The sequence below is a fragment of the Campylobacter sp. CNRCH_2014_2849 genome, assembly GCF_025772845.1.
GTDB classification, from domain to species: domain Bacteria; phylum Campylobacterota; class Campylobacteria; order Campylobacterales; family Campylobacteraceae; genus Campylobacter_D; species Campylobacter_D lari_D.
The window spans coordinates 115,344-173,014 of sequence record NZ_JAKMSW010000003.1; the positions used below are offsets into that span (position 1 = coordinate 115,344).

51 protein-coding genes and 1 tRNA gene (2 of these 52 cut by a window edge) are annotated in these 57,671 nt (G+C 29.2%); 37 read left to right on the plus strand and 15 right to left on the minus strand.

Annotated elements, in window-relative coordinates; translation table 11 throughout:
• On the minus strand, positions 1–426 hold the 5' portion of the coding sequence (locus tag L8X33_RS03105) for a 5-formyltetrahydrofolate cyclo-ligase (protein ID WP_263661216.1). 204 nt of this gene lie to the left of the window's left edge; only the first 426 of its 630 coding nucleotides appear in the window; it begins with the start codon at positions 424–426; the stop codon falls past the left edge of the window.
• A 66-nt stretch (positions 427–492) separates the two neighbouring features.
• Here L8X33_RS03105 and L8X33_RS03110 point away from each other — a divergent pair, with 66 nt between their 5' ends.
• The 9 genes from L8X33_RS03110 to L8X33_RS03150 all read left to right on the plus strand — a co-directional run bounded on the left by L8X33_RS03110 (position 493) and on the right by L8X33_RS03150 (position 11,018).
• Positions 493–1,038, plus strand: coding sequence for a TlpA family protein disulfide reductase (locus L8X33_RS03110; protein ID WP_133319700.1), 546 nt, complete (start codon positions 493–495; stop codon positions 1,036–1,038).
• A complete protein-coding gene (gene ftsY / locus L8X33_RS03115; RefSeq protein ID WP_263659762.1) occupies positions 1,038–1,904 on the plus strand; it encodes a signal recognition particle-docking protein FtsY in 867 nt (288 codons plus the stop codon). The genes L8X33_RS03110 and ftsY overlap by 1 nt, the downstream gene beginning before the upstream one ends.
• Positions 1,901–3,787 carry a motility associated factor glycosyltransferase family protein gene (locus tag L8X33_RS03120; RefSeq protein ID WP_263669925.1) on the plus strand — a complete coding sequence of 629 codons (1,887 nt, stop codon included), beginning with the start codon at positions 1,901–1,903 and terminating at the stop codon, positions 3,785–3,787. The genes ftsY and L8X33_RS03120 overlap by 4 nt, the downstream gene beginning before the upstream one ends.
• Positions 3,788–3,828: 41 nt before the next feature.
• Positions 3,829–5,169, plus strand: a complete 1,341-nt coding sequence (gene radA / locus L8X33_RS03125) for a DNA repair protein RadA (protein ID WP_263669926.1) — start codon at positions 3,829–3,831, stop codon at positions 5,167–5,169.
• Complete coding sequence (locus L8X33_RS03130) at positions 5,160–6,668, plus strand: phytoene desaturase family protein (RefSeq protein ID WP_263669928.1); 1,509 nt, start codon at positions 5,160–5,162, stop codon at positions 6,666–6,668. The genes radA and L8X33_RS03130 overlap by 10 nt, the downstream gene beginning before the upstream one ends.
• Before the next feature lie 62 nt (positions 6,669–6,730).
• The gene (locus L8X33_RS03135) at positions 6,731–7,411 is read left to right on the plus strand and encodes a F0F1 ATP synthase subunit A (RefSeq protein ID WP_133319696.1); all 681 of its coding nucleotides are present in this window, start codon (positions 6,731–6,733) and stop codon (positions 7,409–7,411) included.
• 123 nt (positions 7,412–7,534) lie between these two features.
• The gene (gatB, locus tag L8X33_RS03140; protein WP_263666411.1) at positions 7,535–8,953 is read left to right on the plus strand and encodes an Asp-tRNA(Asn)/Glu-tRNA(Gln) amidotransferase subunit GatB; all 1,419 of its coding nucleotides are present in this window, start codon (positions 7,535–7,537) and stop codon (positions 8,951–8,953) included.
• A gap of 2 nt (positions 8,954–8,955) precedes the next feature.
• A complete protein-coding gene (locus tag L8X33_RS03145) occupies positions 8,956–9,858 on the plus strand; it encodes an NAD(P)H-dependent glycerol-3-phosphate dehydrogenase (RefSeq protein ID WP_263666412.1) in 903 nt (300 codons plus the stop codon).
• Entirely contained in the window at positions 9,855–11,018 is a 1,164-nt protein-coding gene (locus tag L8X33_RS03150) for a metal-dependent hydrolase (protein WP_263669930.1), read from the plus strand. The genes L8X33_RS03145 and L8X33_RS03150 overlap by 4 nt, the downstream gene beginning before the upstream one ends.
• Before the next feature lie 11 nt (positions 11,019–11,029).
• Here L8X33_RS03150 and L8X33_RS03155 read toward each other — a convergent pair whose 3' ends face one another.
• The 4 genes from L8X33_RS03155 to L8X33_RS03170 form a co-directional block, all read right to left on the minus strand.
• Positions 11,030–12,325: a methyl-accepting chemotaxis protein gene (locus tag L8X33_RS03155; RefSeq protein ID WP_220566680.1), complete on the minus strand. Its 1,296-nt coding sequence runs from the start codon at positions 12,323–12,325 to the stop codon at positions 11,030–11,032.
• A 64-nt stretch (positions 12,326–12,389) separates the two neighbouring features.
• The gene (locus L8X33_RS03160) at positions 12,390–12,824 is read right to left on the minus strand and encodes a hypothetical protein (protein ID WP_220566681.1); all 435 of its coding nucleotides are present in this window, start codon (positions 12,822–12,824) and stop codon (positions 12,390–12,392) included.
• Between the two features lie 30 nt (positions 12,825–12,854).
• Positions 12,855–12,940, minus strand: a tRNA-Leu gene (locus L8X33_RS03165).
• 29 nt (positions 12,941–12,969) lie between these two features.
• Positions 12,970–13,293: a F0F1 ATP synthase subunit C gene (locus L8X33_RS03170; protein WP_012661906.1), complete on the minus strand. Its 324-nt coding sequence runs from the start codon at positions 13,291–13,293 to the stop codon at positions 12,970–12,972.
• A gap of 194 nt (positions 13,294–13,487) precedes the next feature.
• Here L8X33_RS03170 and L8X33_RS03175 point away from each other — a divergent pair, with 194 nt between their 5' ends.
• From L8X33_RS03175 to pckA, 5 genes are read left to right on the plus strand one after another with little or no spacing between them, the layout of a single operon-like run.
• Positions 13,488–14,840 carry a sodium-dependent transporter gene (locus L8X33_RS03175; protein ID WP_258108779.1) on the plus strand — a complete coding sequence of 451 codons (1,353 nt, stop codon included), beginning with the start codon at positions 13,488–13,490 and terminating at the stop codon, positions 14,838–14,840.
• A gap of 9 nt (positions 14,841–14,849) precedes the next feature.
• Positions 14,850–16,187, plus strand: coding sequence for a sodium-dependent transporter (locus L8X33_RS03180; RefSeq protein ID WP_263669931.1), 1,338 nt, complete (start codon positions 14,850–14,852; stop codon positions 16,185–16,187).
• A 9-nt stretch (positions 16,188–16,196) separates the two neighbouring features.
• Positions 16,197–17,531: a sodium-dependent transporter gene (locus L8X33_RS03185; RefSeq protein ID WP_133319885.1), complete on the plus strand. Its 1,335-nt coding sequence runs from the start codon at positions 16,197–16,199 to the stop codon at positions 17,529–17,531.
• 58 nt (positions 17,532–17,589) lie between these two features.
• Positions 17,590–19,368, plus strand: a complete 1,779-nt coding sequence (locus L8X33_RS03190) for a biotin/lipoyl-containing protein (protein ID WP_263669933.1) — start codon at positions 17,590–17,592, stop codon at positions 19,366–19,368.
• Positions 19,369–19,378: 10 nt separating this feature from the next.
• The gene (gene pckA, locus L8X33_RS03195) at positions 19,379–20,953 is read left to right on the plus strand and encodes a phosphoenolpyruvate carboxykinase (ATP) (RefSeq protein ID WP_263659753.1); all 1,575 of its coding nucleotides are present in this window, start codon (positions 19,379–19,381) and stop codon (positions 20,951–20,953) included.
• A 16-nt stretch (positions 20,954–20,969) separates the two neighbouring features.
• Here pckA and L8X33_RS03200 read toward each other — a convergent pair whose 3' ends face one another.
• Entirely contained in the window at positions 20,970–21,335 is a 366-nt protein-coding gene (locus tag L8X33_RS03200; protein WP_220566684.1) for a histidine triad nucleotide-binding protein, read from the minus strand.
• Between the two features lie 84 nt (positions 21,336–21,419).
• Here L8X33_RS03200 and pheS point away from each other — a divergent pair, with 84 nt between their 5' ends.
• The 8 genes from pheS to efp are packed head-to-tail and all read left to right on the plus strand — an operon-like array spanning position 21,420 to position 31,264.
• The gene (pheS, locus tag L8X33_RS03205) at positions 21,420–22,412 is read left to right on the plus strand and encodes a phenylalanine--tRNA ligase subunit alpha (protein ID WP_263669934.1); all 993 of its coding nucleotides are present in this window, start codon (positions 21,420–21,422) and stop codon (positions 22,410–22,412) included.
• Positions 22,409–24,739, plus strand: a complete 2,331-nt coding sequence (pheT, locus tag L8X33_RS03210) for a phenylalanine--tRNA ligase subunit beta (protein ID WP_263669936.1) — start codon at positions 22,409–22,411, stop codon at positions 24,737–24,739. Before pheS ends, pheT begins: the two co-directional genes overlap by 4 nt.
• Positions 24,736–26,022 (plus strand): 3-phosphoshikimate 1-carboxyvinyltransferase, encoded by a 1,287-nt coding sequence (gene aroA, locus L8X33_RS03215; protein WP_263669938.1) that lies wholly within the window; start codon positions 24,736–24,738, stop codon positions 26,020–26,022. Before pheT ends, aroA begins: the two co-directional genes overlap by 4 nt.
• Positions 26,012–26,848 carry a 4-hydroxy-3-methylbut-2-enyl diphosphate reductase gene (locus L8X33_RS03220; RefSeq protein ID WP_263666422.1) on the plus strand — a complete coding sequence of 279 codons (837 nt, stop codon included), beginning with the start codon at positions 26,012–26,014 and terminating at the stop codon, positions 26,846–26,848. Before aroA ends, L8X33_RS03220 begins: the two co-directional genes overlap by 11 nt.
• Positions 26,849–26,903: 55 nt before the next feature.
• Entirely contained in the window at positions 26,904–28,571 is a 1,668-nt protein-coding gene (locus L8X33_RS03225; RefSeq protein WP_220566688.1) for a 30S ribosomal protein S1, read from the plus strand.
• Positions 28,572–28,577: 6 nt separating this feature from the next.
• Positions 28,578–29,057 (plus strand): hypothetical protein, encoded by a 480-nt coding sequence (locus L8X33_RS03230; RefSeq protein WP_133319893.1) that lies wholly within the window; start codon positions 28,578–28,580, stop codon positions 29,055–29,057.
• Positions 29,054–30,634, plus strand: coding sequence for a phosphoglycerate dehydrogenase (serA, locus tag L8X33_RS03235; protein WP_263669939.1), 1,581 nt, complete (start codon positions 29,054–29,056; stop codon positions 30,632–30,634). The genes L8X33_RS03230 and serA overlap by 4 nt, the downstream gene beginning before the upstream one ends.
• A 60-nt stretch (positions 30,635–30,694) precedes the next feature.
• Positions 30,695–31,264: an elongation factor P gene (gene efp, locus L8X33_RS03240; protein ID WP_039618934.1), complete on the plus strand. Its 570-nt coding sequence runs from the start codon at positions 30,695–30,697 to the stop codon at positions 31,262–31,264.
• Between the two features lie 16 nt (positions 31,265–31,280).
• On the opposite strand, the gene uvrB is transcribed toward efp, so the two are convergent.
• A complete protein-coding gene (uvrB, locus tag L8X33_RS03245) occupies positions 31,281–33,254 on the minus strand; it encodes an excinuclease ABC subunit UvrB (protein WP_263662646.1) in 1,974 nt (657 codons plus the stop codon).
• 154 nt (positions 33,255–33,408) lie between these two features.
• On the opposite strand from uvrB, the gene L8X33_RS03250 reads away from it, so the two are divergent.
• From L8X33_RS03250 to L8X33_RS03265, 4 genes are read left to right on the plus strand one after another with little or no spacing between them, the layout of a single operon-like run.
• Entirely contained in the window at positions 33,409–33,642 is a 234-nt protein-coding gene (locus L8X33_RS03250; protein ID WP_012661890.1) for a hypothetical protein, read from the plus strand.
• Positions 33,629–33,868, plus strand: coding sequence for a hypothetical protein (locus L8X33_RS03255; protein WP_133319896.1), 240 nt, complete (start codon positions 33,629–33,631; stop codon positions 33,866–33,868). Before L8X33_RS03250 ends, L8X33_RS03255 begins: the two co-directional genes overlap by 14 nt.
• Positions 33,869–34,339 (plus strand): type II secretion system protein, encoded by a 471-nt coding sequence (locus L8X33_RS03260; RefSeq protein WP_263669941.1) that lies wholly within the window; start codon positions 33,869–33,871, stop codon positions 34,337–34,339. It begins immediately after the preceding gene.
• Complete coding sequence (locus L8X33_RS03265; RefSeq protein WP_263669943.1) at positions 34,336–36,180, plus strand: primosomal protein N'; 1,845 nt, start codon at positions 34,336–34,338, stop codon at positions 36,178–36,180. Before L8X33_RS03260 ends, L8X33_RS03265 begins: the two co-directional genes overlap by 4 nt.
• Here L8X33_RS03265 and L8X33_RS03270 read toward each other — a convergent pair.
• Complete coding sequence (locus L8X33_RS03270) at positions 36,173–37,465, minus strand: DUF2972 domain-containing protein (protein ID WP_263669944.1); 1,293 nt, start codon at positions 37,463–37,465, stop codon at positions 36,173–36,175. The genes L8X33_RS03265 and L8X33_RS03270 overlap by 8 nt on opposite strands.
• A 67-nt stretch (positions 37,466–37,532) precedes the next feature.
• On the opposite strand from L8X33_RS03270, the gene ispG reads away from it, so the two are divergent.
• The gene (ispG, locus tag L8X33_RS03275; RefSeq protein WP_250322407.1) at positions 37,533–38,597 is read left to right on the plus strand and encodes a flavodoxin-dependent (E)-4-hydroxy-3-methylbut-2-enyl-diphosphate synthase; all 1,065 of its coding nucleotides are present in this window, start codon (positions 37,533–37,535) and stop codon (positions 38,595–38,597) included.
• Here ispG and L8X33_RS03280 read toward each other — a convergent pair.
• From L8X33_RS03280 to L8X33_RS03300, 5 genes are all read right to left on the minus strand, one after another.
• On the minus strand, positions 38,594–39,958 hold the full coding sequence (locus L8X33_RS03280; protein WP_263669945.1) for a nicotinate phosphoribosyltransferase: 1,365 nt from the start codon (positions 39,956–39,958) through the stop codon (positions 38,594–38,596). The two genes, ispG and L8X33_RS03280, sit on opposite strands and share 4 nt — an antisense overlap.
• Positions 39,959–39,979: 21 nt before the next feature.
• Complete coding sequence (ftsZ, locus tag L8X33_RS03285; RefSeq protein ID WP_039626779.1) at positions 39,980–41,086, minus strand: cell division protein FtsZ; 1,107 nt, start codon at positions 41,084–41,086, stop codon at positions 39,980–39,982.
• Between the two features lie 11 nt (positions 41,087–41,097).
• Positions 41,098–42,477, minus strand: a complete 1,380-nt coding sequence (gene ftsA, locus L8X33_RS03290) for a cell division protein FtsA (protein ID WP_220566695.1) — start codon at positions 42,475–42,477, stop codon at positions 41,098–41,100.
• Positions 42,474–43,952 carry a peptidylprolyl isomerase gene (locus L8X33_RS03295; RefSeq protein ID WP_263669947.1) on the minus strand — a complete coding sequence of 493 codons (1,479 nt, stop codon included), beginning with the start codon at positions 43,950–43,952 and terminating at the stop codon, positions 42,474–42,476. Before L8X33_RS03295 ends, ftsA begins: the two co-directional genes overlap by 4 nt.
• 81 nt (positions 43,953–44,033) lie before the next feature.
• Complete coding sequence (locus tag L8X33_RS03300; protein WP_263669949.1) at positions 44,034–44,612, minus strand: class II aldolase and adducin N-terminal domain-containing protein; 579 nt, start codon at positions 44,610–44,612, stop codon at positions 44,034–44,036.
• A gap of 60 nt (positions 44,613–44,672) precedes the next feature.
• Between L8X33_RS03300 and rsmH the strand changes: the two genes are divergently transcribed.
• Together rsmH and L8X33_RS03310 are read left to right on the plus strand one after the other, a co-directional pair.
• Positions 44,673–45,590 carry a 16S rRNA (cytosine(1402)-N(4))-methyltransferase RsmH gene (rsmH, locus tag L8X33_RS03305; protein ID WP_263669950.1) on the plus strand — a complete coding sequence of 306 codons (918 nt, stop codon included), beginning with the start codon at positions 44,673–44,675 and terminating at the stop codon, positions 45,588–45,590.
• Positions 45,591–45,593: 3 nt separating this feature from the next.
• On the plus strand, positions 45,594–46,517 hold the full coding sequence (locus L8X33_RS03310) for a hypothetical protein (RefSeq protein WP_263659738.1): 924 nt from the start codon (positions 45,594–45,596) through the stop codon (positions 46,515–46,517).
• Here the strand turns inward: L8X33_RS03310 and L8X33_RS03315 are convergent.
• Positions 46,514–47,005, minus strand: coding sequence for a hypothetical protein (locus L8X33_RS03315; protein ID WP_133319905.1), 492 nt, complete (start codon positions 47,003–47,005; stop codon positions 46,514–46,516). The genes L8X33_RS03310 and L8X33_RS03315 overlap by 4 nt on opposite strands.
• Positions 47,006–47,137: 132 nt before the next feature.
• On the opposite strand from L8X33_RS03315, the gene L8X33_RS03320 reads away from it, so the two are divergent.
• Together L8X33_RS03320 and L8X33_RS03325 are read left to right on the plus strand one after the other, a co-directional pair.
• Positions 47,138–48,115: a glycosyl transferase family 90 gene (locus tag L8X33_RS03320; protein ID WP_263669952.1), complete on the plus strand. Its 978-nt coding sequence runs from the start codon at positions 47,138–47,140 to the stop codon at positions 48,113–48,115.
• A gap of 11 nt (positions 48,116–48,126) precedes the next feature.
• On the plus strand, positions 48,127–48,984 hold the full coding sequence (locus tag L8X33_RS03325; RefSeq protein WP_263660232.1) for a D-amino acid aminotransferase: 858 nt from the start codon (positions 48,127–48,129) through the stop codon (positions 48,982–48,984).
• On the opposite strand, the gene L8X33_RS03330 is transcribed toward L8X33_RS03325, so the two are convergent.
• Positions 48,981–50,357: a cation:dicarboxylate symporter family transporter gene (locus tag L8X33_RS03330; RefSeq protein WP_263660233.1), complete on the minus strand. Its 1,377-nt coding sequence runs from the start codon at positions 50,355–50,357 to the stop codon at positions 48,981–48,983. The genes L8X33_RS03325 and L8X33_RS03330 overlap by 4 nt on opposite strands.
• 285 nt (positions 50,358–50,642) lie before the next feature.
• Between L8X33_RS03330 and L8X33_RS03335 the strand changes: the two genes are divergently transcribed.
• The 6 genes from L8X33_RS03335 to L8X33_RS03360 all read left to right on the plus strand — a co-directional run.
• Positions 50,643–52,694, plus strand: a complete 2,052-nt coding sequence (locus tag L8X33_RS03335) for an FTR1 family iron permease (protein WP_263669953.1) — start codon at positions 50,643–50,645, stop codon at positions 52,692–52,694.
• Positions 52,691–53,212 (plus strand): ferrirhodotorulic acid transporter, periplasmic binding protein, encoded by a 522-nt coding sequence (locus tag L8X33_RS03340; RefSeq protein WP_012661874.1) that lies wholly within the window; start codon positions 52,691–52,693, stop codon positions 53,210–53,212. Before L8X33_RS03335 ends, L8X33_RS03340 begins: the two co-directional genes overlap by 4 nt.
• A gap of 77 nt (positions 53,213–53,289) precedes the next feature.
• A complete protein-coding gene (locus L8X33_RS03345) occupies positions 53,290–54,711 on the plus strand; it encodes a Fe-S-containing protein (protein WP_263669955.1) in 1,422 nt (473 codons plus the stop codon).
• Entirely contained in the window at positions 54,701–55,993 is a 1,293-nt protein-coding gene (locus L8X33_RS03350) for an ABC transporter permease (protein WP_263669957.1), read from the plus strand. The genes L8X33_RS03345 and L8X33_RS03350 overlap by 11 nt, the downstream gene beginning before the upstream one ends.
• Positions 55,983–57,098, plus strand: coding sequence for an ABC transporter permease (locus L8X33_RS03355; protein ID WP_263661191.1), 1,116 nt, complete (start codon positions 55,983–55,985; stop codon positions 57,096–57,098). The genes L8X33_RS03350 and L8X33_RS03355 overlap by 11 nt, the downstream gene beginning before the upstream one ends.
• Positions 57,098–57,671, plus strand: partial view of an ABC transporter ATP-binding protein gene (locus tag L8X33_RS03360; RefSeq protein ID WP_012661870.1) — the 5' portion only. The gene runs 83 nt beyond the window's last position; 574 of the gene's 657 nt are visible here — the first part of the coding sequence; it begins with the start codon at positions 57,098–57,100; its stop codon lies off the right edge, out of view. The genes L8X33_RS03355 and L8X33_RS03360 overlap by 1 nt, the downstream gene beginning before the upstream one ends.

Below are 57,671 nucleotides of genomic sequence, written 5' to 3' on the forward strand. Positions count from 1 at the left end.
TTTATAAGAAATATTTTCAAAAAACCTATCGTAAAATCCTTGGCCATGACCAACTCTTCCTAATTTTGCATCTACTCCTATAACAGGGATGATTGCAACATCTATACGAGTTTGCAAAAAAGAATCTTTTGGTTCATATACCCCAAAACTCTTTTTATCAAGAGCTAACCTTAATTTTACTACCTTTAAACTTTTATCTTGCATAAATGGAACAAAAATTCGGTATTTTTTTGTTAAAAAATGTCTGAATTTATAAAGATTAATTTCATATTTTAAAGGAATATATATAAGGATATTTTTGTAATTTTTACAAGATTTTAAAATTTTATTTACTTCTTGAAAAACTAAAAAATCTCTTTTGTATTGAAATTTTAGTTTCGATTTCATTTTAAATTTCTGTTTTATTCTAAAGTCATTTTTTATCAAAGCTTTCCTTGGTTTTTTAACTTTTTATGTTATACTTTTAAGCTTAAAAAATCATAAGGATATGACTTGAAATTTAAAATTTTTTTAGCAATTTTTGCTATGATTTTTTTTACTTCATGCTCAAGTGATAAAGAAAATTCTAGTAATGAAAATACTGATAATGCAAGTTTAAGTCAAAGTGAGAATACTGATTTTACTTTGAAATTTTTAGATGGTAGAAAAATGTATGTGAAATACCATGAACAAGAATTTAATTTTGATGATACAGCAAAAGCTAAGTTGTTTGTATTTTTTACAAGTTGGTGTGAGCCATGCAAAGCTGAAATTCCACATTTAAATAATTTAAATAAAAAATATCAAGATAGATTTGAAGTCATAGCGCTTTTTTTAGAAGAAGATAAAAAACAAGAATTATTGGAGTTTATACAAAAAGAAAAGATGAATTTTTCTTCGGTTTTAGGAGAGAATAGTTTTATTTTTTCTAAAGTTTTAAATATCAGCTCTATTCCAACAATGGTTTTATTTAATGCAAAGGGCGAAAAAGTTAAAGAGTATTTAGGTTTAATTCCTGAAGAAATGTTAGATATAGATATACAAAAAGCGATAATGTAATGTTTGGATTTTTAAAAAATGGTTTGAAAAAAACCTTAGAAAGTATTCATTTAGTTAAGGCTTCAAATAAAATCATTACTAAAGATTTGCTTGAAGAAATGCTTTTAGAAGCTGATGTGGCGTATGAGATAGTTGAAGAGATTATTTACTATCTTCCTCCAAGTGATGAGGTTAAAAAGGCTGATTTAGAGCGTGTCATGGGGACTTATTTTATTTATGATAAGCCAGAACTTGCTAATGCTAAGCCTTTTGTGGATTTGATTTTAGGTGTAAATGGGGTAGGTAAGACCACAAGCATTGCTAAAATGGCACATTTGCATAAAGAAAATGGTGAAAAAGTTATACTTGGGGCTTGTGATACTTTTAGAGCAGGAGCCATAGAGCAGTTAAAATTATGGGCACAAAAATTAAATATAGATATCATAGCTACTTCACAAGGACATGATCCTTCGGCAGTTGCTTATGATGCTATTTCTAAAGCTTTGGCAAAAAACTATGATAGGGTTATTTTAGATACAGCAGGACGCTTGCAAAATCAAAAAAATCTTGCTAATGAGCTTGAAAAAATTGTCCGCATAAGTGATAAAGCTATGCAAGGAGCTCCTCATAGAAAAATCCTTGTACTTGATGGCACTCAAGGTGTGGCAGGAATTTTGCAGGCAAAAGCTTTTAATGATTTAGTAAAACTTGATGGAGTGATTATTACAAAACTTGATGGAACTGCCAAAGGTGGAGCTTTATTTAGCATAGCAAGAGAGCTTGAACTTCCTATTTTATATGTAGGAGTAGGGGAAAAAATGCAAGATTTATGTGAATTTAGTATTAAAGACTACTTAGAAGCTATATTGGAACCGATGTATAAATGAGCTTTTTTTTAAAAAATTTATCCGCACTAAATAATCCTTACTTGATGGAAAAATTAAAGCAAAAACACAGTAGCACTTGGGTGATGGATAATAGGGGGGGGGTAGATCAGCTAAATTGGATAAATCAAAATGGAGAATATTTATATAAAAACCCAAAAAAATATTTAGAAGAAACCATTGCTTTATATCAAAATAAATATCTACTATATCCTGTTTTATATTTTTATGGTTTTGGTAGTGGTGTTTTGTATAAATGCCTACTGAATAATCCAAATTTAAAACATATAGTTGTTTTTGAAGATGATTTAGAATTGTTATATAGTGTGTTTAGTGTTTTAGATTTTTCGAACGAATTAAAAGAGCGAAAAATAATCATTTTAAATAGTGAAATTTCAAATCAAGATTTAGAGTATTTACTTTATATGAAACCTTTTTACAATTTTTTAAGAATATATGATATGCACATACATAATGAGTACTATGAAAAATTTGAAAATAACATTCTCGAATTAAACAAAAAAATTTCAGAAATTTTAAAAATTATTATTTTGCATCAAGGTAATGATATTAAAGATTCTTTGCAAGGTTTGGTGCAATATATTTATAATTTACCAAATATGATAAAAAATCCTCCCTTGAAAAATTTATGGCTTATGCAAAATAAAAAAGTTAAATCAGCTATCGTTGTTGCCGCAGGTCCATCTTTAAGCAAGCAACTTCCTTTACTAAAACAATATCAAGATAAATTTAGCATATTTTGCGTTGATAGCGCTTATTCTATTTTAGCAAAAAACGATATTAAACCTGATTTTGTATTAGCAAGTGAAAGAACCAAGTTAGCTTCAAATCTAATACAACAAAACTATAAAAATATAGATGATAATATAGTATTTATTTTATTGACTTTAGTCCATCCTTTGGCAATTAAATATTTAGAAAACACTGATAGAAAATTTTTGTTAATCCCATATCCTACTATATTTTTTGATAAAATTGATTTATTTGATTTTGGAAAATCTCCATCAGGAGGAACTGTTGCTTATAATGCCTTACAATTAGCGTGTGATTTTAATCATGAAAATATTATTTTTATAGGTCAAGATTTGGCATATGGTGAAGATGGTAGTTCGCATGCTAAAGATTATTTTTATGGTGAAAAATTTGTTAAAGAAAATACTGAGCTTTGTGTTGTATCTTATGGTGGAAAAAAACAAATTAAAACTAGAATTATGTGGAATACATTCAGATTTACTATACAAAATTATATAGCTAATAAAAAAGGTTTTAAATTTTATAATGCCACAGAAGGTGGAGCTAGGATAGAAGGCACTATAGAAAAACCATTTAAAGAGTGTTGTGAAGAATTTTTAGATGAAAATTTAACAAAGCCTTTTGAAAAACCATCGCCAATAGATAAGAATGCTCAAGATGATTTGTTATTGCAAAGTTATAAAGTAATTAATGATAATTTAGAGTTTTGCGATAGATTTGTTAAAGAATTTGAACTTTATTTTGAAAATTTGATTCAAATAGAAAATAAAATTCAATCTTTGGAGGTATTTGAAGATAAGAAGAGTTTGATTATCCAAAGTATAAAAAATTTAGATTTTTATAAAACTAAGCTTGATGAGTATTGTAAAACTTTTTTATATGAATTTATTAGACCTTTTTTGCAGCAATTTGAATTTAATTTAGCAAGAATTTATGTGATTAATCCAAGGACTAATGAAGAATGGTTTGATAAGAATATAGCTTGGGTGAAAGATCATATATTTTTATTTAAAATTTTAATAGCAAATATAAAAATGGCAAAAGATGAGATAAATAAACATTTAGATCCGTTAAAAGATGAGATTCGAAAAAGACAACTAGATAATATTTAAAAATAAAATATATAATCTTTTTAAAAATCTAGGTAATATTTATGGCTAAAAAACACATTTTATTTGAATGTCAAGCTTGTGGAAATCAACAAAGTAAATGGCTAGGCAAATGTCCTGAATGTGGTTCTTGGGATAGTTTTGTTGAGCTAAAGCAAGAACAAATTAAGGTTTTAAAAGAGTTAAATTTACTCTCAAACACCCCAAGTTCTGCAGTATGTATAAATGATGTTATAGCAGAAAATTTCACACGCATTAGCACTGATGATAATGAGCTTGATTTAGTTTTAGGTGGTGGGCTTGTTGTGGGTTCTTTGGTGTTAATTGGGGGTTCACCTGGGGTTGGAAAATCCACACTTTTATTAAAAATTGCTTCGAATTTGGCTAAAAGTGGTAAAAAAGTGCTTTATGTAAGTGGCGAGGAGAGTAAATCTCAAATCAAACTGCGTGCGGATCGTTTAAATGCAAATTGTGAGAATTTATTTTTACTTACTGAACTTTGCTTAGAAGATATTTTAAGCGAGCTTTCTAAAAAAGATTATGAAATTTTAATTATTGATTCTATTCAAACTTTATATTCCAATAAAATTACTTCAGCAGCAGGTAGTATCACTCAAGTTAGAGAAATTACTTTTGAATTAATGCGCTATTCTAAGGCCAATAATATTAGCACTTTTATCATAGGACATATCACTAAAGATGGGGCTATAGCTGGACCTAGAATTTTAGAGCATATGGTAGATGTAGTGCTTTATTTTGAAGGCGATGCCAATAAAGAAATAAGAATTTTAAGAGGCTTTAAAAATCGTTTTGGAAATATTTCCGAAGTTGGTATTTTTGAAATGACTTCCAAGGGCTTGATTAGTGCTAAAGATATAGCTAATAGATTTTTTACGCGTGGTAAGGCAGTAAGTGGTAGCGCTTTGAGTGTAGTGATGGAAGGAAGCAGAGCTTTAGTGCTAGAAATTCAAGCCTTAGTTTGTGAGAGTGCTTATCCAAAGCGTAGTGCAACAGGCTATGAAAAAAATCGTTTAGATATGCTTATAGCTTTACTAGAGAGAAAGCTTGAAATTCCCTTGGGGCATTATGATGTTTTTATTAATGTAAGTGGTGGGGTAAAAATTAGTGAAACTGCAGCAGATTTAGCGGTGGTTGCAGCAATTATTTCAAGTTTTAAAAACCGCCCTTTAAGTAAAGATAGTGTTTTTGTGGGTGAGCTTAGTTTAAATGGTGAAATCAAAGAAGTATTTTCACTTGATGTGCGTTTAAAAGAAGCTAAAATGCAAAAATTTAAAAATGCCATAGTACCTGTAAAACCTATGGAGGAACTTGGCTTAAAATGTTTTGTAGCTAAAGAATTGCGTGAGGTTTTAGAATGGATGTAAAATTTGATGTAATTATTATAGGTTCAGGTCTTGGAGGCTTAAGTGCAGGCGCTTTTTTAGCTAAAAATGGAAAAATGGTTTTAGTTTTAGAACAGCATTCTTTAATTGGTGGCTGTGCTACTTGTTTTAAAAGAAAAGGCGCTTTGATTGATGCGGGACTTCATGAGATGGACCTAGGTGAAGCAAAAACTGATATGAAGCATTTGGTTTTTGAAAAACTTGGTATAAAGGATAAAATTGAAATTTTACCTTTACCAAGTGCATGGAGTATTAAAAGTAAAAATTATAATCTAACTTTACCTCATGGTATAGAAAAAGTAAAAGAAGTTTTGAAAAAAGAATTTCCGCAAGAGTGCAAAGGTATAGATAAATATTTTAAAGCTATAAAAACGCAAGCTTATGCTATTCGAAGATTTCCTTGGGATTTAAAATTAAGTGAGTTATTGTTGTTCCCTTTTGACACTGCTTGGATATTTATTAAAAATAGATTGTTTAATAAAAAAGTTTATGATGTTTTAAATGCTTATATTAAAAATGATAAGCTAAAAAAGATTTTAAATGCAAATATGAGTTATTATCATCATGATAGTAAAGAATTTATTTTCAGTTTTCATGGCATTGCTCAAAAGCATTATTATGATGGTGGGGTGTATATTAAAGGTGGCTCGCAAGCTTTAAGTGATGCTTTGGCTGAGGTTATCAAAGAAAATCAAGGGCAGGTTTTAGCTAAGGCTGAAGTTGTTAAAATACTCACAAAAGAACAAAAAGCTTATGGAGTAGAATACATTCAAAATAATCAAAAACATACCATCCATGCGCAAAATATCATCGCAAATTGCGATCCTTTAATCGTATATAAAGACTTGCTTAAAGAGTTAAATTTAACCCAAGAAATCAAAGCAATAGAATCTAAAAAGCGTGCTTGTTCTTTAGTGAGCGCTTATTTTATTTATGATAAAGATATTTCTAAAATTTATGAAAATATGGATTATTGTAATTTTATATTTGAAGATGATTTTTTAAATAGTTCATATGAAAACACTAATATTTTAAAACTAGATATTAAACAAAGACCTATGGCTTTTGTGAATTATTCTAAGGTTGATAGTGGCTTAGCTGGCGATAAATATATAGGTGTTGTAGCTTTTAGTTCAAATTATCAAGAGTGGGATTTAAATAAGCAAGATTATAAAGTTAAAAAAGAAGAAGTATTAAAAGCCATAGTGCAAAGACTAGATGAGATTTTTCCAAATTTAAGTTCACACTTAATCCATCAAGAATTAGCCACGCCAAAAACTATACAAAGATATACTAAAGCTTATGAGGGTACAATTTATGGATTTTCTCAAGATCAAGAAGGGGTTAAATATAGATTGCATTATAAAAGTAAAAGTATAGAAAATTTATATTTTGCTAATGCTTTTATATTTCCTGGAGGTGGTTTTACAGGTGTAATTTTGGGTGGATATTTTTGTGCTAATAAAATGAATTTTCATTAAAATATAAGCAATTTTTTTTTATAATATTAGCTTTGAAATATTTATTCTGCTAAGGATTTTTAATGAAAGATTTATTTTTATTTAGTTCTTTTATAGATTCTAGCCACACTTTTGCATACTTTTTTCATTTGGGTATAGTGGTTGTGATTTCTTTGATTTTAGCAAAACTTGCTACAAGATCTATGCAAATTGTCCCAAGAGGTAGTCAGAATTTGGCTGAAGCTTATATGGAAGGCATTTTAAGCATGGGTAGGGATACTATGGGTAGTGATGAAGCTGCTAGAAAATATTTACCTTTAGTTGCAACTATAGGTTTTATGGTATTTTTTAGTAATATTATAGGAATCATCCCTGGTTTTGAAGCTCCAACAGCAAGTTTAAATTTTAGTGCTTCTTTGGCTATTATAGTATTTGTGTATTATCATTTTGAAGGTATTAGAACTCAAGGATTTTTTAAGTATTTTGCACATTTCATGGGACCTGTGAAAATTCTAGCACCTTTGATGTTTCCTATAGAAGTGGTTTCTCATTTTTCAAGAGTTATTTCTTTATCTTTCCGTTTATTTGGTAATATCAAGGGAGATGATTTATTCTTAGCAGTTATTTTAGCTCTTGTGCCTTGGGTTGCGCCATTACCTGCTTATATGCTTTTAACTTTTATGGCATTTTTACAATCTTTTATTTTTATGATTTTAACTTATGTTTATTTAGCAGGTGCAACTGTAGTTGATGAGCATCATTAATTTTTAAAAAGCAAAAAATATTTTTTGCTTTTTTCTTTTTTAATCTTCTTCTTTTATTCTTTTTTAAACTCTTTTTGAAATAAAAAACGCTAGAATAAACAAAAAATTCTAAGGAAAATTTTAATGTTTGAAGTTGTTATAGGACTTGAAGTTCATGCACAATTAAATACAAAAACAAAAATCTTTTGCTCATGTGCGACTTCTTTTGGAGAAAAATCAAATACTAATGTATGCCCAACATGTTTAGCTTTACCAGGTGCTTTACCTGTATTAAATCAAGAAGCGGTAAAAAAAGCTATAGCATTTGGAAAAGCAGTTAATGCAACTATAAATAAAAAAAGTATTTTTAATAGAAAAAATTATTTTTATCCTGATTTACCAAAAGCTTATCAAATTTCGCAATTTGATATTCCTATAGTGGAAAATGGTGAGTTATTTATCAATGTAAATGGAGAAAATAAACGCATAGGTATCACTAGGGCTCATTTAGAAGAAGATGCAGGAAAAAATATACATGAGAGTAATTTTTCAAAAGTAGATTTAAATAGAGCAGGCACGCCTTTGCTTGAAATTGTCAGTGAACCTGAACTTAGAAGTTCCGATGAAGCAGTGGCTTATTTGAAAAAATTACATTCTATTATAAGATTTTTAGATATTTCAGATGCAAATATGCAAGAAGGTAGTTTTAGATGTGATGCTAATGTTAGTATTCGTCCTAAAGGTGATGATAAGCTTTATACTAGAGTGGAGATTAAAAATTTAAATTCATTCCGTTTTATTCAAAAGGCGATTGAGTATGAAGTAAAACGCCAAAGTGAAGCTTGGGAAGATGGAAAATACGATCAAGAAGTTGTGCAAGAAACAAGATTATTTGATACGGTTAATTTAGTTACTAGAAGTATGAGAGGTAAGGAAGATTCTGCTGAATATAGATATTTCCCTGATCCTGATCTTTTACCTGTAATTTTAGATGATGAAATGCTAAATCAAGATATACCTGAACTTCCTGATGAGAAAAAAGCTAGATTTGTGAGTGAATTGGGCATTAAAGAAAGTGATAGTGAAGTGATTGTTTCTTCATTAGAGCTTTGTAGATATTTTGAGTATCTAATTAATCAAAAATTAAATCCAAAACTTTGTTTTACTTGGCTTACGACAGAGTTAATGGGGCTTCTAAAAGGCGAATTGACTATAGAAAACTCACCTATAAAACAAGAAAAATTAGCTGTTTTGATCAAACGTATAGAAGAAGGTGTTATTAGCGCTAAAGCAGGTAAGGATATTTTAGCTTATGTATTTGAAAATACAGAAGTTGAAATTGATGATGCTATTGAAAAACTTGGTTTAAAACAAGTAAGTGATGATGGTGCTATTGAAAAGATTATTGATGAAATTTTAGCAAATAATGAAGATAAAGTAGTTGAATATAAAAGTGGTAAAGATAAACTTTTTGGTTTCTTTGTCGGTCAGGCAATGAAAGCAGGTAAGGGTGCATTTAATCCTGCTAAGGTAAATGAAATTTTAAAAGCAAAACTTGGTTAAATATGAAAATAGCAGTTGTTGGTGCAGGAAAATGGGGAAGTGCTTTATATGATGCATTGAGCGTTAAAAATGAATGCGTAATAACTTCTTTTCACGAAAAAGATCTTTCTTATTTTGTTAGTACCAAAGAAGCTTTAGAATACGAATATTTAGTTTTTGCTTTATATGCTCAAGGAATGCATGAATGGCTTGCAAATAATTTTAAAGATTTAAATCAAAAAATTCTTGTAGCTTCTAAGGGTATTGATTATAAAAGTTTAAAATTTATGGATGAGGTTTTTAGTGAGTTCATAAGTAGTGATAGACTTTGTTTTTTAAGTGGTCCTTCTTTTGCAAGTGAAGTTTTAGAAAAAAAACCTTGTGCTTTGGTTGTTAGTGGTAAAAATCAAGAGCTTTGTAATCAATTTGCAAGTTTTTTTCCAAATTATATTAAAACCTATACAAGTTCTGATGTTAAAGGCGCTGAAATTTGTGGTGCATATAAGAATGTTTTAGCAATTGCAAGCGGAGTTTGCGATGGTTTAAATTTAGGCAATAATGCAAGAGCTTCTTTAGTTTCAAGAGGCTTGGTGGAAATGCACCGCTTTGGACAATTTTTTAATGCTAAAGAAGAAACATTTTTAGGGCTTAGTGGAGCTGGAGATTTATTTTTAACAGCTTCAAGTAACTTATCAAGAAATTATAGAGTAGGTTTGAATTTGGCTAGTGACAAAAATATAAAAGATATTTTAATGGAACTTGGCGAGGTAGCTGAAGGAGTGCAAACTGCTTATGCTATACATTCTTTATCGAAACAATTTCAAATTTATACCCCGATTGTTAACGAAGTAGTCTTAATGCTAGAGGGTAAGAATGCTTGGGAATCTTTAAAAGATTTGATGTCATCAAAGGAGGAAATATCATGATCATCAAAAATGCAAAAATTTATGGCGAGCAAAAGCTTGATCTTAAAATAGAAGATGGGAAAATTACTCAAATTGCTAATGATTTAAATGATGATGAGTATATTGTTGATATAGAAGGCAAAACTTTACTTCCCTCGTTTATTGATTTAAATGTTAGTTTGCTTGATAATGAATTTAGTATAGATAAATTATATGATCTTGAAAAAGCATGCTTAAAAGGTGGGGTAGGGACTATTGTTTTAAAAGATAGTTTAGAAGCTAATACTCAAGGCTATGCGCTTTATTTTGATAAATTAAAATCTTTAGATATTAATGTTTTACCTACTATTAATGTATTAGATAAAACAGAAAAATTAAAAAATATTGCTACCTTAATTGATATGGGCGCAAAAGGCTTAGAGCTTTCAAGTACTTTAGGAGCAAATTATTTAAGACAATGTATGCAATATGCCAATATGAAATCAACCCCTGTATTTTTAAAGTGTTTTGATGAGAGTTTTGATGATCATGGAGTGATGAACGATGGACAAATAAGTTTTGAATTAGGACTTATAGGAATTAGTAATATAGCTGAAACTAGTGAAGTGGCAAAAATGAAAGAATTAGTGGAATTTTATAAAAATAAAGCTTGTTTTAGCTCTTTAGCAATTGCAAGATCATTTGAATTATTGCATGATCAATATAGTGAAATTTCAATCCATCATTTAATCAAAGATGAAAGTACTTGTGAAAATTTTAACACTCAAGCAAAAATTTTACCTCCATTAAGAACAAAAGATGAAGTAACAAATCTTAAAAAGTTGCTTCAAGATAAGAAAATTACTTTCTTAAGTTCTTTACATGCTCCTAACACTAAAAAAGATTTGGCTTTTGATGAAGCAGATTTTGGAGTTAATGCCATAGCTATATATATGAGTTTATGTTTTACATATTTAGTAAAAGAAGGTATCTTAACTTGGAAAGAATTATGTGATTTTACAAGCTATAATCAAGCGCAATTTTTAGGATTAAATAAAGGTAAAATAGAACTTGGTTTTGATGCTGATTTAGTTGTATTTGATGAAAAACTTTCTTTTAATGGAGAAGGTTTATATGCAAATGATATCTTGCAAGGTAAGGTAGAAAAAAGTTTTATAGCAGGAAAAGTTTTTAGCCTTTAAGCTAAAAACTTTTATTTATCTTGCATAGCTTGAGCTACTTGAGCTGAACTATTTCTAATTTTTTCCATACATTCTCTAGCTTCTTTGGCTAAATCCACGCTTTGATTTACGCCACTTAAGCCATCTTTAATGCTTTGTACAACTTCAGCTGTTACATTTCTGATAGAATTAATGGTAGTAGTGATTTCATTTACTGAATGTCCAGTTCTTTCAGCTAGATTTCTAACTTCATCAGCAACAACAGCAAAACCTCTACCATGCTCACCTGCACGCGCTGCCTCAATAGCTGCATTTAGAGCTAAAAGATTGGTTTGATCAGCTATATCGCTAATGGTTTGAATGATATTTTTAATTTCTTCTGATTGCTCATTTAATGATGATACGAGATTACTACTATTGTTCATCATATCAGCAATGCCTTGAATATTTTGAACCGTATTTTCTATAACACTATCGCCCTCTTGAGTGAGATTGTCATTTTGTTCAGCTAATTCACTAATGAGCTTTAATTTTTCCTCATCTCTTACAACTTGTTCGGTAATATCTGTTGCAAATTTAATAACTTTGTAAATTTCTCCATCATCATTTTTGATAGGATTATAACTTGCTTCTAAATGGATTAGTTTGTTGTTTTTACCAAAGCGTATGAATTTTCCTGATTGAAATTTACCACTTCTTAGCTCTTCCCAAAAAATTGTATATTCTTTGGAATTTCTAAATTTTTCCTCGCAGAACATACTATGGTGTTTTCCTTTGATTTCACTTAGTGAATAACCCATGGTTTGAGTGAAGTTTTCATTAGCATTTAAAATCTCTCCATAAGGATTAAATTCAATAATAGCCATAGAGCGATTAGCGGCATCTATGGTGTTTTTTAGATCAAGCATTTCATAGTTTCTTTGAGTAATGTCATTTGCAAATTTAATAACCTTATACACTTCATTGTTTTGGTTTAAAATAGGAAGATAATTGGCTTCAAGATAAATATCTTTCCCGCCTTTTGCAATGCGTCTAAAAAGTCCATTTCTTGATATACCACTTTTTAAATCTCTCCAAAAATCAACATAGCGTTGTGACTTTACAACCTCTGGTAAACAAAACATACTATGATGTTTACCTTTGATTTCATTTAAAGAGTAATTCATAGTTTTTAGAAAATTTTCATTAGCATTAATAATAGTTCCGTCTGTTTGAAATTCTATCATGGCCATAGTTTTGCTAATAGCATTAAGTATATCTTGAAAAGCTTGATTAGATTGCTCTAATTGAGTAATTTGTTCATTAATTTTTTTCTTGTTGATAAACATAAAACCCCTTTATAAAATAATTCGGAATTATATAGTGCTTTTTAAAATAAATAATTTGTTTATATTAGCTTTTTGTTAAATTATAAAATTTTTCTTGGAGAGAATTTCTTATTTCATCGTTAATTTTCTCATTGTCATTTAGATATTGTTTGTTAAGTTCTTCAAGCTCTTTTAAAAATCCAAAAAGTGTTTCTTCCCATAAAGCATTATTTCTTTTACTTAAATTCATTGTTTGGATATGATTAAGTTTTCTACTCATATCGCTTAAATTCTCTAAAAATTCATCTTTATAATTTTCATCTTGGAGTGTAAAGGTATTTTGTAAAAGATTATTTTTTATATTTCTTATTTCTTCGTTAATTAGATCACAAAATTCAGGATAAATATCATTTTTAATAGGTTCAAGTAAGGCTTGTTCATCTAGTTTTAGAGTATATTTTTTTATGGCAAAAAAAAGAATTAAAAAAGCTATTGCACTGACTAAAATATAGAAAGTCATTTTGTTTTGATAATCCTTAAAAAATAAAAATGGTGCGGTTAGCGAGATTTGAACTCGCACACGCTGAGCGCACCACCCCCTCAAGATGGCGTGTCTACCAATTCCACCATAACCGCATAAGCCCCACAAGAGGGCTTTGAAAATTTTAAGCTGCTACTAATGCTTGGAATGGATTAGCATAAAGAGCGATAAGAGCAATAACAAGTGCATAAATAACTTGAGCTTCAATCATCGCTAAAGCAATAAACATAGTAGTCATTAATTTACCACCAAGACCAGGGTTTCTAGCAGTACCTGCTATAGTTGCTGCTGCAGTATTACCCATACCGATAGCTCCACCTAAAGCTGCAACACCAAGTCCTAAACCTGCTGCTAAGATAGAAAAAGAAGCTAACCATTGATTCATAGAACCTTCAGCTGCAAATGCAAAACCGCTTAAAGCTAGCATTAAAAATACGATTTTTTTCATAGTTTTTCCTTGTAAAAATTTAAATCCTTTCGGCTTGCGTATCCCTACTCGTGATTTATAAAAGCGAAATTATATACAAATATAACTTTAAAATTATTGAAATTTAAATTAATATTATATATTTTAAAATAAATTAAAGTTTTTTTTAGCTACATTAAAAATTTTTATAGTTTTATAAATTTAAGGTTATCTTTATGAATGAAAAATTTTCTAAAATAGGCTTTGTATTAGCGGTAGCAGGTTCAGCTGTTGGACTTGGAAATGCTTGGAAATTTCCAACTTTGGTAGGACAAAATGGAGGTTCAGCTTTTGTACTTTTATATTTGCTTTTGACTTTGGGGGTAGGGTTTGTAATATTTTTGGCTGAACTTAGCATAGGAAAACTTAGTGAAAAAGATCCTGTAAATGCCTATTATACTTTAGCTCCAAAACATAAAAGAGCTTGGTCTATAGTTGGTTTTTCTTTAATAGGTGCTATTTTGATTGTTTCTTTCTATAGCGTGATAATAGGATGGATTGTTAAGTATGCTTATTTTGGGTTTTTTCCTTTACCAAAAAGTATAGAAGAAAGTGGCGCTATTTTTGGAAATTTACTTTCTAATGATGTTTTATCTCAGTTTATATGTTTTACTTTTGTGTTTATAGTAATTTTTTATGTAGTATCAAAAGGTGTTAAAAGTGGTATAGAAAAACTCAATGTTTGGATGATGCCAAGCTTATTTATACTACTTATTTTAATGCTTGGATATTCTTTTAGTATGGATGGTTTTTCTAAAGCAAGTGAGTTTTTATTTTCTCCGGACTTTTCTAAGCTTAGTGTAGGAGCATTTTTAAGTGCATTGGGGCTTGCTTGTTTTTCTTTATCTATTGGAGTGGGTTCAATTATAACTTATTCTGCAAGTTTATCTGATAAAACAAATTTTATTACAAGCACTATTAACATTATCATTATTAATATTATTATTGGTATTATGATGGGACTTATTGTATTTACTTTCATATTTGAATTTAATGGAGATCCAGCTCAACAAGGTCCAGGCTTGATTTTTGTATCTTTGATGAGTTTGTTTTCAAATATTGACCCAATTGGCTTTTTACCTTTGGGAAATATTTTAGCTGTGGCTTTTTTTATAGCTTTGTTTTTTGCAGGGATTACTTCAGCAGTTTCCATGATAGAACCTTTAACCTTTTATTTAATCAATTCTTATAATTTTACAAGAAAAAAAGCTTTGATTTTTATAGCTTTCATTGTGTATTTTTTGGGAAGTTTGTGTATTTTATCAGGAATTGAGTGGAGTAAAGATTCTTTAGAATTTTTTGGAAAAAGTTTTTTTGATATATTAGATTTTATTGCTTCAAATTTAATGATGCCTTTAGGTGGATTATTTGGTGCAATCTTTGTAGGTTTTGTGCTTAAAAAAGAAGCTTTACAAACTTTATTTTATCCTTATATGAGGGGTAAATACTTTGAGTGTTGGTATTTTTTTGTAAGATATATCTCGCCTTTAGCTGTGATTTTAATCATGGCAAAACAATTATTTTTTTAAGGTTAAAAGATGAATGAAAAATTTTCTAAAATAGGCTTTGTATTAGCGGTAGCAGGTTCAGCTGTTGGACTTGGAAATGCTTGGAAATTTCCAACTTTAGTGGGTAACAATGGCGGTTCAGCTTTTGTGGTGGTATATTTACTTTTAACCTTGGGTGTGGCTTTTGTGATATTTTTAGCTGAACTTAGTATAGGAAAACTTAGTGAAAAAGATCCTGTAAATGCTTATCATACTTTAGCGCCAAAAAATAAAAGAGCATGGTCGCTCGCAGGATTTTTTATGCTTGGTGCTATTATTCTAGTGTCTTTTTATAGTGTTGTTATAGGTTGGATAGCAAAATATGCTTATTTTGGGTTTTTTGAATTACCTAAAGATACAAATGAAGCAGGCGCTATTTTTGGAAATTTACTTTCTAATGATGTTTTATCTCAATTTATATGTTTTACTTTTGTGTTTATAGTAATTTTTTATGTAGTATCAAAAGGTGTTAAAAGTGGTATAGAAAAACTCAATGTTTGGATGATGCCAAGCTTATTTATACTACTTATTTTAATGCTTGGATATTCTTTTAGTATGGATGGTTTTTCTAAGGCAAGTGAGTTTTTATTTGTACCTGATTTTTCAAAATTAAGTGTTAATTCTATATTAGATGCACTAGGGCTTGCATTTTTTAGTATGTCTTTAGGTGTATGTGTGATTTTAACTTATGCAGCAAGTTTACCTGATAAAACAAATTTTATAAGTAGTGCTTTAAATATTATCATTATTAATACTATCATTGGTTTGATGATGGGACTTATTGTATTTACTTTTATATTTGAATTCGGAGCTGATCCTACTCAACAAGGTCCAGGACTTATATTTATATCATTAACAACGCTTTTTGCAAAGTTAGGATTTTTGGGAAATGTTTTAGCCATAGCCTTTTTTATAGCTTTATTTTTTGCAGGGATTACTTCGGCTATTTCTATGATAGAACCTTTTACTTTTTATCTTATAAATCGTTATCAAATTTCAAGAAAAAAAGCTTTGGTTTTTGTGGGTATGATTGTTTATTTTCTTGGAAGTTTATCTATACTTTCTTTTTATCATGTAAGCGCGCCAAGTTTAAATTTCTTTGGGAAAAGTTTTTTTGATATTTTAGACTTTTTCATACAAAATTTATTAATGCCAATTTCTGCTTTAATTACAGCATTTTTTGTGGGTTTTGTGCTTAAAAAAGAAGCTTTACAAACTTTATTTTACCCATTTATGCGTGGGATATATTTTGAAATTTGGTATATCTTTTTAAGATACATTTCTCCATTAGCGGTTATTTTAATCATGGCTAGACAGCTTTTTTTCTAAGGTGTTAAAATGAATGATAAATTTTCTAAAATAGGTTTTGTATTAGCAGTAGCAGGTGGAGCTATAGGGCTTGGAAATGCTTGGAAATTTCCAACCTTAGTAGGCCAAAATGGTGGTTTTGCTTTTGTGCTTTTGTATTTGCTTTTGACTATTAGTATAGGATTTTGTGTATTTTTGGCTGAAATTGCTATGGGAAGATTAAGTCAGAGTGATCCTGTAAATGCTTATAAAAGCTTAGCAACTAAATATGCTCAAAAATGGAAATTTGCTGGATTTTTTATGCTCGGTGGAATTTTTGTATTATCTTTTTATCTTGTTATTATGGGTTGGGTTTTAAAATACATGATAACTTCGATTTATTATCTACCTAGTAATACTCAAGAAGCAGGAGCTTTATTTGGAAATTTAATACAAAATAGTATTTTAGAAAGTAGTTTGTATTTTTTAATTGCTTTTTTTCTTACCTTGTTTGTTGTTTCAAGAGGGGTTAAAAGTGGTATAGAAAAACTTAATGTTTGGATTATGCCAAGTTTGTTTATTATGCTTGTTTTAATGCTAGTATATTGTTTTTTTCAAGATGGTTTTAAGGAAGCTTTTGTTTATTTGTTTTATCCTGATTTTACCAAGCTTAGTTTAAACTCTGTTTTAACAGCTTTAGGTCTTGCTTTTTTTACTTTATGTTTAGGTATAGGTTGTATTACCACTTATGCAGCCTCTTTAAAAGACGATACAAATTTAATTACAAGTTCGGCCATAATTGTGCTTTTAAATATCAGTATAGGTTTGATGATGGGACTTATTGTATTTACTTTTATATTTAAATTTAATGCTAATCCTGCAGAAGGAGCTGGGCTTGTATTTATATCTTTAACGACTTTATTTTCTAATTTAGGTGCTATCTTTGGACATTTTTTAGCTTTTTATTTTTTCTTAGCTTTATTTTTTGCAGGGATTACTTCAGCAGTTTCTATGATAGAACCTTTTACTTTTTATCTTGTAAATGAATATAAAATTTCAAGAAAGAAAGCTTTGGTTTTTATAGGCTTTGTAGTTTTTCTTTTGGGAATGAGTTGTATTTTATCTTTTAGTGCTAATTATGGGGCTAGCTTTAGTTTTTTTGGTTTAAGTTTTTTTGATATTTTAGATAAATTAACTTCTAATTTTATGCTCCCACTTGGAGCTATTGCAAGTGCTATTTTCGTAGGATTTTTTGTGGAAAAAATAAAAATTTACAATTTATTTTCTAAGTTTATGAGTAGAAGTATTTTTGAAGTATGGTATTTTTTACTTAGATTTGTTGCACCTATTGCGATTATTATCATTATGTTAAATCAAATTTTATAAATTTATTTTTTAAGAAAGTAGAGTTATAATTGCAAAGATGTAAAAATAAGGAAAAATTATGGCTAAAAAGTTAATTGATGTGATGGATACCACATTTAGGGATGGTTTTCAATCTGTTTATGGTGCTAGAGTTTTAATGAATGATTTTTTTCCTGCCCTAGAAGCAGCTAAAGAAGCAGATATTAAGCATTTTGAATTTGGTGGTGGAGCTAGATTTCAAAGTTTATTTTTTTATTTGAACGAAAATGCTTTTGAAATGATGGACAAATTTAGAGCCATCGTTGGAAAAGATGCAAATTTACAAACTCTTGCAAGAGGGGTTAATACCGTAGCACTTGATACAGGTAGTAAAGAAATTATCAATTTGCATGCAAAAATGTTTGCAAAACACGGCGCAACTACAATAAGAAATTTTGATGCATTAAATGATGTAAATAATTTAAAATTTAGTGGAGAATGTATAGTTAAACATGGCTTAAAACATGAAATTACCATTACTTTAATGGATTTACCTCCAAAATGTAAAGGTGCGCATGATGTGCCATTTTATGAAAGAATTTTAAAAGAAATCCTACAAGCTCAAATTCCTTTTGATAGTATTTGTTTTAAAGATGCAAGCGGAACTTCAAATCCAAATAAAATTTATGAAGTTATTAAAATGGCTAGAAAAAACCTGCCTGAAAATATGCATATAAGATTACATACGCATGAAACCGCAGGGGTAAGCATAGCATGCTATTTAGCGGCTTTAGAAGCAGGTGTTGATGGTATAGATTTAGCTGCAGCTCCTGTTAGTGGCGGTACTTCTCAACCTGATATTTTAACAATGCTTCATGCTCTAAAAGGAAGCAATTTTGATCTTGGTTTAGATGAAGAAAAAATTTTAAAATACGAAGAAGTGTTAAAAGATTGTTTAAAAGATTATTTTCTACCACCTGAAGCAACAGCGGTGAATCCTTTAATACCTTTTTCACCTATGCCGGGTGGAGCACTAACTGCTAATACACAAATGATGAGAGATAATAATATTTTAGATAAATTTCCTCAAGTTATAAAAGCTATGCAAGAAGTAGTAGAAAAAGGTGGTTATGGTACTTCTGTTACTCCTGTATCGCAGTTTTATTTCCAGCAAGCTTTTAATAATGTAATGTTTGGTCCTTGGAAAAAAATTGCAGATGGATATGGAAAAATGGTTTTAGGATATTTTGGAAAAACTCCCGTTGCTCCAGATCCTGAAGTAATTAAGCTTGCAAGCGAGCAATTAAAACTAGAACCAACTACAAAATTAGCCACAGATATTGCTGATGCTGATGAGAGCAAAAGTATAGCTTATATTAAAAACTTATTAGAAAAAGAAAATTTAGAAACAAGTGAAGAAAATATTTTTATCGTTGCAGCTTGTAAAGAAAAAGGCATAGCTTTCTTAAAAGGCGAAGCTAAGGTTAATGTTAGAAAAAATAGCAAATTAAAATCAAGTCTTATCGATGAAAATCAATTTACCGTTTCAGTTAATGGTAACAAATACCATGTAGAAGTAAGTGCAGGTTTTGATAGAGATGTTAATGTTAAAAGTGCTGTAAAAGTAAGTGCAGATAATGCAAAAGTTGCAAAAACTCAAGTAAATGATAATGCTATTGTTGCAAGTATGAATGCAAATGTATTTAAAATTTTAGTTAAAGAAAATGATAGTGTAAAGGCAGGTCAAGTTGTAGCTGTACTTGAAGCTATGAAAATGGAAATTGAGATTAGTGCAAGTAAAGATGGAGAAATTGCAGAACTTTTAGTAAATGCTGGTGAGAGCGTAAGTGAAGGTCAAGCTTTAATGACTTATAAATAAGGAGGTAAAGATGAAAGGTTTAGAAAATTTAGGCTTAGAAAATATCGGACAAGTTTTTCACAATCTTAGTTATGATGAGCTTTTAAAGCACGAAAAAAACAATAATGAAGGTGTATGTACTAAAAATGGTACCTTTAGTGTAGATACAGGAATTTTTACTGGAAGAAGTCCTAAAGATAAATATTTTGTAAAACAAGATCCTTCGCAAAAATACATTGCTTGGGGTAAGATTAATCAGCCTATTAGTGAGGAATTATTTGAAAAGCTTTTAGCAAAAGCTAAAAAACAACTTAGTAATAGTGATATTTATATCCAAGATGCATATTGTGGAGCTTCGTTAAAAAGTCGTAAAGCTGTGCGTTTTGTAACTCAAATTGCATGGCAAGCACATTTTGTAAAAAATATGTTTATTCGTCCAAAAGAAGAAGAACTTAGTGAGTTTAAACCTGATTTTGTGGTGTATAATGCTTGCAAATGTATTAATGAAGATTATAAAAAAGATGGTTTAAATTCAGAGGTTTTTGTCATTTTTAACATAGAAAAAAATATAGCAGTAATTGGTGGAACTTGGTATGGTGGAGAGATGAAAAAAGGAATTTTTTCTATGATGAATTATTGGCTTCCACTAGAAAATAAACTTTCTATGCATTGTAGTGCTAATGTTGGAGAAAAAGGTGATGTAGCGCTTTTCTTTGGGCTTAGTGGTACAGGTAAAACTACTCTTTCAACTGATCCAAAAAGAAAATTAATAGGCGATGATGAGCATGGTTGGGATGATGAGGGTGTGTTTAATTTTGAAGGAGGTTGTTATGCAAAATGTATTAACCTTGATCCTCAAAGTGAACCAGAAATTTATGGAGCTATAAAGCAAAATGCACTTTTAGAAAATGTAGTTTTAAAAGATGATTTAAGCGTTGATTTCAATGATGGTTCTAAAACTGAAAATACTAGAGTTTCTTATCCGATAGAGCATATTTTAAATCACGAGCCAAGCCTTAGTGCAGGTCATCCTAGTAATATCATTTTCCTTTCAGCGGATGCTTTTGGTGTTTTACCTCCGGTTAGTAAGCTTAGTAAAGAACAAGCAATGTATTATTTTCTAAGTGGTTATACTGCTAAAGTAGCAGGTACTGAAAGAGGCATTACCGAACCTGTTGCGACTTTTTCAGCTTGTTTTGGAGAAGTGTTTTTGCCATTACACCCAACTGTTTATGCAAAACTTTTGGGCGAAAAAATCAGCAAGCATAATGTAAATGTTTATCTGGTAAATACCGGTTGGAGCGGTGGAGCTTATGGTGTAGGCAAAAGAATGAGTATTAAAGCTACTAGAGCTTGTATTAATGCGATTTTAGATGGTAGCATACAAAATTGTGAGTTTGAAAACTATGATTTATTTAATCTTGCAGTTCCAAAAGAATTAGCGGGTGTAGAAAGTAAGTTATTAAACCCTGTTAATACTTGGGAGGATAAAAAAGCTTATGAAGAAACTAAATTAAAGCTTGCAAAAATGTTTATAGAAAATTTCAAACGCTATGAAGATGTAAAAGAAGGAGCAGAATTTAAACTAGCTGGTCCTGCTATCTAAAAAGAGTTAGCTCTTTTTAGAATAAAGATTGAGGATTGATTTGGGTTTCTTTATTTTTTGGAAGCTCAAATCCACCTAACATATGAAAATGTAAATGAAAAACTTCTTGTCCGCTATTTTTTCCACAATTTGTGATTAATCTATATCCACTTTTATCAAGTCCTAAAAGAGTAGCTAGTTCTTGGATAAATTGTGTCATTTCACTCATTAATTCAGGTCTTAATTCTTGAAAGTTTTCAAAATGCTCTTTTGGAATGATTAAAATATGAATAGGTGCTTTAGGATTAATATCATGAAAAGCTAAAAATTTTTCACTTTCTAAAACTTTATTAGCAGGGATTTTTCCTTCTACGATTAGTTCAAATACGGTTTTTTCTCTCATTTAGTAGTCCTTTTTTTATTATTTTTGCTAATTTTAAATAATTTTACATTAGAATGTTTAAAAAAAATTTAGTTGGAGCTAAAATTGCAAGATATGATAGAAAAAATTGCTTCTGCAAATACTTTAGCAGAACTTGAAAATATAAAAGTAAGTGTTTTGGGAAAAAAAGGTATTTTGACTTTAGAATTTGCAAAGTTAAAAGATTTGCAAAGTGAAGAAAAAAAAGAATTCGCTAATGGTTTAAATAAAACAAGAGATGAATTTAATGAAGCTTATCAAATAAAATTAAAAGAATTAGAAGAAAAAGCTTTAAATGAAAAAATGAAACAAGATGTGCAAGATTTTAGCTTTTTTGATGAAACTTCAAATGCAGGTGCTTTGCACCCAATCATGCAAACTATGGATAAAATCATAGAATATTTTACAGCTTTAAATTTCAGTATAGAAAAAGGGCCTTTGATCGAGGATGATTTTCATAATTTTGAAGCATTGAATTTACCACAAAATCATCCTGCAAGAGATATGCAAGATACTTTTTATTTTGAAGATAAAACCTTGCTTAGATCTCAAACTTCTCCAGTTCAAATTAGAACTATGCTATCTCAAAAACCACCTATTAGAATGATAGCACCAGGTGCAGTTTTTAGAAGAGATTTTGATATTACTCATACCCCTATGTTTCATCAAGTAGAAGGACTTGTGGTAGAAGAAGGCGATAAGGTAAATTTTGCAAATTTAAAAGATATGCTAGAGCATTTTTTAAAACATATGTTTGGCGATGTAAAAGTGCGTTTTAGACCAAGCTTTTTTCCTTTTACAGAGCCATCTACTGAAGTAGATATTTCTTGTGTGTTTTGTAAAGGTTGTGGATGTAGGGTTTGTAAGCAAACAGGATGGCTTGAAGTTTTAGGATGTGGCGTTGTTGATCCTAATGTTTATAAATTTGTTGGTTATAAAAATGTAAGTGGTTATGCTTTTGGTTTGGGTGTGGAGCGTTTTGCTATGCTTTTACATAAAATTCCTGATTTGCGTTCTATGTTTGAAGGTGATTTAAGATTATTGGAGCAATTTAGATGATTATTAGTAGAAATTGGTTAAATGAATGGATTGATTTAAGTGAAATATCAACACAAACTATAGTAAATACTTTAAATTCCATAGGATTAGAGGTTGATAGTTTCAAAAGTGTTAAAGCTCCTCAAAAAGTTGTAATAGGTAAGGTTTTAGAAAAAGTTAAACATGAAAATTCAGATAAATTGAATATTTGTAAAGTAGATATTGGGAATGAAATCTTACAAATTGTTTGCGGTGCAAAAAATGTTGATAAAGATCAATTTGTAGCCGTATCTTTAGTAGGTGCAGTGCTTCCTAGCGGACTTGAGATAAAACCTGCCAAACTTAGAGGGGTTGAATCTATGGGTATGATTTGCTCTTCTAGTGAGCTTGGTTTTGGAAAAAGTAATGAAGGCATTATGGTTTTAGATGAAAGTATGGGAGAGTTAGTTTTAGGAAAAGCTCTTAATGAATATGATTTGTTTAATGATGAATTAATTGAAATAGAACTTACTCCAAATCGCGGGGATTGCTTGAGTTTATATGGTGTTGCTAGAGATTTAAGTGCAGCACTTGATTTAAATTTAAAAGAATTAAATCCTTTAAAAGAAGGTGAAAATAGCGTAGGTATAGGAAGAATACTAAGTGTTAAAAATCAAAGTGATGTTGAAGGATTTTTTGCTTATAAGGCACTAGAGATTAAAGAAGAATTTAAGTTAAATATCACGATACAAATTCGTCTTGCTTTGATTGAAGCATATAAAAATAACAACATAGAAAATCTTTTAACTTACGCAACTCATGCAAGTGGAGTGATTTTTTGTGCTTATGATTTTCATAAGCTTTGTCAAGATTGTCAAATTGATGAAAAGATTGTTTTAGAGATTAAAACTCAAGAGCATGGAGAGTATGGGGTTTATTATAAAGATGAGTTGATTGCTTTAGCAGGTATAGAGCAAGAAGATAAATTTAAAATTAATGATGAGAGTAAAATCATCATTATAGAAGCAAGCTATACTCATCCTCAAACTATAGCAAATGCAATAGCCTTTTATAAAAAGAAAAATGATACTATATATCGTTCTTTAAGAGGCAGTGAGCCTAAGCTTTCTTTGGGAATGGAGTATTTATTTAATGAGTGCTTAAAAATTAGTGCAATGAGTGTTTTTTCAGGAAGCCAACAAGTTTTTAAAGAAAATGAAGCAAATATTATTGGGATTTTTGGTGCAGAGGTTGATAAAATCATTGGTATGCCTATAGATAAAAATAATTTAGTCAAAATTCTTAGAAAACTAGGCTTTGAAATAAGTGTGGTAAATGATGAACAATTTAATATTAAAATTCCACTTCACCGTAGTGATATAGTAAATATAGCTGATATTAGTGAAGAAATAGTAAGAATTATCGGTATTGATAATATCCCATCAAAAGCTTTAGAATTTAGAGAAAAAAATCGTTTAAATCAAGTATATTTTGATTATCAAGAGCTTAAAAATTTAAGATTAAAAGCAAGCAACAATGGATATTTTGAAAGTGTGCATTATGTTTTGGATAATGAAGAAGAATTAAGTCAGCTAGGATTTAAATGTATTAAAAACAAACTCATTAATCCTATTACTAACGAACTTAATACTTTAAGAAGTACTTTGATAAATCATCTTTTAAATGCAGTAAGCTTTAATCTAAGAAATTCAAAAAAGAAAATCAAGCTTTTTGAGTGTGGTAGTGTTTTTGATGAGTTTTCAAACGAGCATGCTAAATTTGCAATGATCTTTAGTGGCTATAAAGAAGAAGCTAAAATCACAAATAAGGCCAAACCTGTTTTGGTAGATTTTTATACCTTTTTAGCAGAATTAAAAAGCATTATAGGTGATTTTAGTTTACAAAAATCAGAATATGCATTTTTAAGTCCATATGAACAAGCAAATGTATATAAAAATGGCAAGCGTATAGGTTTTGTAGGTAGAGCGCATTTAAGTATAGAAAATGAAAGGGATTTGGTTAAAACTTATATTTGCGAGCTTGATTTGGAAGGCTTAAAACAAGACTTTAAAACCGCTAAAGCATATTCTAAATTTCCATCTATGAGCAGGGATTTAAGTATAGTAATACCTAAGGGTTTTGAATATGAAAAAATCAAACACACTATTGCTAAATTAAATATCGAAAGATTAGAAAGCTTTAGAGTGGTAGATTTATATACAGATGAAAATTTAGGCGATTTTTATAGCTTGACTATTAATTTGGTATTTAGAGATTTTGAAAAAACCTTAGAAGATAATATTATCCTTGAATATATTGATAAAATCATCAAAGCTTTAGATGATGAGCATGGTTTAAAACTTCGATGAAGATAAGTCCTATTGATTCTTTTAAAGTAGAGCTTGAAGATATAGCTTCTGATAAGTCTATATCTCATCGCTTTGCTATTTTTTCTTTGCTTACTCAAGGAACTTGTAAGATTAAAAATTATCTAAAAGCACAAGACACTTTACATACTTTAGCAATCATTCAAGCTTTAGGAGCTGAAGTTGAAGAAATTGATGGATTAATTTATATTAAAGCTCCAAAATATATAAAATCTCCAAATTGCGTTTTAGATTGTGGAAATTCAGGTACAGCTATGAGACTTTTAATAGGTTTTTTAAGTGCTATTGAAGATGAATTTTTTGTTCTTAGTGGAGATTGTTATTTAAATGCTAGGCCAATGAAGCGAGTGAGTGGGCCTTTGATGAGTTTAGGAGCTAAGATTTTTGGAAGAGCTAATGCAAATTTAGCGCCTATTTGCATACAAGGGGCTAAGTTAGATGGTTTTGACTTTAGTAGTAATATTGCTTCAGCTCAAGTAAAATCAGCTTTAATTTTAGCAGCTTTATTTGCCAAAAAAGAAAGTTATTTTAAAGAAGTTGAGCTTTCAAGAGATCATAGTGAGATTATGCTTAATAAAATGGGAGCTTGCATTGAGTATTTAAATGAGGATAAAACTTTTATCAAAATCAATCCTTTAAAAGAAAAATTAAAAGCATTTGAAGTATGTGTACCAAATGATCCATCATCAGCCTTTTATTTTGCCTTAGCTGCTTGTATTTTACCTTATTCAAAAGTAGTTTTAAAAAATGTTTTGTTAAATAAAACACGCATTGAAGCCTTTAAAATTTTAGAAAAAATGGGTGCAAAGATCACTTATAATATTACTAATGAAGATTTTGAAAGTATTGGAGAAATTTGTGTTGAAAGTACGCCTTTAAAGGCGGTAAATGTGAGTGAAAATATCGCATGGTTGATTGATGAAATTCCAGCTTTGGCTATAGCTTTTGCTTGTGCAAAAGGAAAAAGCATTATAAAAAATGCTAAAGAATTGCGCGTAAAAGAAAGTGATAGAATCAAATCAATTGTATTAAATTTGCAAAAATGTGGCATAAAAGTAAAAGAATTTGAAGATGGCTTTGAAGTAGAAGGCGGCGAAGTTAAAAATGCTAAAATAGAAAGCTTTGGAGATCATAGAATTGCGATGAGTTTTTTAATTTTAGGTTTAAGATGTGGAATGGAAGTAGATGATAGTGAATGCATCAAAACTTCTTTTCCAAATTTTATTGAGATTTTAAAGCAAATAGGAGCTAAGATTGGAGATTGAATTAGCAAAAAGTTATGGATTTTGTTTTGGAGTAAAAAGAGCTATTAAAAAAGCCGAGCAGATTAAAGATGCAGTTACTATAGGACCTTTAATTCATAATAATGAAGAAATCACAAGACTTTGGAAAAATTATAATGTTAAAACATTAAATGATATCAATGAATTAAACGCAGAAAAAAAAGCCATTATTAGAACCCATGGTATTACAAAGCAAGATTTAGAAAAATTAAAGCAAAAGGATATAGAAATTTTTGATGCTACATGTCCTTTTGTGACTAAACCTCAAAAAATTTGTGAACAAATGAGCAATGAAGGTTATGAAGTTGTTATTTTTGGGGATGAAAATCATCCTGAAGTAAAAGGGGTTAGAAGTTATGTAAGTACTAAAGCTTATGTAGTGCTTGATGAAAAAGAATTGCTTGATATTAAATTGCCTTCTAAAATTGCAGTAGTATCACAAACTACAAAAAAGATAGAAAAATTTATGGAAATTGTAAATTTTTTAATGCTTAGGGTTAAGGAAGTGCGTGTTTTTAATACAATATGTGATGCGACTTTTAAAAATCAAGAAGCAATCAATGAACTTGCTAAAAAAAGTGATGTAATGATAATAGTTGGAGGGAAGAACTCAGCCAATACTAAACAGCTTTTTTTGATAGCAAAAAACTATTGTGAAGATAGTTATTTAATCGAAAATGAAAAAGAAATTCAGAAAGAATGGTTTAGCGGTAAAGAAAAATGTGGCATTAGTGCGGGTGCTTCTACACCTGATTGGGTGATTGATTTGGTTTTGGAAAAAATCAAAGAATACGCCAAAATTAACTAAGTTTAAAGAAAACAATACTATAATCAACAATTAAAATTTAAAACAAAGGACCACAATGAGCGAGGTGAACAAAAAAGTTCAAAACAGACTAGAGGATATTATCATAGAAGAAGATTTTGAGCAAATGCTTGAAGAATCTTTTAAGTCTGATGAGGAGGCAACTACACAAGGTATAATTGTCGCGATTAAAGGCGATGAGGTATTTGTAAATGTAGGACAAAAATCAGAAGGTATTTTAGTAGCAGAAGAAATTCAAAACGAAAAAGGCGAATTTATCTTCAAAGAAGGTGATACATTAGAAGTTGCTATAGTAGGTTCTCGCGGTGGCAGATCTTTACTTTCTCATAAAAAAGCTTTAAGAAAACAAAAAGTTAAAGAATTTATTAACAATTATAAAGATGATGAAAGTATATTTGATGTAAAAATCATTGGTAAAAATAGAGGTGGCTTTGTAGCTGTGGATGAAAATGGAGTGGAGTTTTTCCTACCAAAATCACAAAGCAGTTTTAAAGATTCAAATAATATTATCAATAAAACTTTTAAAGTTAAAATTATAAAAATAGATAAAGAAGCTCAGAGTATAGTAGTTTCTAGAAAAAAAATAGTAGATGAGGAAAGAAAAAAACGCAAAGAAATTATTTCAAATGTATTAAATCAAGAAGAAATTATAGAAGGTGTTGTTAAAAAAATCACTACTTACGGTATGTTTGTTGATGTAGGTGGTGTTGATGGTTTAGTTCATTATAGCGAAATTTCTTATAAAGGACCAGTAAATCCCAGTTCGTTGTATAATGAAGGTGATAAAGTTCCTGTAAAAGTGATTAAATATGATAAAGATAAAAAACATCTTTCTTTATCTATAAAACTTGCCATGCCTGATCCTTGGGATGAAATTAAAGATGGTTTAGAAGTTGGTGATACTATTAAAGTTACGGTTTCAAATATAGAACCATATGGTGCTTTTGTAGATTTAGGAAATGATATAGAAGGATTTTTACATATAAGTGAAATTTCTTGGGATAAAAATGCTAAAAATCCAAAAGACTATATTAACGAAGGTCAAGAGCTTGATGTGGAAGTGATTGAAATTAATGCTAAAGAAAGAAGACTTAGAGTTTCTTTAAAAAATTTATTAGCAAAACCTTTTGATGAGTTTTTAAAATCATATAAAGTAGGTGATGTGCTAAAAGGCAGCGTTACCTCCGTGACTAATTTTGGCGCCTTTATAAAAATTGCTAATTTAGAAGGTTTATTGCATAATGAAGATGCTTCTTGGAATAGAAGTGATAAATGTAAAGATATGTATAAAGTTGGTGATGTTGTAGAAGTTAAAATCATTAAACTAGATAAAGAAAATCAAAAAATTTCTTTAAGCACTAAAGAATTACAAAAAAGTCCTGTTCAAGTTTATGCTCAAAAACACCAAGTAAATGATGTTATTTCTGGTAAAATCAGAGATATTAAAGATTTTGGAGTTTTTGTAGAGCTTGAAGAAGGCGTTGATGCGCTTATTCATAAAGAGGATTTGGGAAATATTGATTTTTCAAGTTTAAAAGTAGGTGATACAATAGAAGCTTTGATTGTTTTCATTGATGAAAAGAAAAATAGAATTCGTTTAAGCGTAAAAAGCCTTGCAAGAATGAAAGAAAGAGAAGCATTAAATGAAATCAATGATAATGACAAAGTAACTTTAGGTGATATTATCAAAGATCAACTTTTATAATAAAAAATGAAAAAATATACCCTTTATGGTATTTTAGGTTTTTTAAGCCTAATTTTATTTATTGCTTTTATTTTTATGGTGAGATATGTAGATATTGGGAATTTACCTATCTCACAAAATGTTAAATATTCTTTTGATGAAATAAAAAAAGAGTTACCACAAACTTGGCAAGATAAACTTTCAAATATTAAAATCAATGATTTTTCTCCAGCAGCAAATGAATTTTATATGAGTTTTAATATGGATGATTCTGTAGTAAAGCCAAAACAAAAATTTTATATGCTCGATGTAAATAAAAATGATGTTTATTCTATGTTTTGTTTAAAGCAAACTCTGCATTCTTTTTTTATCAAATACACTTTAACACAGAGTAAAGATGAAGTGGCAATTTATTTAGATACAAATAATGAAAAAGTATTAAATACACTGATCGACAAATTAAAAATTTACAACATAAATGCAAAATTAAAGGAGGTTTGGTTATGAAAAAAATTATTGTATGTGATGCGATATTAGACAAAGGCGTAGAACTTTTAAGAAAAGCTGATGATGTTGAGCTTATCGAAGCAGCGCATTTGCCTAAAGATAAACTTTTAACAAAATTAAATGATGTAGATGTTGCTATTACTAGAAGTTCAACGGATGTGGATTTGAAATTTATCAATGCATGTTCTAATTTAAAAGCTTTAGTTAGAGCAGGCGTTGGGGTTGATAATGTTGATATAGATGAATGCTCTAAAAAAGGCATTATAGTAATGAATGTACCAACGGCTAATACCATAGCAGCAGTTGAGCTTACTATGAATCATTTATTATGCTCTGCAAGATCTTTTGTAAATGCTCATAATTTTTTAAAAATACAAAGAAAATGGGAAAGAGAAAAGTGGTATGGTGTTGAACTTATGAATAAAACTTTAGGAGTTATAGGTTTTGGTAATATAGGTTCAAGAGTGGCTGTACGTGCAAAAGCTTTTGGTATGAAAGTTATAGCTTATGATCCTTATGTGGTAGCTTCTAAAATGACTGATTTGGGTATAGAGTGTGTGAATTCTTTAGATACAATTTTAACTCAAAGTGATTTTATTACTATACATACGCCAAAAACAAAAGAAACAACAGATATGATTTCTTTTGAAGAAATTTCTAAAATGAAAGATGGGGTAAGATTGATAAATTGTGCCAGAGGTGGTCTTTATAATGAAGATGCATTGTGTGAAGGTTTAAAAAGTGGTAAAATAGCTTGGCTTGGTATCGATGTGTTTAATAAAGAACCAGCAACTAATCATCCATTTTTAGACTTTGAAAATGTTTCTGTTACTTCTCATCTTGGTGCAAACACTTTAGAAAGTCAAGAAAATATCGCTATCCAAGCATGCGAGCAAGCTTTAAATGCTGCAAGAGGAATTTCTTATCCTAATGCTTTAAATTTACCGATTAAAACTGAAGATTTACCAAGTTTTGTAGCACCTTATATTGAGCTTATTTCCAAAATGGGCTTTTTGGCTGCTCAGCTTGATAAAACTCCTATTAAGGCTATTAAACTTGAGAGCGAAGGACAAATTAGCGAGTATAATGAGTCTTTATTAACTTTTGCAACAGTGAGTGTTTTAAGAGGTATTTTAGGTGAGAATATTAATTATATTAACGCACATTTTGTAGCTAAAGATAAGGGCGTAGAACTTTCTTCTTGTATTCTACCAAGTAGTGGTTATAGTAATAAAATCACTATAAAAGTAATTACAGATAATTCTAACCTTTCTATCTCAGGAACTATTTTTGGTGAAAATGAACAAAGGATAGTAGAATTAAATGGTTTTGATGTAGATTTTAAACCAAAAGGGAAAATGATAATTTTAAATAACAATGACATACCAGGAGTTATTGCTAATGTTAGCGGAATTTTAGCCAAAAATAATGTCAATATAGCCGATTTTAGACTTGGTAGAAATGGCTTTGGAAAAGCTTTGGCTGTAATTTTGCTTGATACAAAAATTTCAAAAGCTTTGCTTGAGGAATTAAGAGCTATTGATGCTTGTATTTTTGCAGAATATGCAGAAATTTAAGGCTTTTTATAAGCCTTAATTGTTACAATTATTTTTTAATTTTAAAATTAAGGAAAATATATGGCTTCTTATGGAATGGGAGATTTAAAAAAAGGTTTAAAAATAGAAATTGATGGTATTCCTTTTAAAATCGTAGAATATCAACATGTAAAACCAGGAAAAGGTCCTGCTTTTGTTCGTATTAAAATTAAATCTTTTATCGATGGTAAGGTTTTGGAAAAAACTTTCCATGCAGGGGATAAATGTGAATCTCCAAATTTAGAAGAAAAACAAATGCAATATCTATACGATGATGGTGAAAATTGTCAATTTATGGATACCCAAACTTATGAGCAAGTTGCAATTAGCGATGAAGATGTGGGTGAAGCTAAAAAATGGATGCTTGATGGAACCATGGTAGATGTTTTATTTCACAATGGAAAAGCAATTGGTGTGGAAGTACCTCAAGTAATGGAACTTAAAATTATTGAAACAGCACCAAATTTTAAAGGTGATACTCAAGGCTCAAACAAAAAACCAGCTACTTTAGAAACAGGCGCAGTAGTGCAAATTCCTTTCCATGTATTAGAAGGGGAAGTAATCCGCGTTGATACTGTGCGTGGAGAGTATATAGAAAGAGCAAATAAATAATCCCTTATTTAAGGGATTATAAAGTTCTTAATTTATTAATTTCATCTCTAAGCATTGCCGCTTTCTCAAACTCAAGATTTTTAGCTGCTTCTAGCATTTGTTTTCTTAATTCTTTTACTATTTTAGCGCGTTCTTTCGCAGGCATTTTTTCAAGTTCTTTGCCTTTACGATAAATTTCTCCTTGTTCAAGCTCATGTTTTAAACTTTCTTCTATGTTTCTTTTTACTGAGGTTGGTGTGATGTTGTACTTTTTATTATAAGCTTCTTGTAGGGTTCTTCTTTCATTGGTAGTATCGATAGCTTCTTGCATAGATTTTGTGATTTTTTTAGCAAAAAGTAATACTTTTCCATTGACATTTCTAGCCGCGCGTCCCATCGTTTGAATGAGTGCGGTGGTGCTTCTTAAAAAGCCTTCCTTGTCTGCATCCATAATCGCTATAAGGGAAACTTCAGGTAAATCAAGTCCTTCTCTTAAAAGATTAATCCCGATTAAAATATCAAAAGCGCCACTTCTTAAGCCACGGATGATTTCATTGCGCTCAATTGCATCAATTTCTGAGTGCATGTATTTTACTTTTAAGCCAAGTTCTAAGTAGTATTTACTAAGCTCTTCAGCCATTTTTTTAGTTAAAACGGTTATTAAAACTCTTTCATTACGATCTATAACTTTTTTAGCTTCATCGTATAAAATTTCTACTTGATTTTCACTATCTTTGATTTCTATTTTAGGATCTAAAAGCCCTGTTGGACGCATGATTTGATAAAAAATATTTTCTTTGCTTAATTCTAGTTCTAAAGGTGCAGGTGTGGCTGAAACAAATAAAAATTTACAATTTTTATTAATAAATTCATCAAACATCAAAGGTCTATTATCTAAGGCACTTGGCAAGCGAAAACCATAATCAACCAAAGTTTGCTTTCTGCTTCTATCCCCTGCAAACATTCCGCGAAATTGTGGTAAAGATACATGAGATTCATCTACAATGACTAAAAAATCTTGATTTTTAATGGCAAAATAATCAAAAAGCGTATAAGGTGTATCGCCGCTCTTAAGCCCTGTTAAATGCAAGGCATAATTTTCAACTCCTTTGCACATGCCAGTACTTTGAAGCATTTCAAGGTCAAATTCTACCCTTTGTTTTAGTCTTTGTGCTTCTACGAGTTTATTTTCATTTTCAAAATAAGCAAGGCGTTTATTTAATTCAGCTTTTATACCTTTTATAGCCTCTTTAAGTCTAGCTTCACCTACACTAAATTGACTAGTTGGATAAAGTATAAATTTTTTTAAGTCTTTACCTTTTTTATTTTCTAAAACATTATAATGATACATCGCCTCAAGTTCATCGCCAAAAAATTCAAGTCTAATAGCTTCATCCTCATAATAAGCTGGATATATATCTACTATATCTCCATTGACTCTAAAATCAGCTCTGTCAAAGAAATTATCATTGCGTTTATAACCCATATCTACAAGTTTTTTTAAAAGTTCTTTTTGATTTATTTGCATATTAAGCTCTAAAATCAAAACCATACCCACATACTCACTTGGATTTCCCAAACCATAATTTGCTGAAACACTAGCTATGCAAATAACATCATCATAACTTAAAAGCGAAGCACTTGCGCTTAGTCTTAATCTTTCTAAGTCTTCATTAGTAGAGCTGTCTTTTTCTATAAAAACATCGGTTCTTGGTATATAAGCCTCGGGTTGATAATAATCATAATAGCTTATAAAATACTCCACATGATTATTTGCAAAAAAGCCTTTAAATTCACTATAAAGTTGCGCGCATAAGCTTTTATTGTGGCTCATGATAAGAGTAGGCATATTTAAGTTTTTAATGATATTTGCCATAGTGAAAGTTTTTCCACTACCTGTAACACCTAGCAAGGTTTGGTATTTATTGCCTGCTTTAATGCTTTTTACTATACCATCAATAGCTTGCTTTTGATCAGGGCTTGGCTTAAATTCGCTAGTAAGTTCAAACATAATTTTTCCTAACTTGTATTTTTACTAATTTTACACAAAATTTTTTCTAAAAATTTAAATTTTAAAACAAAAAGCTATGCAAAATTAAATTTTTTTTTGTTACAATATGTGTTTAAAATACTCTAAAATATAAAATCAATAAAGGCAAAAAATTATGTATGATGAAAGAATAATCAACACAATGACAGATAAAGTAAATGAGCTTTTGGCTAAATATAATGAAGTATGTGAAATAAATGAAAATTTAAGAAATGAATTAGTGAGCGTAAAAGCACAAAATGAAGCTAAAAACAATCAAATTGCGCGTTTGGAAGAAGAGCTTAAAAATAAAAATATTGAAAGTGAAGATGTGATCAAAAAAATAGAGGCAGTTCTTGGCAAACAATAATCAAAGAAAAGTTACAATCAATGTCTATGCAAAAGACTTTGTTGTAACATGCAGTAATGAATTTGCAAATCATCTTGAAGATGAAATTGCTTTAATTTCTGGAGGCACAGGTAAGATAGAACTTGCAAATTTCATTAATGCTTTTGTAAAACTTAGCTACGAAAATTATATCTTAAAAAAAGAACTCAACAAACTTATAAACACTATCGATGAAGAAATACAATAAATGCAAGTAAAAAAAGCTTTTACTTTAGTAGAGCTTATTTTTTGTATGATGATTATTGCTATTCTTAGCACAATTGCTTATCCGTATTTTTCTTTTGGAAAAAATGATGCTAAACTTATCCAAGCAAAAAGTGAGGTAGAGCTCATCAATGCTTCTTTGGCCTTACTCAAAAATCAGTTTTTATTTAAAGAAAGTAAGGATTTTCCAGCCATTTTAGATGAAGCTTTGATAAATAGTGAAAATCAAAAATTATTTTTTTGTGATAGTTTGCAAAATTACAAAAAAACAAATCATTGCACATATAGTGTATTAGATAAGCCAATTGTTTCAAGTAAAAAATCATGGATGAAAATAGCAAGTACTCAATATAGATTTTTTATAAATGCTAAAAATTACATAGATTTTTCTTATAATAGTGAAAAAGTTTTTTTAGAATGTGTGAGTTTAAATTGTAAGGATTATGGGTTTTGAATTTTTATCAACTTGCTATAAAAGGATATTATTTAGATACCTTAATTTATGAAAGTGAAGAAGAAATTGAAATTTTAGATGAAGTGATAGTTGATCTTGCAAGGAAAAAAAATCTCAAAGCTATAATTTTACAAAAATGTTCAAAGCCTGATTTTAAAACCCAAGCTATAAAAGAAAAAACAGATTTTAAACTAACGCAATACCAATACGAACTTGCTCAATTTATTGCTTATTATTATGCTAGTAAAATAGCTTTTGTTTTGGGTATGTTTGAAAGCATTAAAGAGTATAAAAATCAAAAAATTCATATAGAAAAAGCACCTAGTTTAAGTAAAAACCAGCAAGAGGCTTTGGAATTTATAAAAACTAAACAAACTAGTTTATTATTTGGCGATACAGGAAGTGGTAAAACTGAAATTTATATTAGCTTGATAAAAGAATATCTAGAGCAAGGAAAGCAAGTTTTGCTTTTAATGCCAGAAATCGCTCTAACTCCGCAAATGCAAAAAAGATTAAGAGTGTATTTTGGCGAGTATTTTTTCTTGTGGCATTCTAAAATTACTAAGAAAAAAAAGCAAGAATATTTGCAAGATTTAACAAATTCAAAAGCTCTTTTGGTGGTGGGAGCTAGATCGGCTTTGTTTTTACCTTTTAAGAATTTGGGTTTGATTATTATTGATGAAGAGCATGATAATTCTTATAAAGCTTCTAATAATCCAAAAATCAATGCAAGAGATTTGGCTTTATTTGTAGCAAAAAAAATGCATATAAAAGTTCTTTTAGGTTCGGCTACCCCAAGTGTTGTAAGTTACTATAAACATCCTTGTTTTAGACTTAAAGGAACCTTTTTTGAAAGCAAAAAGCAGTTTTTATATGATGAGAGCGAGCTTAGTGTTTCATCAAAATTACTTTTAGAATTAAAAATTAGCTTAAGAAATAAAAAGCAAGCTGTGATATTTTTACCTACAAGGGCAAATTTTAGACAAATTTTATGTAAAGAATGTGCTAATACCATTAAATGCCCTTTTTGTTCTATTGCTTTGAGTTTGCACAAAAATAAAAATGCATTAAAATGCCATTATTGCAATTTTACTAAAGAAATTGATCAAACTTGTCCAACCTGCAATGGAGTTATGCTTGAAGCTAAAAAAATGGGCACAGCAGAGCTTTGTGAGCTTTTAGAAAAAGAATTAGCCGAGTTTAATCCTATCATAAAAAGATTTGATAGTGATGAGATTAGCAGTGTAAAAAAGCTTGATATGATTTTAAAAGATTTTAACCAAGAAAAAATTGATATTTTAGTAGGCACTTCTATGCTTGCTAAAGGGCATGATTATCATAATGTGGATTTGAGTGTGATTTTGGGGCTTGATGAGTATTTATTTAGACCTAATTTTAAAGCTTTAGAAGAGACTTTGGCTCTTGCTATGCAAGTAGCAGGTCGTGCAGGTCGTAAGGGTGAGGGTAGGGTGCTTTTACAAACTAAGAATAGATCTTTTTTTGAAAAATATATACAAGATTATGATAGCTTTTTAAAAGATGAATTAAATTCTAGAAGTGAGCTTTACCCTCCATTTAAAAGACTTTTAAGGCTAATTATTGAAGATGAGGATAAAAACAAAGCTTTAAATTTATGTGAATTTATAGCTAATAAAGTTCAAGAATTAAAACAAGTGCAATTAGTAGGCCATGGTGCTTGTGGTATTGAAATGCTAAATAAAAAATGGCGTTTTTATGTATTATTGCGTGCTAATACTCACCAAGAGCTTGTAAAGTTTGAGCATTTTGCTTTAAATTTTAAAAATATTACTTGTGATATAGATCCGGTTGATTTTAGTTAAAGAATTTTTCAAATTCTTGGTAATATTTCCATGATTTCACAATATCAGGGCGGAAATTTTTAATATGTATCAGTTCTTTATCTAATATATCTTTGAGTTTTAGCCTTGCTGTTTTGTTTTTCTTGAGATAGTCTAATACTTCATCTTCTTTCATAAGATTTGTTTCTGTGTAGTCAACAATTTCTTTGATTGCATCTAAAAAATTGGATAAATATTGTTTGATTCTTGCATAATTTTTATGATTTAAAAATTTAGATATTTTATTTTTATCGATATAAATGCCAATGTTATTTTTAAGATCATTATTGCTAATGTAGGAAAAAATATTTATTTGTTCGTTGCTTATATGATATCTATTAATAATTAATTTTATTTCATAATCTACTTGAAAAATTAAAGGAAGCAAATATCTTATATAGCCTCTAAATTCTTTTCTTTTAAAAAGATTTTCATCATTATGGGGGGGGGTAAAATCAAATTTATCTGCCAAGTTAATAAAAGTATTATAAGCTTTCTTTTCGTTTAAATCGCACATATCTATATAAGTAATATTGTTTGTGTTAATTTTATTAAGTAGAGTATGCATTATAAAAGTATTTTCTAGTAAATTTTCAAAATCATCTTTCATGTAAGTTTTGTTTGGTTTTAAAAAATTAATATATTCTTGGTAGTTAAAATTTAAGTTAAAATTTTGATTATAGTTTCTTTGAACTTTACTCCAATCTCTTCCATATGAATGTTTTAATAAAGATATGGGATCTCGTGTTTGAATTAGTATAGGTATATCACAACTAATTAAATTTAAATATTTATCCAAATTTAAAATATTTGTCTCGGATATATTAATAGCTGTTTGAGAGTATTGAAGAAGTGATTTAAAATTTAAATTATATCTGTAATATCCGTTGTTTGGAGATACCCAAGAAGCAGAGCAATAAACATTGCATGCTTCATTGAGTAGTGTTAAAAAAGCAGCAGCGCCAACACCATGAGGGGAAATATAGATAAATTTAGCATTTTCTAGAGGTATGTTTAGTTTCCAAGCAAGTTTTGTGCAATAATCACTAGGTTCTATATCGATATTTTTTGGATTTACTAATGGTGGATAAGTCTTATTTTCATATTGTTTAAAATCGTCACTATTAAGCCAAGCTGTAATATGATTTATATTATCTAGTATAAATTTTTGAAAAAAATAATCTTGATTGGTTTTGAGTGAATTTAATAAAAAATTTGCTTTTTTGCTATCTAAATGAGCTGATAAAAAATTAAGTAAATTTTTCATATTAAATCCTTGATATTTTTAGATTAAATTATTAAAATTATATAAAAATATTTTTAGAGTGATTTTAATGACAAGATATAAAACAAGACAAATAAAAGTAGGCGATGTTTTAATAGGTGGCGATGCACCTATTTCTGTGCAATCCATGCTTTTTACTAAAACAAGAGATATTGAAGGTTGTTTAGAGCAACTTAATAGGCTTTATTTTGCCGGTGCAAATATAGTGCGTTTAGCTTGTTTGGACATGGCAGATGCAAGAGCTTTAAAAGAAATCAAAGCAAAAAGTCCCTTGCCTTTAATAGTGGATATACATTTTAATCATAAGCTAGCAGTTTTTTGTGCTGAATTTATCGATGGGGTGAGAATTAATCCGGGAAATATAGGCTCAAAAGAAAATATAAAAGAAGTGGTGCAAGCTTGTAAACAAAGAAAAATTCCTATTAGAATAGGGGTAAATCATGGCTCTATAGAAAAGCAATTTAGCGATAAATATGGTTATAATATAGAGGCTATGCTTGAGAGCGCTTTATATAATATAAAATTACTAGAAGATTTAGACTTTTTTGACATTAAAATTTCTATGAAAACTTCAGATGTACAAAATACCATAAAAGCTTATGAAGCTCTAAGACCACTCTGTGATTATCCGTTTCATTTAGGGGTTACTGAAGCAGGAACTAAATTTCATAGTACGGTTAAAAGTTCGATTGCCTTAGGAAATTTGCTTTTAAAAGGTATAGGCGATACAATGAGAGTTTCTATGACAGGGGAGCTTGAAGAAGAGATTAAGGTAGCAAGGGCTATTTTGCAAGATAGTGGAGTGCAAAAGAGTGGAGTAAATATCATCTCATGCCCAACTTGTGGAAGAATTCAAAGCGATTTGATTAAAGCGATTAAGATAGTAGAAGAAAAAACTAAACATATAAAAGAACCATTAAATATAAGTGTTATGGGTTGTGTTGTAAATGCCTTGGGTGAGGCTAAGGGTGCTGATGTGGCTATTGCTTTTGGAAAAAATCAAGGTTTAGTTATAAGACATGGTGAAGTGGTGGCAAAATTAAAAGAAGATGAGCTTGTTGATAGATTTTTACTTGAAGTAGAAGATGAAGTAAAACTTAGAGAAAAAGATTAATTTTTTTCTAAGTAAGTTTTTTGCATATTTTGTAATTTTTTAGAAATTTTTACTTTATAAATACTTGGATTTTGAAGTTTTTTTAGTTTAAAATCCAAACTATCAACACTTTTTTTATGATACTCTTGAATATTTTTCAAGTTAGGAAGCCCATAGATTAATTTTCCATCTTTAAAAATAAGCTCATGTAAATTTTTATATGTATAACCTTGATAATTTTTGATACTCTCATCATGTGTATATAAAATATCAAAACTTGCTTTATTGTTTTTATAATACCTTATGAGTTTTTTAAAATGTGGCAAGGTTGTTTTGCTTGAGCTTGCGCTGATTTTTATTTTAGGGATGATTTGATTGTTTTTTTCTAATGCAACAAGCTTATAAACAGCTCCAAAAATAGGCGAGCTTGCTGAAGTAATAAGCTTTTCTCCAATACCAAAAGCATCGATCGGAGTTTTGTTTTTTAGTAATTTTTCTATGATGAACTCATCTAAGGCATTACTAGCTATGATTTTGCATTTTGTTAAGTTAGCAAGATCTAGTTTTTTTCTAATATATTTAGAGATTTTCAGCAAATCTCCTGAATCAATACGGATGGAATAATTTTGCATAGAATCTTGCGCATTTAACTCATTAAAAATTAAAATAGCATTTTCAATACCTTTTTTATAATCATATGTATCAATCAAAAGACTTATATTATCTTTATAAATTTGACAATATGCTCTAAAAGCACTTAGCTCATCATCAAACATTTGTACCCAAGCATGAGACATAGTTCCGCTAATAGGAATATTAAATTTTTTCCCAGCTAAAGTACAAGCACTTGCATGAAAACCACCTATAAAAGCAGCTCTAGCACCATTTAAAGCTGCGCTTTCTCCATGGGCTCTGCGAGAGCCAAATTCTAAGAGTAATTTTTCTTTTGCAATTTGAGCAATTCTGTTAGCTTTAGTGGCAATTAGACATTGATGATTTAGAGTTAAAAGTATGAAAGTTTCTAATAATAAAGCTTCTATTATAGGTGCTTTGATGATCATTAAAGGTGTATTAGCAAAAATACATTCACCTTCTTTAACACTTAGTATATCTCCACTAAATTTTAAGGTTAAAAGGTAGTTTAAAAAATCATCATCAAATTTTTTAGTATTTTTCAAAAAATCTATGTCATCTTTAGAGAAAGAAAAATGATTAATATGATTTATGATTTGCTCTAATCCACAAAAAATAGCATAAGAAGCACTATCAGGAACTTTTCTAAAAAAAACTTCAAAATAAACAATCTGCTTATGCATATTTTGTTTAAAATAAGCATAAGCCATACTTAGTTCGTAAAAATCACATAATAATGAAGAATTCATATAAGGATTTTTACTTACAAATTAATCCATTTGACGACGCAAGAAAGCAGGAACATCAAGTTGAGAAATCACTTCCTCATCAAACCCACCGCTAGCTTTGCGCAAATTCATATAGCTATTTTTTTTACTTTCTTCTTGTTCTTTAGCACTTTCTATTTCAGCTTTATCTTCAAAACCTGTAGCAATGATAGTTACTTCAACACGATCGCCCATGCTTTCATCGGTAGTTGCACCAAAGATTACTTTTGCATTTTCATCTGCTATATCGCTAATGCTTTGAGTAGCTTGTGAAATTTCTATTAACGAGCATTCAGGTCCAATTTTATAATGGATGATTACGCCTTTAACACCTTTCATAGTCATACCATCTAATAATGGAGATTCTATAGCGCTTGATAATGCGTCCATGATAGCATTTTCACCTTCTCCATGACCCACACCCATTAAAGCTAAACCTCTATGGCTCATAACAGTTCTAACATCTGCAAAGTCAACATTGATATCGCCATCTTCTAAAAGAATAGACACCATACCTCTAACAGCTCTAGCTAAGATATCATCAACTAGTTTGAATGCTTCTTTTATACCTGCTTTTTTTGGAAGTATACTAAGAAGTTTTTCATTTTGGATTACAATGATAGAATCACTTTCTTTTTTTAATTCAGCCAAGCCAGCTTCAGCTAATTTTTTTCTTTGTTTTCCTTCAAAAGCAAAAGGCATAGTTACAACCGAAACAGTTAATGCGCCTACTTCTTTAGCAGCTTGTGCTACAACAGGAGCTGCACCTGTACCAGTTCCACCACCAAGTCCTGCTGAAATGAATACTATATCACTTTGACTTAAAGCTGCTTTTACTTCTTCAAAGCTTTCTCTTGCACTTTCTGCTCCAATTTCTGGTTGCATACCAGCACCTAAACCTTTAGTTTTTTTCTCACCTAGTTGAATTCTAGTTTTTGCTAAAGATTTTGCTATAGCTTGTGCATCAGTATTTGCTGAGATAAGATCAAGATCATGTAAGCCCATATTTACCATATGATCTATCATATTACCGCCACCGCCACCGCAGCCTATGACTTTTATTTTTGCACCTTTTGCGTGTTGCATTTCTTCTACTAGATATTCGCTCATTGTATCTCCTATTAGAACTGGTTTATTAATTTATTCCAAAAATTATGCATAAAACTTGATTTTTTATCTTTTTTGGTTTCAACTTTTGTTAATTCTGTTTTTTCATCTTCAAAATCTCTCTGTTCTTGAAAAATTTCTTCAAAATTTTTATTTTCTTCTTCATGTTCTTCTATGGTGAGATTTTGTTTTATCTGTTTGTTGATAAATTCAGGCTCTCCTTTGTATCTTAGTTTTTCATTAGAATCTAATTCATAAGGAGTAAAATGTCCACCACCATATAAACAAAGACCTATAGCGCAGCTATTTTCTGCATCTTCAAAAATTTCTTTAAAGCCATCCATAGTATCTTTTTTTGCGGTCGCTATTCTAACAGCTTTATTATCAAAATAAGCTGAAGCAAGTTTGTCAAGTCCTGCAAATTTTGTCATTCCACCTGTTAATACTATGCCTGCTCCTGCTTGATTTGCACAAGCATTATCACTTAGCATTTTAGCCAAAATAATAATAGTTTCTTCAATTCTTGCATAAATAACATTAGATATAACTTCTACTGAAACTTCATTTTTTCTTTTTTCATCACCCATATATGGAATTTGTATAATTGAGTTTTCATTTTGTGCTAAAGATGCATAATTTAATTTTAGTTTTTCTGCTTCTTTTGGTGGGGTATGCAAAGCTATGGATAAATCATTAGTGATATTTACTGAACCAATTTGTAAGCATTCATTATATCGTATAGAATTACCCGCATGAATGACCATATCGCAAACTGCTCCACCCATATCGATTAAAATAGCACCTAATTCTTTTTCACTATCATCAAAGCATGCGATAGAAGAAGCATATCCTGAAAGAACGATATTATCTACTCTAAGATCAGCAAGCTCAACTGCTTTTTTTAGATTTTTAATATGCACTTCTTGCGAGATTACAATATGCGTAGAAACTTCAAGACGATTTCCACTCATTCCCAAAGGATCTTCTACATGCTCAAGATCATTTACTTTAAAATTATAAGGCAATACATGAATGATTTCATATCCACTAGGTATATTTGCGGTATGTTTTGCTGTGCTTACTGCTCTGTGAATTTCTTTAATACCTATTTCATGATTTGGTATATTAACTACACCTATACTGTCTACACTTTTTGCATAAGCACCTGAAATAGATACAATTACTTTATCATAATGCACACCTGACATCATTTGTGCATCGGCTACTGCCTCTTCTATAGATTTTGAAGCAAGCTCTATATTGGTAATTGCTCCTTTTTTTATACCATTTGATTTTGATTTTCCAAAACCAATGATTTTAAGTCCTTCTTCGCTTTTTTGTGCCAAAATAGCACAAGTTTGTATTGAGCCTAAATCAATTCCTAAAATATTCAATTTGTATTTCCTTTATAATAGCGTTGGATTGGATATAATTCTATAAGTTTTTTTAATAATTCTTCCTTAAGTAAAGCTTGTTTAGTTTGTTTGGCGCTTTGTTCTATGATAAATTTATAAATTTCTTCTTTATCTTTGTTTTCTAGAGTTTGCTTTGTAATTTCATAAACTATTGCTTTATCATCAAATAAAACATAAGATTTAGCTTTATTTGAGTCAAATACATGCATTAAAAACTCACTAAATTCAGCATCATTTATCATTTCACCTACTTTTGCTCCTTTACTTGAGTCGCGACTATAAGTTCCTATATCTATGCCTTGGAAATTGTTTAGGGCAAGCTTTGCTTTTTCTTCTAATAAAGTTTTAGTTTTTTCTCTGATGTAAAGTTTGCTCACTTCATTTTTGGCTTGCTCAAAAGTCATAGTCTGTATAGGATTTATTTTTATAAGTTTTGCAATCATATAGCCATTTTCAAATTTAAAAGGCTTAATAAAATCATTTTCTTTAGCTTTTTGTATGTTTTCTAAAGGGTAATAAATATCAGCATCGCTTATTGTGATGTTTTTGTCAAAACTAAGCTTGTTTTTTCTCAAAGCAACATAGCTTTCATTAGCTTTAAGTTTAAGCTTGGAAAGTTTTAAATCTTTTATAACTTTATCTTTGCTTTGTTCTAAGCTTAGAATTTTTCCTGCAAAATCTTTATAGCCATTTTTATTTTCTTCATAGTAAGCTTGAATTTCTTTATCAACAACTGTGATTGTATTAGGATCTAAAAAATAAGTTGTAAGCTCATAGCTTTTTTGTGTTTTATATAGGTTTTTGTTTTTTTCCCAAGTTTGTTTTAGTTCTTTTTCATCAATAGGAATATTTTTATTATCAAGTTTTATTATTTGAATTTTTAAATTATCTTGCATTAAAAAACTTGCACTAAACATATCAAGCTCATTTTGTTTGATTTGTAAATTTAAAATAGCATTGATTTTTTTAAGCAATAATTCATCATGGATAATTTTTTCATAAGCTTTTGGTGTATAGTTGTTTCTTGCAAGTAAATTATAATATAAATCTTTATCAAAAACACCTGAAGCATTATGAAAGATTTTTTGATGCGCTAAATCATAAGCAATTTCTTCTTCGCTTACATTTAAACCTAAAGTTTTAGCATAAGAAAGCAGAAGTTTTTCTTGTATAAGTTCATTGATAGCTTGAGTATCTAAGCCATCTTTTTGTGCTTGTTCTTGTGTATAATTGCCATTGTTTAATTGTGAGTAGTAGTTAAATAATTGAGAATATTTTAGATTAAATTCATCATAGCTTATTTTTTCATCGCCTACTTTTGCAACAGAATTTGATCTATCGGTGTTAAAATCATAACTTCCCCAGCCAACAAAACCTGCTCCAACAAAAGCAATAACACTAATCCAAATAGTAATAACTAAATATTTTTTATGATGCTGCATCCAAGTGAGCATTTTTACCCCAATCCATAATTAATTAAATTAAACCATAAATTATAGGTAATTTGTGATTAATAAAAAATTAATTTTATGATTTTATGATAAATTTGTCTCTGCTAAATGGATAATTTTACAAGAATTTTCGATTAAATCTATTATTTTTCCAAGTTCATAGCTTGTTCTTCCATAAGCAAATATTCCATATCCTTTCACAACGACAAAATTTTGTTTTTGTTCTAACATATAACGATAAATTTCAGTTTGCGATCTATCATCCCAATCCTCATAACTTTTAGGATTGTAAACTCGAATTTCTTCTAAAAAAATTTCTCCAAAATAATCTTGAGGTGTTATGAAATCATGATTTAAACTCATGGATAAGGTATAAGCTGGATAAGCAAAACATACGAATTTAGCTTCAGGTATATTTTCATATATGCTTTTATGTATTTCACTATCGCTGCTTGCTTCATCCCAGCTATAATCTTTTGCAAATTTTAAGATACTTAAATTTTTTTCATCTAATTGATTCAAAAAAGCATTGCTTTTGTTGATAATAAATGAGCCTTGGGAAAGTTTTGCTGAAATAGAACCATGGCAAATTCCAAAAAAATTTTTTTTAAACATTGATGAGGATAGAATTTGAATTTGGGAAATAATATTTTCTTTATTCATTAAAAACCTTGTTTTAAACTTAGCTAAGGTATTATACTAAAAAATATTAAAAGGTATATTTTGCAAAGTCCACATATTCCTGTTTTATTACAAGAAGTTTTAAATACTTTTGATGATTTTGATAGCGGAGATTTTTTAGATTGTACTTTGGGTTATGGAGGGCATTCTAAAGCATTATTGCAAGCTCATGAAAAATTAAGATTAATTGCTTGCGATAAAGATTTAGAGGCTTTAAGTTTTTCCAAAGAGTTTTTAAAAAATTTTCAAGATAGAATAAGTTTTAATCATATAGGTTTTAAAGATATTTTAACTCAAATTTCAACGCAAAACATAAGAGGAATTTTAGCTGATATTGGTGTATCTTCTTTGCAGCTTGATAAAAATGATAGGGGTTTTTCACTAAATTCTGATTTTTTAGATATGAGAATGGATCAAAATAATCCTTTAAGTGCTAAAGAAGTGGTAAATTCTTACAACAAGGAAGCTTTGGAACGAATTTTTAAAGACTATGGAGATCTGGCGCCAGTTGCTTCAATGCTTGCTCAAAAAATTATCAATGCAAGAAGTCAAAAAGAGATTACAAGTGCAAAAGAATTAAGTCAAATTATAGGAAATGCTAAGTTAAAAGGACGCAATGTATCTTTAGCTTTGCTCGTATTTCAAGCTTTGCGTATAGAAGTAAATAATGAACTTGGTGAGTTAAAATCCTTACTTGAAAATATAGAAAAAGCAAAATTAAAAGATTGTAAATTAGCTATTATTAGCTTTCATTCTTTAGAGGATAGAATAGTAAAAAATACTTTTAAAAGATGGGAAAAAGACTGCATTTGTGATGAAAGAGCTATAAAATGCGAATGTGGTAAAAATCATAGTCTTGGTAAAATTTTAAGTAAAAAGGCTATAAGTGCCTCCAAAGAAGAAATAAGTTATAATAGTAGATCAAGTTGTGCAAAAATGAGAATTTTTTATTTTAGGTAAATAATGATTGAAGATGATTTTTTAAAAGAAAAACAAAATATACGCGAAAAAATGTTGAAATATTCTAGGGCTATTAAAGAAGGTAGACCTTATGAAGAGTATGAGCACAATTTCAATGAAAGCGATCGCATATTAAAAAATAGAATACAGCGTAAAAAAAGACCTAAATTTACAGACTTTGATGAAGAATATAAAGAAAAACCTAAAAAACAATCCGCTATTTATTTAAAAGAAGATTTGATAAATGTTAAATTAGAAGAAAAAAAGCCTTTTAAATTACAACTCAATTTTTTCAAAAAGCAAAAAGAAAAATTTGATAAAAAAAATGATAAAAATCTTAAGCCATCTAAAAATGTTAAAACTTTGCAGGAAGTAAAAAAAGTAGAAAAAATACAACAAGAAAAAAAAGATTCTATTCAAATATCTAAAATTCTTACTCAAAGTAATGTCTTTGTTACTTCAAAATTTCAAGATTTAAAAGAAAAAAGAAAAGAAAAAGTCAAACTCAAACAAGAATTAAAAGAGCAAAAAAAAATCGAACAAGAAAAAATAAAAAAAGCTCAAGAAGAATTAAAAGAAAAAGAAAAATTAGCTAAGCAAGAGCAAAAAATTTTAGAAGAAAAGGTAAGGCTTGAAGAAAACCAAGAATATAATCAAGAAGATAAATACGAACTTTTAGATAGCATAGTAAGTGAGGAAAATAAAAATTTAACCCCTAAAAATTTATTATATGCAGGTTTGATGATAGCATTTGCTTTATTGATATTTTTCCCACAAATTTATATTAGAAATCAAATTTATTATGTAAGTAGAGAAATAGCGGATTTAAGATCGCAAGAATTAGTTTTAGATGAAGAAAACAAAGAACTTCAAAGACAGCTTGAAGCATTGTATTTTCAAAATCAAGTTTTAGACTTTTTAGATTAATCTTGTGTTTGAATGATTTTCTCCAAAACATATTGTTCAAGTTGATTTTTTGGAATTTCTTCTTTAATGGCTTGGTTATAAATATTTTCTGCTATTTTTGAATATTTTTCATAAGCAAAATATGGAAAATGTAAAGTCCAGGCTTTTTTCAATAATCTTTTGCTTATTACTTTTCTAGTATAAATTTTAAAAATATCATAGCCAACAAAAACACAAGCGGTAACAAAAATAGCACTTAAGATACTAATATGAAAATCAATAATTGTTAAAAAATAATGGCTGATGATAAGCATAGGAACTAAAATGGCTATACAAAAAAGGGTATATATAAGATAAGAATTAAATACCTTAAATTTAAAATTTAATTTCGCAGGATCTATCATCATACCTTCATTTAACAAGGCATTTGCTTCTAATAAATCTTTTAAATTAACAGGTTGATTTGAAACTTTAAAAATAAAGTTTAAAATAAATTCTTGTATTTTCATTGTTTTACCTAGTAAGTATGTGATTTTTGTGATTTTAGCATTTTTGTTTTTAAATAAGATAAATTTTAAGTCTTGTAAATGAAATCTTGTGTTAAAATTTACATTATTTTTGCATATTAAAGAAAGAAAAAGATGGCAGATTCTAGATTTATGATGAATGTAAAAGGCATAGCTAAAAGTTTTATACCTAGAAAAATTTATCAAAATCAATTACAAAATATTTTCAAAGAGCTTTTAAAATCAAAAAATATAGATAATATTATTACTCGCTTAAATTATTACAATTTGCAAAATGATTTTTTTGATATAAAAAATTTTCAAAATTATGAAAAAATAGGAAAATTTCCCTTTAAAAAAACTTCCTATGCTTATGATGCTTATACAATTAGTAAATATTTTAATGATGATTTCTTATGGATTAAAGGCTTTGGAGATATTAGTTATAATCTTAAATATCCAAGCATAGCTAAATCAAGACCAGTTGAAAATGGCTTTAATAATATCATTTTAAAATTAGACAAAAACAGACATTTTGATTTTATACAAGATAAAAACCAATTTGAAGATAAAAAAGATTTGCTTTTTTTTAGAGGTGCAATTTATCAACCTCATCGTATTAAATTTTTTGAAAAGTATTTTGATAATCCTCGTTGTGATATTGCTCATGTTGGCGGTAGAAAAATTCAAGCCGAAAAATGGATTAAAAATTTAAATTTTAAAATTAGCAGAGCCTATCAAACCCAGTTTAAATTTTTACTTTCATTGGAAGGTAATGATGTAGCAAGCAACTTAAAGTGGGCGATGAAAACAAATTCTTTAGTTTTAGCCCCAAAAATGCGTTATGAAACTTGGTTTATGGAAGGAAAGTTAGTTCCAAATGAGCATTTTGCTTTGATTGATGATGATTATGAAAATGTAGAAGCTTTGCTTGATTATTATTTAGCTAATCCACATAGAGCAAAAGAAATCATACAAAATGCTCATGCTTATATAGAGCAATTTTTAGATGAAAAGATAGAATTTTATATAGGAATTTTAGTTTTAGCTAAGTATTTTTATTATTCTAATCAGCTTGTTTTACCAAAAGATATTATTGATTTATTTGATTAAAAGGAGAGTTTATGCAAGAGATGGAAATAGTATTTTTAAATGATGAATTTATAAAAGCTAGCGAAGCTAAAGTGAGTATTTTTGATAGAGGTTTTATCTTTGGAGATGGAATTTATGAAGTAGTTCCTGTGGTAAATGCAAAAATAGCTGATAAGGAAGAATTTTGGGAGCGTTTTGAGCGTAGTTTAGCCCAAATTGATCTACAAATTCCTTATACAAAAGAAGAATTTGAAAATATTTTAAAACAATTAATCATTAAAAATTCTCTCAAAGAAGGCGGGCTTTATATGCAAATTACTAGAGGGGTTGCTAGTAGAAATTTTGCTCTTTTAAAGGGGTTAAAACCTACTATTATGGCCTTTGCTTTTGAATGCAAGGTGATTGAGCATGAGTTTGCTAAAAATGGAGTAAGTGTTATTTCAACAGCTGATTTAAGGTGGAAAAGAAGGGATATAAAATCAATTTCTTTATTAGCTCAATGTCTTGCAAAAGAAGAAGCTGTTAAAGCTAAGGTTTTTGAAGCTTTTATGGTAGAAAATGCTTTAGTTACGGAAGCTTCTAGTAGTTCAGCTTTTATTATAAAAGATAAAACTTTAATCACTAAGCCATTTTCTAATGAAATCTTACCAGGAATTCGCCGTAAAAATATCTTAAAATTTGCAAAAGAACTTGATCTTAAAGTAGATCAAAGAGCTTTTAGTATGAAAGAAGTGTATGAGGCTGATGAGGCGTTTATTTCTGCGGCTACTTTTTTGATTTTAGGTGTTATAAAAGCAGATAGTAAGGTAATTAATGATGGTAAGGTGGGTTTTTATACCCAAAAACTAAGAGAAAAATATGTAGAAAAAATTCAAAAAGAGGTTTTTTAATCAAAACCCGCATTAGTAAATTCTTTAGGATTATCTAGAGCGTAGTGAAACTTTTCCCAGTCTATTTGTTTATCCCAAATAGCTACGATTAAAGCTGCTACGCTATTACCACATAAATTTCCCACAGCACGAATTTCAGACATAAATTTATCCACGCCCAAAAGTATAGAAATGGCAGCCACAGGTAAAACCTCGCCCAAACTTGCTCCTAAGCCATTGTTAGCTTCTGCAATGTGCATATTAGATAAAGCCGCAAGTGTACTTCCTAGTATAATAAAACCTGATCCAGTCACACCAACAGCACCTTTTGAGGCTATCATAAGCACTATTAAAATGCTAATTTCATGAGTTAGAGAAAGTTCTACATTAAAAGCTTGAGCAAGGAAAATTAAACTCATAGCTAAATAAATATTAGTACAATCAAGATTAAAACTATATCCAGTTGGTAATACCAAGCCCACAGTGGCTTTTGAAATTCCTGCTTTTTCAAGTTTTCTCATAAGCGGAGCTAATGCTGATTCGCTAGAACTCGTGGCAAAAACTATTAAAACTTCTCTTGAGATAAAACGCATAAATTTAAAAATATTGACTTTAGCAATAAAACAAATAAGCCCTAAAACTCCAAAGATAAAAAGCAAAGAAGCAAGCAACATAACAATAAGCAAATAACCCAAATTTAATAAAGAATCAAGTCCATATTTTGCCACTAAAAAAGCCATCGCAGAAAAAGCGGCGATGGGAGAAAAATACATAATGATTTCTAAGATTTTAAAAACAAAACTTTGCATAATTTCTAAGGTTTTTTGTATAGCTTTTCTCTCATCAATTCTCATAAGTGAAATAATAAAAGCACAAGCTAGGGCTATAACTAAGATTTGCAAAGTTTTTCCCTCGCTAAAAGCAGCTATGATATCAGTAGGTATAGCATCTTTTAAAATATGCAAAATTTCATTTTGCGCACTTATTTCTATATTTTTATTAACAAATTGAGTCACACTTTCTTGATCTAGAGTGCTTGGATCAAGGTTCATTCCTTTACCAGGTCCCATAATGTTTGCCATAAAAATGCCAATAGCTAAAGCAAAAGTGCTTACTATTTCAAAATAAAGCAAAGCTTTAGCTCCTATGCTTCCAACTTGTTTTAAGCTTTCAAGACTAATAACACCTAAAACAATAGTTAAAAATATAATAGGACCTATGAGAATTTTTAAAGCTTGTATAAAATAATCTACACCGATTTTACTAGCTAATGCAAATTCCTTATCTAATAAGCCAAGGCAAATGCCAGCTATAATTCCTATAATCACCCAAAAACCTAAATTTTTTAACATTTTTTTGAGCTTGCTTGGTTTTTCATGAGTAATAACTAGCATAAAAAACTCCTTGTAATTTTAAAAAACGATACATATTAGCAAAGAAAAACTTATTTTTATTGTTAAAATAAATAAAAAATAAATATAAAAGCTAAAAATAATAATTTTTTATCTTATTTTGTAGATAAAAGTAGCATTTTGTAGTATTTTTGTATGATTTATTATGAAATAAATAATGATAATGTTTATCTAAATTTAAGAAAGCTAGTACTATACTTGTGACTATGATTTTAAAAATGAATATCATTTCGGAGTAAAATAGTGTTTAAAAAAATAAGTTTATTAATGATTTTTTTATTTTGTTCTTTAACACTTGCTAGGGATATTGATTATCAAAAAGAAAGTCAAAATATTAAGCAAATTTTGAATGAAAGCATGGTGTTATATAAAGATAATAAAAATTTAGAAGCTAAGAAAAAAGCTGAAGATGCATATTTTCAGCATTTTGAAACCATGGAAGGCTCTATTGGTCGTAATGTCGGTAGAAAAGTCATTGTGATGGAGCGTAAATTTATTAATTTAAGAAAAATGTATAAAGATAAAGAAGATATTTCTAAGATAGAAGCTTTAATTAGTAGCTTGTATTTTGATTTAGATGAAGTCGTTCCTATATTAGAAAAAGGATTTCAATTAAAAGCTGAAGCTAGTGATATAAATTATGATAAAAAAGCAGCTGAAAGCTCATCTTTAAAAGCAGAAAAAGAGCGTCAAGTGCAAGCTGAAGCTATGTTTGCATCTTTACTTGGAGAGGATGTTAAAGGACAAACATCATCAAATTTGACTCAAAATTCAACTACTCAAGAGCAAAATATCCAAAAAGACGAAACATTATTAGCCTTACAAGAAGCTTCAGCTATGGATGCAAGATTGCAATTTTTAATGGATTCAATGATTTCAAAACTTGATCAAGCAGCATTGGCTTTTGTAAATAAAGATTACCAAAAAGCTAAAGATTTAATCCAATCAGCATTATTCGAAGATTATAGAAATTCAAAGGTAGAAGTTTTAGTAGCAAGATACACAAAAGCGGGTATGGATAAAAAAATTCAAACAAAACTTAGAACTATAATAAGAAAAATCAACAATAACACTTTGGATGAAAAAGCTATAAGAGATGAAATTTCAGACATATCAGATTTATTATATGAAGCATTCCTAGCTTTACCTAAAGAAGAATTAGCTTTACTTCAGGTTAAAGGCTTTGATGAAAGTGTTATGAGTACTAAAAACTATACTAAAGTATATGATGATATAAAAATTGCACTTAATAATATTTTACAAAATTATGATGGTTTTAATTTAAATAGCATAGATGCTTTACAAAATGTTTATTTGGATATTTTTGAAGCAAGTGGTATGGAAAGTAAAATTGGTGCTATTGATAGTGCTTTAAAATTAAAAATAGAAAGTTATTTTTCAAAAGGTGTTGCACTTATTAAAGCAAGTGCTTCTAAAGAAGAATTAAAACAAAATTTTGACGAGCTTGGTGCATTAATTGAAAATTCTTTGGATAAAATTCAAGAATCTTCACCTATGTCTTTATTTATATGGGCTTTGGGTATTATCTTAAGAGAAGGTTTAGAGGCTTTAATCATTGTTGTAGCCATAGTTTCATATTTAGTTCAAAGTGGCAATAAAAAGCGTTTAAGTATAGTATATTCAGCACTTTGGAGTGGAGTATTTTTAAGTTTTGTAACTGCATTTTTTATTTCATGGATTTTTAAAGAACAAGCAGGGCAAAGTAGAGAATTTTTAGAGGGCGTTACTATGCTTGTGGCTGTTGCATTACTATTTTATGTCGGTTTTTGGCTTTTATCAAATGCGCAAAATAAAAAATGGGCAAATTATGTAAAAACTCAAGCAGTTGAAGCTATCTCAAATAATTCAGCAAAAACTTTATGGTTTAGTGTGTTTTTAGCTGTATACAGAGAAGGTGCTGAAACTATTCTTTTTTATCAAGCTTTATTATTTGATGCAAAAACAAGCACAGATTATAGTTTTATATTTATAGGATTAGCTAGTGGATTAATTATACTTATAATACTTTATTATTTATTAAAAGCTGGTGCTTTAAAAATACCAGTAAAACAATTTTTCTATATAACTTCATACATTATTTTTTATATGGTCTTTGTCTTTACAGGCAAAGGCATTGGTGAGCTCATAGAAGCCAAGGTTGTTACACCAAGCTTACTTCCTTTTGATTTTGAAGGAATTTTATGGCTTGGAATTTATCCTTACTATGAGAGCATCATACCTCAGTTTATGGTTTTAATCTTACTCATTATGGGTATTTTTATAACAAAGCAAATTTCAAATAAAAGGGAAAAAATATGAAAAAAACTTTATTAAGTTTAGGTGCAGCAGCTAGTATTTTAGCTAGTTCAGTTTTTGCAGCAGAGGTGCCAATTGGCGATCCTTATGAGTTAAATGGTATGGAAATAGCAGCTGTTTATTTGCAGCCAATCGAAATGGAGCCAAGAGGGATTGATCTTGCAGCAAGTTTAGCAGATATTCACCTTGAAGCAGATATTCATGCATTAAAGGGTAATAAAAACGGCTTTCCAGAAGGTTTTTGGATTCCTTATTTAACTATAGCTTATAAGCTAACTAATCTTGACAATGGTAAAGTAAAAACAGGAACTCTTATGCCTATGGTAGCAGATGATGGCCCTCACTATGGTGCAAATTTAAAAATGGATACAGGTATTGGAAATTACGAGTTAGTATTTTTAATAGAAAGCCCAGAAAAACAAGGTTTTGGACGCCATGTTGATAAAGAAACGGGTGTTGGTAAATGGTTTGAGCCATTTTCAGTTAAATACAACTTTAAATACACAGGAAAACCTAAGTGATTTTTTCCCTAGCTTTTTGCTAGGGTTTATTTATAAAATTATTGATTTTATAAATAAATTCTATCAAAGAAGAGCCCATGTCGATTTATTTTGTACATTTTTTTGGAGTATTTTTTTCTTACGCACTTTTAAGTGCTTTATTTTTTTATAATCTAAAAAATTCTTTAGTGTTTAAACTTGCTTTTGTGGGTTTTGTTTTTTCTTATTTTGCTTTTTTTATTAGCGCCAAAACACTAAGTTATGATTTGTTGTATTTTTCTAATGATGTTTTATTTGTTTTATTGTTTTTAAGTGTTATCATTTTTTCTTTTATAAAAAATAATTTTTTAAAAGAAAAAATTCAAGCAATATTGCTTTTTTTATTATCTTTTGCTTTTGGTATAAAATACTTACATATTTCTATAGACTTTCCTATATTAAGCACTAATTTTTTAGATTCTTTAGCGATTAGTTCTTTTGGGCTTATTTTGCTTGCTTTTGTTATGTGTTTTGGGATTTATCTTTTTACAAGATGGCTAAGGGGATTTAAATTTAAGTTTTTAAATTTATTTTTACTCATTATCGTGATTTTTTATCTAAATGAAGCTTTAGCACAAATTTTATTGCACCTTATGAGAGAAGGTGTGATAGAAACAGAAAGTTTATATTTAAGCTATGTGGCAAAAAGTGTATATTATGCTAAATTTTATACATATATATGGTTTTTATTGCTAGGAATTTGTATAGTTTTAGTTCTAAAGCAAAGAGTGAGTGAAAACAGCAAGAAAAAAGATTTTGATATAGAATTTAGAAAAAATCAAGCAAAAAATTCAACTATAACTAATTTTAGTGCAAGTATTTTTAGTGCTATGATTTTAAGTCTTTGTATTTTTCTCTTTTATGACTTGCATGCTTCAAGACCAATCACCATAGACGAGCCAACCTATGTAGAGCCAAATGAAAATAATGAATTTGTTTTTGATGTGGCAATATTAAGAGATAATAACTTACATCGCTTTGCTTATATTAGCGATGAGGGTAAAGTGGTAAGATTTTTCTTGATTAACAAAAGAGAAGATAAGGACTCTCCAGTAGCAGTTTTTGATGCTTGTAGTATATGTGGAGATATGGGGTATGTTAAAAAAGGTGGAGAGTTAATTTGTATTTCATGTAATGTTAGAATTTTCTTACCAAGTGTAGGTAAGGCAGGTGGGTGTAATCCTATCCCTATGAAATATAAATTTGAAAATGGTAAAGTTATCATACCTTTTTCAGAAATTTTAGATGGGGTAAATTTTTTCACTCAAGTAGTAGAAAAGAAAGTTTATGATCCTATTGATCATACCGAGCTTATTAACTTAAAAGCACCAAGATCTTATGTTTATAAAGGAAGAACATATTTTTTTGCTAATGAAAAAAATTATGAAGAGTTTAAAAACGATCCTTTAAAATACATTGATATGAATAAATCTTCAAAATATAGAATTCATAATTTATTAGGAAATGACTATGCAAGTTAAGATTGTAAAAAACTCTATTTTTCAAAATAAAATCCAAAAATCTCTAGCCTTACTAACGATTTTTTTAGCTACTTTACTTATGGCTACTATGTTAAATCTTACTTTGGGTATAGGTAATGAAATTACAAAAGAATTAAGAAGTTATGGATCAAACATTTTAGTTCTACCTAAAGGTGCAAGTTTGAGTGTAGAAGTGGGTAATAAAATTTATGAGCCTTTGAAAAATCAAAATTTTTTAGAAGAAAACAAGCTCCATACTATAAAAGAAATTTTTTGGAGAAATAATATCAATGCCTTTGCGCCATTTTTAGATACTCAGGTAAAAATTCAAACTCCAAATGCAAATTATGAAAATATCTCTTTAGTGGGAACTTATTTTGATAAGGCTATAAAGATTCAAGATGATGATGATTTTTATGCAGGTATTAAAGAATTATACAAATATAGTCAAATCAAAGGAAATTACCCAAAAGATGATAGTTTAGATGAAATAATGCTAGGAATAGATTTAGCACAAAAGTATGATTTGAAAATAGATGATGAAATCACCCTTGTGCAAAATGATCAAATTTTTAAAGTAAAAATTGTTGGTATTATGGATTTAACTCAAGCTTTTTCAAATAAAATCATCACTTCTTTGCTTTTGGCACAAAAGCTTTCTAAAAAAGAAGGTTTATTCTCAAAAGCAGAAGTTTCAGCTTTGACTATACCTGAAAATGATTTAGCACAAAAAGCAAGACGCGATGTAGATAGTCTTGATCAGCTTGAGTATGATCAGTGGTATTGTACTGCTTATGTAAGTTCTATTGCCTATCAAATTGCAGAAGATTTTAAAGGTGCAAGCACAAAAGTAGTGAGTGCGATTTCAGATGCAGAAAGTTTGATAGTATCTAAAATTCAATCTTTAATGGCAGTAGTTAGCATTATATGTTTAATCGTAGCTTCCATAGCCATATCATCTTTAATGAGTGCGGATATTTTTAGAAGAAAAAGTGAAATAGGGCTTTTAAAAGCTTTAGGTGCTAGCACTTTGCAAATTTATATGATTTTTGCGTTAGAAGGGCTTGTGGTAGCTTTAGTTGGGGCTGTTTTGGGCTTTGCTTTTGGTATAGGTATGTCAGAGATTATCGCCTTGAGTATATTTGAACATATCATTGAAATTTCTTGGATTATCCTACCAATTTGTTTATTTTTTGCAGTGCTTATAGTATTTTTAGGGTGTTTGTTTTCTATCAAAGGAATTTCTAAACTTTCTACTTCAGAGGTTTTATATGGGAAATAATTTTTTTATGCAAGAGGTTTTTAAATCTCTTATTTTTTCTTATAAAAGAGTTTGTATTATTTTTATAGCTGTGTTCATGGGTGCTATGGTAAGTGCTTCGTTTTTTAATATTTATTTTGATATTGACACAAAATTGTCCAAAGAATTAAAAGCTTATGGAGCTAATTTTATCATCACGCCAAAAGATGATGAGTTTTTAAGCATGGATGAATTTAATCAAGCCAAAGAAAACTTGAAAGCAAAAGCTTTAACCCCATTTTTATATGGTTTTTATAATCTTGAAAGTTCAAGTGCGGTAGTTGTTGGGGTTGATTTTGCAAATTTAAAGCTTACCAAGCCTTTTATGGAGGTTTTAAAAGGAAGTTTTTCTTTGAGTGATTTTAGTGAAGATAGTGCCTTTGTGGGGGCTGATTTAGCTAAACAATTAGAGCTTAAAATAGGACAAGAATTGCAAATTTATAACCCAAGTATATCTAAAATAGTCAAAGTAAAAATCAAAGCTATTTTAAGAAGCAATGATGAGCAAGATGGGGTTTTAATCATCTCTTTAAAAAAAGCTCAAGAGTTAGCAGCTAAAGAAGTGATAAATTATGCTCAAGCTATTTTACTAGGTGATTATGAAAGCTTAGATCAAAAAGCAAAAGAACTTAGCAAGGCTAATGTAGAAGCCAAAGTCATAGCTTCAGTATCCATTAGTGAAGGTGTGATTTTAGAAAAGATCAAGGCTTTGATGGCTTTGATTAGTTTAACTATTTTGCTCATTAGTTCTTTGAGTGTAAATACCACTCTTAGTGCAGTGATTTTTTCAAGAAAAAAAGAAATAGCCTTGCACCTTGCACTAGGAGCTAAACATAAAGAAGTTATTAAACTTTTTGGAGCTGAAGTGTTTATTTTAAGCTTGAGTGCGAGTTTGCTCGGCGCTTTTTGTGGATATTTTTTGGCAAATATTTTTGGGTATTTGATTTTTAATGCAAGTATAGATTTTAGATTGCTTTCAGTGTTTTTTGCGGTACTTGTTTCTTTGGTATTTGCATTTTTTGCAAGTATCTTACCGCTAAAAAAAGCCTTAAAAATCAATGTTTGTGAAAATTTAAAGGGTGAGTGATGAAAAATATTATAAAAATTTCAAATTTAAATCGTAATTTTAATGAAGTTAAAGCTTTGCAAAATATCAACCTAGAAGTAAAGCAAGGCGAATGGCTAGCCATTATGGGCCCATCAGGTTCAGGTAAATCAACACTTTTAAATATACTTTCTTTAATGGATACTCAAAGTAGTGGGGAGTATTTTTTAGATGATAAAGAAGTTGGAAATTTAAGTGAAGAAGAAAAAAGCGTAATTAGAAGAGAAAAAATAGGTTTGATTTTTCAACAATTTCATTTAATACCTTATTTAAATGCTTTAGAAAATGTTATGCTAGCTCAGTTTTATCACTCAAGTATAGAACAAAAAGACGCTATAATGGCACTAGAAAAAGTAGGGCTTTCACACAGACTTACGCATTTACCTAGCCAATTAAGTGGCGGGGAGCAACAAAGGCTATGTATAGCAAGAGCTTTAGTGAATGATCCTGAAATTTTATTAGCAGATGAGCCAACTGGAAATTTAGATGAGGCAAATGAAAAAAATATTCTAGAGCTTTTTTGTAAATTAAAACAAGATGGTAAAACCATAGTTT

Coding starts and splice junctions, on each gene's coding strand:
- ftsY (WP_263659762.1), top strand. CDS start 1,038: ATGTTTGGATTTTTAAAAAATGGTTTGAAAAAAACCTTAGAAAGTATT.
- L8X33_RS03120 (WP_263669925.1), top strand. CDS start 1,901: ATGAGCTTTTTTTTAAAAAATTTATCCGCACTAAATAATCCTTACTTG.
- radA (WP_263669926.1), top strand. CDS start 3,829: ATGGCTAAAAAACACATTTTATTTGAATGTCAAGCTTGTGGAAATCAA.
- L8X33_RS03130 (WP_263669928.1), top strand. CDS start 5,160: ATGGATGTAAAATTTGATGTAATTATTATAGGTTCAGGTCTTGGAGGC.
- L8X33_RS03135 (WP_133319696.1), top strand. CDS start 6,731: ATGAAAGATTTATTTTTATTTAGTTCTTTTATAGATTCTAGCCACACT.
- gatB (WP_263666411.1), top strand. CDS start 7,535: ATGTTTGAAGTTGTTATAGGACTTGAAGTTCATGCACAATTAAATACA.
- L8X33_RS03145 (WP_263666412.1), top strand. CDS start 8,956: ATGAAAATAGCAGTTGTTGGTGCAGGAAAATGGGGAAGTGCTTTATAT.
- L8X33_RS03150 (WP_263669930.1), top strand. CDS start 9,855: ATGATCATCAAAAATGCAAAAATTTATGGCGAGCAAAAGCTTGATCTT.
- L8X33_RS03155 (WP_220566680.1), bottom strand. CDS start 12,325: ATGTTTATCAACAAGAAAAAAATTAATGAACAAATTACTCAATTAGAG.
- L8X33_RS03160 (WP_220566681.1), bottom strand. CDS start 12,824: ATGACTTTCTATATTTTAGTCAGTGCAATAGCTTTTTTAATTCTTTTT.
- L8X33_RS03170 (WP_012661906.1), bottom strand. CDS start 13,293: ATGAAAAAAATCGTATTTTTAATGCTAGCTTTAAGCGGTTTTGCATTT.
- L8X33_RS03175 (WP_258108779.1), top strand. CDS start 13,488: ATGAATGAAAAATTTTCTAAAATAGGCTTTGTATTAGCGGTAGCAGGT.
- L8X33_RS03180 (WP_263669931.1), top strand. CDS start 14,850: ATGAATGAAAAATTTTCTAAAATAGGCTTTGTATTAGCGGTAGCAGGT.
- L8X33_RS03185 (WP_133319885.1), top strand. CDS start 16,197: ATGAATGATAAATTTTCTAAAATAGGTTTTGTATTAGCAGTAGCAGGT.
- L8X33_RS03190 (WP_263669933.1), top strand. CDS start 17,590: ATGGCTAAAAAGTTAATTGATGTGATGGATACCACATTTAGGGATGGT.
- pckA (WP_263659753.1), top strand. CDS start 19,379: ATGAAAGGTTTAGAAAATTTAGGCTTAGAAAATATCGGACAAGTTTTT.
- L8X33_RS03200 (WP_220566684.1), bottom strand. CDS start 21,335: ATGAGAGAAAAAACCGTATTTGAACTAATCGTAGAAGGAAAAATCCCT.
- pheT (WP_263669936.1), top strand. CDS start 22,409: ATGATTATTAGTAGAAATTGGTTAAATGAATGGATTGATTTAAGTGAA.
- aroA (WP_263669938.1), top strand. CDS start 24,736: ATGAAGATAAGTCCTATTGATTCTTTTAAAGTAGAGCTTGAAGATATA.
- L8X33_RS03225 (WP_220566688.1), top strand. CDS start 26,904: ATGAGCGAGGTGAACAAAAAAGTTCAAAACAGACTAGAGGATATTATC.
- L8X33_RS03230 (WP_133319893.1), top strand. CDS start 28,578: ATGAAAAAATATACCCTTTATGGTATTTTAGGTTTTTTAAGCCTAATT.
- serA (WP_263669939.1), top strand. CDS start 29,054: ATGAAAAAAATTATTGTATGTGATGCGATATTAGACAAAGGCGTAGAA.
- efp (WP_039618934.1), top strand. CDS start 30,695: ATGGCTTCTTATGGAATGGGAGATTTAAAAAAAGGTTTAAAAATAGAA.
- uvrB (WP_263662646.1), bottom strand. CDS start 33,254: ATGTTTGAACTTACTAGCGAATTTAAGCCAAGCCCTGATCAAAAGCAA.
- L8X33_RS03250 (WP_012661890.1), top strand. CDS start 33,409: ATGTATGATGAAAGAATAATCAACACAATGACAGATAAAGTAAATGAG.
- L8X33_RS03260 (WP_263669941.1), top strand. CDS start 33,869: ATGCAAGTAAAAAAAGCTTTTACTTTAGTAGAGCTTATTTTTTGTATG.
- L8X33_RS03270 (WP_263669944.1), bottom strand. CDS start 37,465: ATGAAAAATTTACTTAATTTTTTATCAGCTCATTTAGATAGCAAAAAA.
- ispG (WP_250322407.1), top strand. CDS start 37,533: ATGACAAGATATAAAACAAGACAAATAAAAGTAGGCGATGTTTTAATA.
- L8X33_RS03280 (WP_263669945.1), bottom strand. CDS start 39,958: ATGAATTCTTCATTATTATGTGATTTTTACGAACTAAGTATGGCTTAT.
- ftsZ (WP_039626779.1), bottom strand. CDS start 41,086: ATGAGCGAATATCTAGTAGAAGAAATGCAACACGCAAAAGGTGCAAAA.
- L8X33_RS03295 (WP_263669947.1), bottom strand. CDS start 43,952: ATGCTCACTTGGATGCAGCATCATAAAAAATATTTAGTTATTACTATT.
- L8X33_RS03300 (WP_263669949.1), bottom strand. CDS start 44,612: ATGAATAAAGAAAATATTATTTCCCAAATTCAAATTCTATCCTCATCA.
- L8X33_RS03310 (WP_263659738.1), top strand. CDS start 45,594: ATGATTGAAGATGATTTTTTAAAAGAAAAACAAAATATACGCGAAAAA.
- L8X33_RS03315 (WP_133319905.1), bottom strand. CDS start 47,005: ATGAAAATACAAGAATTTATTTTAAACTTTATTTTTAAAGTTTCAAAT.
- L8X33_RS03320 (WP_263669952.1), top strand. CDS start 47,138: ATGGCAGATTCTAGATTTATGATGAATGTAAAAGGCATAGCTAAAAGT.
- L8X33_RS03325 (WP_263660232.1), top strand. CDS start 48,127: ATGCAAGAGATGGAAATAGTATTTTTAAATGATGAATTTATAAAAGCT.
- L8X33_RS03330 (WP_263660233.1), bottom strand. CDS start 50,357: ATGCTAGTTATTACTCATGAAAAACCAAGCAAGCTCAAAAAAATGTTA.
- L8X33_RS03335 (WP_263669953.1), top strand. CDS start 50,643: ATGATTTTTTTATTTTGTTCTTTAACACTTGCTAGGGATATTGATTAT.
- L8X33_RS03340 (WP_012661874.1), top strand. CDS start 52,691: ATGAAAAAAACTTTATTAAGTTTAGGTGCAGCAGCTAGTATTTTAGCT.
- L8X33_RS03345 (WP_263669955.1), top strand. CDS start 53,290: ATGTCGATTTATTTTGTACATTTTTTTGGAGTATTTTTTTCTTACGCA.
- L8X33_RS03350 (WP_263669957.1), top strand. CDS start 54,701: ATGCAAGTTAAGATTGTAAAAAACTCTATTTTTCAAAATAAAATCCAA.
- L8X33_RS03355 (WP_263661191.1), top strand. CDS start 55,983: ATGGGAAATAATTTTTTTATGCAAGAGGTTTTTAAATCTCTTATTTTT.